Below are 53,551 nucleotides of genomic sequence, written 5' to 3'. Positions count from 1 at the left end.
GGCGGAGGCGGCGGGATTTGAACCCGCGAGGGGAATCAACCTCCCCAACCCGCTTAGCAGGCGGGCGCCATAGGCCACTAGGCGACGCCTCCATGCCCAGCCGGGCGCGCCTGAAGGGATTCGAACCCCCAACCTTTTGATCCGTAGTCAAATGCTCTATCCGTTGAGCTACAGGCGCTAGGCCGCTTGGGCAAGGTCACTCTACCGTGAGCGGCGCTCGGTCCCAAACAGTTGGCTGCATCGGTGGCGTTGGCCGATGCCGGCCCGTGGGTTGGCCGGGGCACCTTAGGTTAGCCTTCGTCTGGTTTGTGGCCCTGAGCGGTCGGCTTGGTTGTGCCGGGCGTTTCTACCAGGGTTTTCACCTCGTCCACAGGCCGAGGGCCAATCGCAAACGCCGCGACGGCTTCATCTCTAGGGTGGCCAGAACTAGAAAGGACAAAGCAAAATGTCGATCTTTGAAGTCAATTCTGAGGCCATTGCCTGCGCCTCAGCCGGCGTGCGCAGCTCAATCGCCTCAATCAACTCAGAGGTGGCCGGGATGAACGGCCGCCTAGCCGAACTCCAGTCTTCTTGGCGAGGTGCGGCTGCCAACGCCTTCCAGGGCGCCATGGAGCAATGGCGAGGCGCCCAGCGCTCGTTGGAGCAGGCCCTGGAATCAATTAACCAGGCCTTGGCTCAGGCTGGTCACACCTACAGCGAAGTTGAGCAGCAAAACGTTGCCATGTTCGCCCAATAGTGGGCCGGCCAGCCGCCTGGGCGGCTAAGTGGGTGGTTCGCTGGTTTCAGGCACAGCCGGCTCGTTAGGACTAGACGCCTGGGCGCCTTGGCTGGCGTCTTGTTGTCCGGCCGGCGCTGGAAGCCCCTGGGTATCTGGCGCCTGGGTGGCCAAAGTGGTGGGCTCAGATTCGACCGGCGCAACCTGAACGGCCGCCTGAGCAGCCTCGACGCTGGGGGAGGTGTCCGCGGCCTCCACCGGCGCAACCTGAACGGCCGCCTGAGCAGCCTCGACGCTGGGGGAGGTGTCCACGGCCACCACCGGCGTTTCAGGGGCCGCTTCGAGGGCCGCTATTGCCTCCTGATCGGCTGGCGGCCGGTGGTGTTTGATCCAGGCTCGCAGCACAACCCTGCCCTCGCCACCAGCGGTCAGGGCTAAATCGCCGCCATGTTGCCGGGCGCGAGTTTTGAGCGAGCCCAACCCGGACATCTGGGCCTCGGGCGCGACGGGCTGGCCGTTATTGCGGACGCAAAGCTCGAGGTGATCGCCGTCAGCGTCGGAGCTGAGACGATCAACATCGAGCGTGATCCAGATCCGCTTGGCTTCGCCATGTTTGATGGCGTTGGTGACGCCTTCCTCGGCTACTTGGGCCAGTAAGACGCGCTCGGCCAGCTCAAGGCCAGGTCCTGTCAGTGAATCAAGTGCGGCCGCGGCATCGGTGATATCAAGCGAAGCCTCGATTTGGGCTGGGATCCGGCTTACTTGGAGGGTCAAGGCTTGCGTTAGGCCAACGTCAACGCCAAGTGGGAACAGTGAATGTGACAAAGCGCGGACATCGGTTTCGCGCAATTCGTCGAGATCAGCGATAACAGCCTGCAACCGGCTGGCCGCCTCAGCCTGGCCGCTGCCGTGAAGTGTGGACCTAACTTGCTCAATTTGGCTGCCAAGGAAAACAAGCCGCTGCTGGATGCGTCCGTGAAGAGTGTCAGAGACCTCGCGGCGGACACGCAGCTCCTCGTTTTCGAGTACCAGGGCTGCCTGGCGCGACTGGAACTCGTGCTGGGCCGCCAGCCGCTCCGACTTGACGGCAGCCATCTGGGTACCGGCCAGGTAGACGGCCAAACCAATGGCCGCCCCGGAGGTAAGCGAACCAACAAACGTGTCCAGGGCCAATGAGGTTTCGTTACCATAGGCCCCCCACAGCGCCAACTGGGCAGCCGCTCTTAGGGGCAGCAGTAGCAGCGTCACCAGCACCACCATTGAGACGCGCCACCAGCGCGGCCGGCCAGCCGGGTAGACCGGGAACAGGGCCAACACTCCCAACAAAGTCGGCACAAAAGTGGCCAGCCAAACACTTGGCACCATTGAGGCGGCCGAATACTCGCTCGGTAGGTAAGGCCGCCACCAGGTCACTGCGACGGCCCATTCAAGCACCATGGCCAGCGACAACACCAAGGCAAAGGCGACGGCAAACCAGAGGTATAGCCAGCGCTCACCATCCTGATTTAGGCGCTGCCGCCGAGCCATACAGATCAGGCTCGCGTAGTTTGCTGCAAGAACTGCAGCACGGCGGCCACCCGCGGTGAGGCGTCTTGCGAAGTAATGCCAAAGGTTCGGTAAATGGCCTGAAGATGGTTCTCGACGCTGCGGCGCGACAGGCCAAGTAGCTCGGCCGCAGTGGCATTGGAAAAGCCCTGCGCCACTAGCCGCAGAACCTGCAGCTGGGCGTTTGACAACTGGGCGGCAGCGGCCCCTTCACGCGGCTTGGAGCGTTCGGTTAGCTCCGGATCCAAGATGACCTCACCGGAGGCCGCCGCCATGATTGAGCGGAACAAGACCTCTTGGGTGACAGAACTACGCTTCGACAAGTAGCTCCAGGGGTGGGGTACATTGCCGCGAATAGACAACACCAGGTCCATAACGTCGTGGCTCGATAAGAGCATCACAATCAAGTCAGGGTGGGCTCTTTGCATCGACACACCCAGGGCCACACCATTGCCGTCGCCAAGGGCCACATCCATCAAGACCAGGTCAATTGAACCGGGCGGGAACAGAACCCTGGCCTCGGCCGCCCCAGAGGCGGCTCCGACAACTTCGAGACTCGGATGGGCGGCCACAAGGTCGCTCAGCATGGAGCGCAGTAGGCCCTCGTCTTCGACAATGCCAACTTTGATTGGGGTGTGACTGTTCGCCATGAAAAAAGAATCTAGCGCTTTTACTCATGCGCTGCATAGCGCATATTGGGTCTGTTTTCCCCCTGCACCGGCTTTTCACCAAAAGGTGAGGAAAACGCCCGGCGCAACAGGCGGCATCGGGCACCAGATCAAGAGCAAAGGGCGGGCAACGCGCCCCACCGCGTCACCCGCCCCTATTGGGTAAAAGAACCTCAGTCGATCAGAAGTCCATGCCGCCCATACCGCCACCGGCCTCAGGACCAGGTGGAGGAGCCTTCTCCGGCTTGTCTGCTACGACGGCCTCGGTTGTCAGGAATAACCCAGCAATCGAGGCGGCGTTTTGCAGAGCCGAACGGGTGACCTTGACCGGATCGGCAATGCCAGCGGCCATGAGGTCTTCATAGACACCGGTTGCCGCGTTCAGACCCTGGCCGGCGGGCAGGTGGCGGACCTTTTCGACCACCACGCCGCCTTCGAGGCCAGCGTTTTCCGCGATCCGCTTGATCGGCGAATCCAGCGCCACTTTGACAATGCCAGCGCCAATCGATTCGTCACCCTCGAGGGACAATTCGGCAAAGGCGTCAGCCCCGGCTTGCATCAGCGCCACACCGCCGCCGGCCACGATGCCCTCTTCGACAGCGGCCTTGGCGTTACGCACCGCATCCTCGATGCGATGCTTGCGCTCCTTGAGCTCAACCTCGGTGGCGGCTCCGGCCTTGATCACGGCCACGCCGCCGGCCAGCTTGGCCAGCCGTTCCTGCAGCTTCTCGCGGTCATAGTCAGAGTCGGAGGCTTCGATTTCGGCGCGAATCTGCGCCACCCGAGCGGCAATCGCTTCGGCATCGCCGGCGCCATCGACAATCGTGGTGTCGTCCTTGGTTACAACCACCTTGCGGGCGGTGCCCAGCATGTCAAGGGTGGCGTTTTCCAGCTTCAGACCAACAGTCTCACTGATGACCTGAGCGCCGGTCAGCTCGGCAATATCCTGCAACATGGCCTTGCGCCGGTCGCCAAAGCCGGGTGCCTTGACGGCAACTGACTTGAACGAGCCACGCACCTTGTTGACCACCAGCAGGGCCAGAGCCTCACCGTCCACATCCTCGGCCACGATGGCCAGAGGCTTGGAAGCCTGGGAGACCTTCTCCAGCAGCGGCAGTAGGTCCTTAACGGAGCTGATCTTGGATTCGACCAGCAAAATGTAGGCGTCCTCGAGCACCGCCTCTTGGCGATCAGCGTCGGTCTGGAAGTACATCGACAAGTAGCCCTTGTCGAAACGCATGCCCTCAGTCAGCTCAAGTTCCAAACCAAAGGTGTTTGATTCTTCGACGGTGATAACACCCTCGTTGCCAACTTTGTCCATGGCCTCGGCAATCAGCGAGCCAATGGCTTCATCCCCGGCCGAGATCGAAGCCGTGGCCGCGATCTCTTCCTTGGTTTCAACGTCCTTGGCTAGCTCTAACAGGGCTTCGACAACGGCCTCGGTGGCCTGGTCAATGCCGCGCTTGAGCGCAATCGGATTGGCGCCGGCCGCGACGTTACGCAGACCTTCGCGCACCAGTGCCTGGGCCAGCACAGTGGCAGTAGTGGTGCCGTCACCGGCAATGTCGTCAGTCTTCTTGGCGACCTCTTTGACCAGCTCAGCGCCGATCTTTTCAAAGGGCTCTTCGAGCTCAATTTCTTTGGCAATCGAAACGCCGTCATTGGTGATGGTGGGTGGGCCCCACTTCTTCTCCAAGACAACGTTGCGCCCCTTGGGTCCAAGGGTCACCTTGACGGTGTCGGCCAGGGTGTTCAAACCCCGCTCCATGCCCCGCCTGGCATCCTCATCAAAGGAAATGATCTTGGCCATTCGGAATTCGTTCCTTATGTCTAGCGATCTGATGACTCGGCGCCCGCGACGGACGGACAAGCTGCCAGGCGTTCACGTCACGCCCTTGGCCGGTCCTCACCGAATCGTTATCACTCTCAATGCAAGAGTGCTAAGTAATGGTTAGCACTCTAAGGCCCAGAGTGCAAGCTGGGGGCAATTAGCGAAACTTCTCTCTCGCCGCAAACAGGCGGCTTGACCAGCCCTTATGCAGCGAGACTGGGCTTTGACAGGCTCTCGTGGCAACGAGCCCGGGTCACCCCGGCCTTACTCTCGAAAGTCATCGCCAAGGGACACGACGATGCCGCGTTCCGCCGTGGCCACGGCACCGTCTTCGGTGACGGCGGCAATGCCGAGGGCGGCGGCCACGGCCTCGGCCGTGACCTGGGCTTCGGCACCGGAGTAATAGACCTGCGAGGTCTCACGGTTGTTGTTGACGTGATCGGTTGAACTGGCCGCGTTTGTCCAGCCCTCGCCCGCCAGCTTCTGGGCTGCCCGCCCGGCCAGGCCGTTCTTAGTCCCGGTGTAGCGGCCCGAGACGTCATTCATCACGGTGACAACGGCGGCAAAATCGGGTGTCAATTGGGGCTCGGGGGTGGGCTCCTCCGTCGGTGTTGGCTCGGGGGTGGGTGGGGCCTCCGTCGGTGTTGGCTCGGGGGTGGGTGTTGGGCTGGCTGGCGCTTGGGTGGCCGGTGGGGTGGTGGTGTTGTCGGAATTGGCCAGCAGCTTCACTGCGGCAATCGCCACCGCTGGCACCAACACAATGACCAGTAGGAACGGCCAGATCCGGCTCCAAGCCGAGCGTTTGGCGGCATGGGGTTCCTTGGGGCGCGTTGACTGATCGACCTCATCGAACTCGTCCGGAGGGTAAGGGTACCGACTCTTGCTCACGGAAGAAGACTAGCCGTCCGGGTGGCCAATCAGGCCGGTGGGCAACCGGCGAGCCGAACGCTGGCGCCGCCGGTTGTCACGCTGGCGCCTAAGCCGTTTGACCAATTGAGGGTCGAAAGCCAAGGCTTGCTCAGTGTCAATCAGAGTCCCCAGGACGCGGTAATAGGTGGTTGCATCCAGCCCAAACAGGTCGTTGATGGCCTGGGTCTTGGAACCCTCGTAGCGCCACCATTGGCGTTCAAACATCAAGACCTGACGGTCACGCTCGTCCAGCGATCCCGACACGCGAGCAGCTTCGGCGCCCAACAAGGACCTCCTGATGTAATTGACCGGACAGGCACCATGCTAGGGCCCAAATCACATCGTTGTCATTTGTCCTGGTGCGTGTCTGGTAACAGACCCGAAGCCACCACCCGGGCCACCCAAGTGCGTCTTGGCTGGTCGACCCGGTGCATCTGGCCTTGGTGGAGCCGGGCAGAGCTACTCAACTGACTACAAGTCCAGGTAGTCTCAAACTATGTCCGCACCGCGTCCGCTCGCCGAGTTGGTCGATCCGCAGTGGGCGGAGGCGCTTGAAGAAGTCCAGCCGGTAATCAGCGATCTGGGCCAGTTCTTGCGGGCCGAGGTCGCCGCCGGGCGCGGCTATCTTCCGGCCGGAGCCAATGTGCTTAGGGCATTCACCTATCCGATGGCCCGGATCAAGGTTCTGATAGTGGGCCAAGACCCGTACCCCACGCCGGGCCATGCCGTTGGCTTGTCGTTTTCTGTGGCCCAGGATGTCCACCCCCTGCCCGGCTCGCTACGCAACATTTTTCGTGAACTAACTACCGACATCGGCTGCCCCATGCCGTCTACTGGAGATCTGACGCCTTGGTGCGAACGCGGGGTCATGCTGCTCAACAGGGTGCTAACGGTCCGAGTTGGCCAACCTGCCTCCCACCGCGACAAAGGCTGGGAGTCGGTTACCAACTTGGCGATCGAACGACTGGTCAGCCGCGGTGGACCCTTGGTGGCGATCCTTTGGGGCCGCGAGGCGCAGTCCCTGATGCCTCTGCTCGGCCGCACACCGGTAATCGCCTCGGCCCATCCCTCGCCGCTTTCGGCTATGCGCGGTTTCTTTGGTTCAAAGCCGTTTTCCCGCGCTAACGCCCTGCTCGATGAGATGGGGGCTTTCACCGTTAACTGGACCCTGCCCTAGCCAGGTCGGTGCCAGGCAGGCTCAAAGGACCCGATCAGCGCCATAATCCGGTCGTAGCCGTCCTGGGCGGCGGCTAGCAGTTCGCTTCGATTGGTGGGGCGGGGCATTGGTGGTCCTGACTGACTAGGTGGCAATTGGGAAATTGATTTCGGTCACCCAGTTTTCCGGGTTGGGGTCTTGCGCCGGGCTGACCAGGTAGATGTTGAACATCGGCCCGGCCAGGGTGTGGCCGTGTTGGGCAATCCAGGCGCCGATGGCGGAGCAGACCGCCCCGGCCTGTTCGTAGGGCCCGTACATGGTCGCTGTGGCGACCGTTTGGGCAGGCAGCGCGGAAACGGAAAAGCCTTCCGGCGCTGCCAACTCCTGGGTCAGTTCTGCCCAAACTGACATATCGACATCGGCCTCTTTGAAATCAGGGTCATAGAAAGTGGCACCAAAAGTCCGGCCAAACGGTCCGGGTTTGATGCCATCCGGTATTGCCTGCTGGCCGAATTCGGCCCACAGTTCAGCCTCGGCGGCGTAGTTGGCCACGGTGCGGCGCAGAGACAGCACGCGCATGGCTGGAATGTTGCGTTGTTCAACTGGAAATGACATTGATGGCTCCTCAAGCTGTTGGCAAATACTGTCAAGGAGCGATTGCTGGTCGGCTATGTGCTGGGCGGCGGCGGCCAGGCCACTGGCGTGCTGGCTAAGGGCGGCGCGCAGGGCATCGGCGTTGTCATACAGCTCCAGCAGCTGGGCGATTTGGCCGATGCCGCAACCGGCGTCACGCAGCGCCCTAATCCGCCCGGCGTCACGCAGTTGGGCCGGTGCGTAGAACCGGTAGCCGTTATGCGGGTCGATTTGGGCAGGGGCAAGCAGGCCTCGTTGGTCGTAGTGGCGCAACATGCGCACCGACAACATGGTCAGACGCGAGAAATCGCCAATACCCAGCAGATAGGCCGAATCACTATCGCTCATGCCATCAACCTCACAGCCTGACACTATGTCAGGGTCAAGCCGTCTGCGGGAAATGACCGAAATTGGGTTTGCCGAGCCACCGACGAGTGCCGGATCAGCGCTAGCCCAGGCCCAAGGCGTTGACCCAGTGGTCGACAGTGGCCTGGTAAAGGGCGTCCGGGTCGTCGACCACGTTGACGTAGTGGCCCCACAATTCGGCGTCGATGGCGCCAATCATCCAGGTCCAGGCGGCCAGGGCCGTGGCCACTCGCCAGCTTGGCGCCGCCGGCAGCGCGGACATGGCCGGAGCTACGACAGCGGCCGGTACGTCAACAGCCGCAGGCCCCTGGGGACCGCCCGTGTCTGAGATGGTCTCGAGCAGCTCAGCCAGCAGTCGCATAGGCGCCGAGGCTGGCTCTTTGGTCGAATCCGGCGCCACGTAACCCGGCACCGGCGTGCCAAACAGCAAAGCGAAAGAGTGTGGGTTAGCCGCGGCCCAGGCCCGCCCGCTCAATAGAAACGCCTTGCACCGCGCCGCCGAGTCCCCAGGCTCGATCTCCGCCTGTCCGGCTTGTAGTGCCTCTCCCAGGGCCGTGTATTCCCTGATCAACAAGGCGGTAATGACATCATCACGCGACGGGAAATAGCGGTGAATGGCCGAAGAGGCCATATCCAGTTCGCGCGCAATGGCGCGTAGGGAGATTTGGCCGGCGCCCAGCTGGGCCATTTGCCGGTGGGCCAGGTCTAGGATCTCTGCACGAATCTCGGCCCGGACCCGTTCGCGAGCGGTGGGCCGGCGCGGAGATGCACTTGTCTCCACGGCTACTGACCTGGCGTCTTCCACCGGTCCAGTATCCCACTAGCGCAAGGTATTGCGCGCGCCAGTCCGCCTGGGATAGCATCGCTCTGGAAACAGAGCACCGCTCCGAAAGGGGATCGCAATGCCGTCAGCCCAATTAGGAACAGACCGGGCCGTTCCGCCTGGTGCGGGTTCGAAGTTCGTGGTGGCCGGGGCCGGCCGGATTGGCCGGGCCGTGGCGGCCGAACTATTGTCCCAGTGCCCCGGTGCCGAAGTGGTTGTGATCTCCCGCCGCGCCAGGCAACCGGTCCCAGGTGCCAAACACTTGGCGGTCGACCTGAGCCAGCCCGAGGCCTTGGCCAGCATTTGCAGCGGAGCCGCTGGCCTAGTCAATGCGCTCAACCCGCCCAACTACCACCGTTGGCCCGTCGAGTGGCCGCCTTTGATGAACACACTGATCAATGCATCCAGGGCCAGCGGCGCCGTATTGGCCACAATCTCAAACCTGTACATGTACGGGCCACTAGATGAGCCCATCACGGCCGCCACCCCCGAGACGCCCTCGGGTCCCAAAGGCAAAGTCAAGGCGGAAATGTGGCAGCAAGTCAGCTCGCTGCACCAAGACGGCGAACTGAGAGGTCTCGAAGTGCGCGGCTCGGACTTCATGGACGCCGGTGCCAACACCATTATTGGTCTGGCCTTGGCAGGGCTGTCGAAGGGCCGGGCTGGTTGGTATCCGGGCGATCCGACCAAGATCCACTCTTGGACCTACCCGGCCGATGTCGCCGCCACCCTGGTCGCGGCGCTGCTCAGGCCGGAAGCCCACGGTCGAGTCTGGCTTGTCCCCAATGCTCCGGCTATCAGTGCCCAACAGGTGGTGGCCGATGTAGCGGCGGCCGGCGGCTGGCCGGCCGGTCGGGTTAGAGGCCTGCCCGGATCAATTGTCAGCCTGGCCGGCCTGTTTTCGAAGCTGGCCAGAGAGTCGAAGGAGACGGCTTGGACCCGGCAGCGCAACTACGTGGCCGATGCCGCCCAGACCACCAAGGAGCTAGGCGTCACCTTCACACCTTGGCCCGTCCAGGCCAAGGCAATTGCAGCCCAACTAGCCATCTGACCTGCACCTTCGCCGCGAGACCGAGGTTTCGCACACGAACCCCGCCGCGCAACCGAGCTCAAACAAAACGGCCGGTTTGCCAAACCTCGTTCTCGCGGGAAATGAGAGGCTGACTTGCCTCAATGCAGCGACACCGAGGGGTCGCACACAAACCCTGCCGCGAGGTTGAGGTTTGGCACGGCAGATCCACCAGGTCTCGCGGCGACTGAGTCCATCCAGTTTCGGACAAGCGCTGGGCGCAGGTCAAGGGGAAATTCACAACTCCTCTATCGCGCGGCCGCGATTGAGAGTACCCGGCCGGTGCAGGTCAGGGGCAGATACCCAGCTGCTCCATTTCCTCGCGGTCATGCATGATCGTGGGGCCGATCAACGCGGTCGACGGGCCAACAGTTACCTGCCTCTTGATTCCCCAGGAGGATCGCACCGTCAGGGTGGTGGGCACTGTGTCTTCGGCGGCCTCGGCCTGGTCGCAGTCCGTGATTTGCCAGAGCACTAGCAGGTTCGTGTCCGCATCAACCCACACCCCCGGTGGTACGGCCTGCAACTGGTCGACGGTCACACCGGTTGTCTCGGTGAACTCGACTAATGCGGCCTGGCTGGCCAAAGCCGTGTCCTGGTCGCCGCCTATGAATGGCTCGGCCTGGTCCTCGGCTGTCAGCCAGGCCGCAATGGCTTTGGCGCCTGGCCGGTCACCCACTGCGACAACGGTGGCAGAGGGCCAACCATGCATAATGATTGGAGCCGCCGCCCAGACGTACGGCGCGTCAGGAAAATACTGTTGAACTGCAGCTCCTCCGAACTCGGCGTGCGGCGCCAATACCTTAGGAGCCGCCCAGGCGCTGGCCAGTGCTAAGACAAATACCGCCGCCCCCAGGGCCACCCGAGCCTTTGACCGGCTGGGTAGTAGGGCTTGGAGCTCACCGGCAACATCGGTGGCCGATTCGCTGGCTGTACCGGCTGGCGAATCCCTGGTCGAGTCGTCGGTAGGTCCTCCAGCCTGGCCGCCAGCCGGAAACCCCGAATCCGTCATTGTTATATTGTACTATGACAATATGACAAATGAGATGGTGTTCCTGCCACCAATCACGGAGTTGGCTGTTGGCCTGCTGGCTTTGTGCGCGGCAGGCGCCATCATTGTCTGGGCCGCCCGTCACGCTGCAAGAGTCCGGCAGTCAGACGTTGACTGGTTGGCCGGAGGGCTGGCCAGTGACTTGACCAAGCCCATCTACACCGCCTACCTGCGGCGACACTGGCGAATGCGCACTCTTGGCTGCTTGGCTGGACTGGCCGTCGCGGTGGTTTCGGGTTTGTGCTGGCCCGGAGACACGGTGGTCACTGTCGGCATTGGGGCCGGTCGAATGGGAAGTGACCTGCTGGTGGGTGCCCTAGCTGGCATAACGTTCGGCACCCTGGGCGCCGAAAGCTATCGCCTGCGCGTTGGCCGTGGTCCGCGCCGCCAGGCCCGGTTGGAGGCCCGGCCCGCCCGGCCGCAACCCAGACTCATCATGACGGCCCGCGCCTTGGCAATTGTCGCCATCGGGCTGGCCGCATTGGGAACCGTGCTCTGGAGCAAGTCCGGCATGATCGGGGGCGCACTGCTGGCGATTGTCCTCGCCGGCCTGGCTGAAGTGACGCAGGCCGCCATTACTGACAGGCGCCGTTTCGCTAGCGACTACGTCGATGCCGTGGACCAGCGTTTACGTGCCTTCGCCGGTCGATCGGTGGCATGGCTGGAACTATCCGGCGCGATACTGGGTCTTGGCTGGTGCCTGTCTGCGCTTGAACCTGCTAACGACCTGGTCGGTGCCGCAATGACCGTCGCTATTCTGGCGTGCCTGGTCCTGGCGTTCGTGGCGTTGCAGCGTAGTTCCGGCAGGGCGCCACGCGGCTGGCAGCCTGCGGTAGTCACGTGATCGTTTCGCTTGACTTCGACTCAGCTATGCCGCTGGGCGAACAGCTGCGCTCGCAGATTGAACTACTGATTGTTTCTGGCCGGCTTGCCGCTGGCACCAAGCTGCCGGCAATCCGGCATCTGGCAACCGACCTCGGGATAGCCAATGGCACCGTAGCCAAGGTCTATGAGATTCTGGCGCGGAACGGATTGGTGACCGGATCGGGCCGACACGGCACTGTTGTCCTGCCCCAACCGCAAGACAGACGCGCCAGCTCGGCATTTCAAGACGCCGCTCAGCAGCTGGCCAGACTTGTCCGGCAGCTGGACTTGTCGCCTGAGGAGGCCCATCGCGCCCTTGACAGCGCCCTGGCCACGACGAACTGACTTCGGCAGATAAGTCATTGTGCCAAACCTCGTTCTCGCGGGAAATGAGAGGCTGACTTGCCTCAATGCAGCGACACCGAGGTTTCGCGGTGGACCTAGGCCGATGGAGCCACCTATCGGAATCGAACCGATGACCTGCCGCTTACAAGGCGGCTGCTCTGCCGGCTGAGCTAAGGTGGCCAGTCCCTTGCGGGACTGTGGGGACGGCATCGGGCAACCAAGTACCCGGCAAACCCCGGCGGCCCAGTTTACTGGCCGCTTGGCGAAGACCCGTTCCGCACGTTGGCGACTGCCTGCTCAAAGCCAATGGTGCTGTAGTCGGTGAAGACCATGCGTTCGCCGCTGCCCAGTGCCATCATGATGGTCGGTGTCGTGCTGACGCCAACTTTGAAGAACTGCTCGTTGGTGAAGTTGACCCAGGCCTCAAAGTCCGTGTTGGTCAGCGCCGCCAGGGCACCTTCGTTGACACCGGCGCCTTCGGCAGTGGCGGCGATCTCCTCATCGCTGCGGCTGTCTTGGCCTTCAGTTGGTTGGTCGTCAAACATAGCTCTGACAAAGGGCAGGAAGTTGGCCGGATCGTGTTTGGCCACGGCGGCGGCGGCAATGGCCGCACGTGTGGAGAAGCGCTCGGCGTTCTCTTGGCTGTCCTGTAGAGCCACGATGTGATACTCAAGCTGAATCTGGCCGTTTTGAGCCAGGTTGGACAACTCCTGGTCGTACTGCTTTTCAAAGTTGCCGCACCAAGGGCACATAAAGTCGGTGTATATGGCAACTGTGACCACGTCGTTGCCTTCCGGCGCCGGACCACCAGGCGCCAAGTCGGTGCCCAGCAAAATGCCGCCGTTTTCTTGCGCCCCGGCCGGTGTGGCCGGAAGGTCGGCGAAGGCATCGCCCTTTTGGGACATAGTCACGGCAATGACGATTACCGCCACGGCCACCACCACCGCCAAGCCGCCGGCTAGAACCAGCAGGCGATTACGCCGCTCTTTGGCGGCCTGGGCGGCCTTGAGCCGCTCGGCCTCTGCCCTGGCGGCGGCTCGAGCCTGTTCCCTTGCCTTGGCGCTGGCTGGTTTCTTCTTGCCTTTAGCCATGTTCTGTTCCTTGTCGTTGATACCCGGCTTGGACCGAAACCGGCGGCCCTACCGAGGTGGCGGATCCAGTCGCAGCCACTTGTCGACTGAGGCCGGCGAGGCCGGCCACAACACCACAAATGCAGCCACCAAGGCTAAGCCAATGTCACGGGCGATTTCCAGTGCGTATTGGTGTGGGACCCCTTCCGGCAGTTCGCCGCCGCCACCAAAACAGCCGCAGTCAATGTTTAGACCGCGAGCCCAAGCCTGCGATATTCCGACCACAAAGACGATCATCATCAAGCCGAACAGCGCGGCGGCATACCTGGTCAGCAGGCCAATTATGAGGGCGATGGCGATAACCAGCTCAATCACCGGCACGGCAATACCGATCAGATCAGCCAGAGCAGCCGGGAACAGTTCATAAGCCCTGACCGCCATCTGGGACTGGCGGATGTGGGTTAATTTGGGCAGAGCCGCCCACAGGGCGACGACGGCCAATCCCAGGCGCAAGACTAGCGACACCCAGGGTTGGGTCGATGGCCACCATGGCTGGTTGACCGGCCAGACGGCTTTGCGCCCGGCTGGCTTGGGGCCGGCCGGTCCGGAGTTGTTACTCGGAGCCATGGCTTCCACCCTAGCCGGTCACTTCACTCAGGACTGGCCAGGCCAAGGTTACGGCCACCGCCAGCGCGATTAGCCCTATGAACAGTCGGGTCCAACCAGCCGGAAAGACCGCCCGGGTCAGATGCCTTTGACCCAGACGGGTCGGCTCAGCTGAAGGCCCCCGCCAGGCCACCAGCGTCCCCAGGCCGACAGCCAGGGCGGCGACGTAGCTGGGCCTAGTGTCACCCAGCCAGGCGAAAACCCAATAGCCGCCAAGGCCCACGGCTGTGCCAACCAGCAAGGTTGGCAACAATCCGAGCAGGCCGCGTAACAGATACCAGGGCACTGAGGCGGCGGTGCGGGCTGGGTCCGAGGGGCGTGGCCCGTAGCGCCGCCACCTGGCGGCCACCGACTCCCGTCCAACACAGACTGTGCGGGCCAGCCACAAGATCAAGGTCAACCCCACCGCGGCCGCTATGGCCTGGTGCAAGGCCACGGCCATGGCCAAGATCCAGACAGCCAGACACAGCCACGGTGTGGCTTTGGGCCGGGGCAGCTCAGGTGGTGGTACGGCCAAACCTGGTCCGGTTCCGGCTCCTTGGCCTGGGGGGTAGGTCGCCATCCGGCCAGGCGACGGCGGGTCGAGCTGTTCGGTCAGGGGTTGGTCGTCCCAGATCAGAGCGGTCTGCTCGGCCGCGGACGGCGGTGAGGGTGGGTTTTGGACTGAGGGACGAGACCCGGCATTGGGCCTGGCAACCGGTTCTGCCGGCGCCACCATAGTTGGTGCTAGGACTTCCTCGCCCCGGGCCATGGCGGCCAAGGCTCCGGTCAAATCCTCAAGACTGACCCGGGCGGCCGGGTCGGCCTGGACCGCGCGTCGCAGCAGGTCCGCCAAGTTGGGTTCAAGGCCGGCCAGGTCGCCATCTCCCTCTAATACCCGTGACAGCACCGCCTCGACCCCGCCGCCGCCAAAGGGCGGCCGGCCGGTGGCGGCACTGATCAGCATGGCGGCCACGGCCCAGCGGTCGGATTCAGGGCCAACCTCGGCGCCGCGCAGCAGTTCGGGAGAGACGAAACCGGGGGTGCCAGCGACCAGGCCGTGGCCGGTCAGGCGAGACCAAGCGTCTTCTTGGGCCAGCCCAAAGTCGATTAGCACTACAGAGCCGTCATCGCGCAGCATGACGTTGGCCGGTTTCAGATCGCGGTGAACCACTCCGGCGTGGTGGATAGTGGCGATGGCGGCGGCCAGATCCTGCGCTAGGACGGCCAAGGCCGGCAGGTCGAAGGGGCCATGTTTTTTGACCTGACGATCCAGCGAGGTGCCTTCGATTAGTTCGGTTACGACAAAGGCTTCGGCTTGTTGGGTTTCGGCGTCAACCACCTGGGCGACGCAGGGCGCCTTGAGGCGTTGCAGCAGTTCAACCTCGCGTCGTAGGCGCTGGCGGGCGGCCGAATCGGCGGCTACGGAGGGATGGAGCAGCTTGAAGGCGACCTCAAGGCCGTCGGCGTCATTGGCACGGTAGACCGTACCCGAGGCGCCCGAGCCAACCACGCCGCGCAGCACATAGCCGCCCAGTTCGGTGCCCACGGGCAAGGTCAAGCCGGACATGGCAACAACGCTAGCGAAGGCTGGAGGCCTAGGGCGTCAATGGTCAGGGCGTTTGGCCAGGGCGAGGGGACGCAGGGCCGATGTCGGTGGTCAGGTTTAGCGTTAGCGCCATGGCAAGGACATGGCAAGCCAGTTACGAGTGTCAAGACTGCGGCTGGTCCACGGTTAAGTGGGTTGGCCGCTGTGGCGGTTGCGGTGGCTGGGACAAGGTTGAGGCGGTTAGGCGGCGGGATGCCGTGGTGGTGGCCCGGGCCGGCTTGGCCGTGGCTGGCGCCCAGGCAATTGACCAGATCGGCAGCAGTGAGGCGGATGCTTGGTCAACCGGTGTGGGCGAATTGGACCGTGTGCTGGGCGGCGGGGTGGTACCTGGTTCGGTCACCTTAGTTGGTGGCGAACCAGGTGTTGGCAAGTCAACTTTGCTGCTGGACGTGGCCGCCCGGGCGGTGCGACAGGGGCGGACTGTGCTTTACGTCACCGGCGAGGAAACCGCCCGGCAGGTCCATCTCAGGGCGGAGCGGATCGGAGCATTGGTGCCGGGGCTGAAACTGGCCGCCACAGGGGAGCTGGAACAGGTGCTGGCGCTGGCAGAACGTGAACAACCGGAGCTGCTGGTGCTTGACTCAATCCAAACCCTGTCCAGCACTACGGTCGACGGCGTATCAGGGGGAGTTAACCACCTGCGGGCGGTCACCGCGCAGCTGGTGCGGGAAGCCAAGTACCGGGAGATGGCTTGTCTGTTGGTTGGACACGTCACCAAGGACGGCTCGGTGGCCGGGCCCAGAACCCTGGAGCACCTGGTGGATGTGGTCTGTCTATTTGAGGGTGATAGGCATTCGTCGCTTCGGCTGCTGAGGGCAACCAAAAACCGCTACGGTCCCAGCGACGAGGTCGGCTGCTTCGAGATGACAGCGCAGGGTATTACCGAGGTGGATGATCCATCAGGGTTGTTCGTCGATCTGGACGGTCCCAGGGTGGCGGGTTCTTGCCTCGGTGTGGCCATGGAGGGCCGCCGTCCGGTGGCGGTTGAGGTTCAGGCCTTAGTGGCGCCGTCGACCATGGCAAATCCGCGACGCACAACTTCCGGCCTGGACGCCGCCAGGCTAACAATGATTCTGGCTGTCCTGGCCCGCCGCTGTGGCCTGAGCCTGGCCGGTCAGGATGTCTTTGCCTCGACCGTGGGCGGGGCCCGGGTCAGCGAACCGGCCTTTGACCTGGCCTTGGCCATGGCCTGCGCCTCGGCCCGCTTCGACTTGGCGCTGGCACCGGGCACAGTCTGCCTGGGGGAGGTCTCATTGGGTGGCCAGATCCGGCCGGTGGCAGCGCTCGACCGCCGGCTTTCAGAGACCGCCAGGCTGGGTTTGACCCACGTCATTGCGCCACCCGGCAGCGCGGCCACGGCCTTGGACTTGTCACTGGATATCGAGGAGGTGAGCCAACTGGATCAAGCTTTACGGGTTTTGCGGCCCGTTGTGGTCTAGGGGGCGCCCCGGCAGGCGGTGCTACGTGGGCACTGGCTTGTCACACCTGCTAGGCCTTGTGTGAAAGCGGTTAGGGACCATTTCGGTGGTGGAACGGTCCTGCTGGGTCATGGGTGTTTGTGTGCGGCGCTAGGATTTGGGGTGGAGTCCAACTCAGGAGTGTTCGCCGTGGCCCAAGACGAATTCGATCAAACCTCCGGAAATCTGCTGCTGACCACATTGTCCGCTGTCGCACCCGGCACCGAGCTGCGCGATGGGCTGGAACGGATCCTGCGTGGGCGCACCGGGGCGTTGATAGTTCTGGGCTTCGACCCGAGCGTGGAGGCCATGTGTTCTGGCGGGTTTGTGCTGGACGTGCCGTTTTCCGCCACCCGCTTGAGAGAACTGTCCAAAATGGATGGTGCCTTGGTGGTGGACTACCAGGCCGGTCGCATTGTCCGGGCAGCAGTGCAGTTACTGCCGGACCCGTCAATTACAACCACCGAATCTGGCACGCGGCACCGCACGGCTGAACGCGTCGCCAAACAGACCAGTTTTCCGGTCCTGGCCGTGAGCCAGTCAGAAAACATCGTCACGCTTTATGTGTCGAGCATTTCTCACCCATTGGAGGATCCGGAGAAGCTGGCCTCGAGGACAAAACAGGCCCTGACCACTCTGGAGCGTTACCGCGACCGGCTGGACGAGGTCAGCGCGACCCTCTCCGGTCTTGAGATCGAAGACGTGGTGACGGTACGCGATGTCGCGACCGTGGCCGGCCGGCAGGAAATGGTTTGGCGCATCGCCGAGGAAGTGGCTGGGCTGCTGGCCGAGCTTGGCGTCAATGGCCGCTTGCTGCGCCTCCAGTTCGAAGAGCTGATCGCCGGTGTCGACACCGGACGCTCCCTGCTGATCAGCGACTACGTCGACCTGGGTGGATCTGGCCGGTCTGTTGGTGAAGTCACGGCAGATCTGTCTAAGGTCAGTCCAACCAACTTGATGGAGGCTGGCACGGTGGCCCAGGTATTGGGTCTGGCCGAGACCGCCAACCAGGTCGACGCGCCGTTGAGCCCGAAGGGACATCGGATGCTCAGCCGGGTGCCGCGCCTGCCACCGGCCATTGCTGATCGCATTGCCAGTCATTTCGGTTCGCTGCAAAACATCTTGGCGGCCACTTTGGCAGACCTGATGGGGGTAGAAGGTGTCGGCGAACTGAGGGCCCGTGCCGTGCGCGAAGGTTTATCGCGGATTGCCGAATCCTCGGTTATTGACCGTCTCAGCTAGGCCTTAGGGCACCAGTAGGAACGATGTTTCGTCGCTGGTCATACCGCTAATGGTGACTGTGGCCCGGTAGGTTGCGTCCCGGGCCCGGTGCGGCTGGTCTTTGTCGGCCACATCTTGGCAGCGATCGAGGGAGCGCTCTGCCGTCCAGGTGATGGGCAAATCTTCGCTGGCGCCGGCTTGGATTTCAACTGTGGCTTCGGGTGAGGGCGCCGGGATTTGGTCGGCGCAATGGGCGGTGTGGAAAATCTGGTCGGTGCCGCTGACCACTTCAAGTTCAACGGTCCTGGCATCGGGTGTAATAGTGCAGTTCCTGGGGCCATTATTGGTGACCGTGGCGACCAGTTCGACTACATCGCCGGTGGCGAATTGTTCCTTAGTAGAGCTGAGCACAATCTCCAGGTCCTTGCCCTTACAGGGCGCGACCGAGTCGGTAGCTTCTTCGCTTACAGTTGGGCTGGGCTTTGGGGCCTCAGCGGCCGGTTTGTCACTACTGCCGCTGCGCAGGGCGCCAATGATCATGATGATAATCACGATCAGGACAATCAAACCGAGCAGAAGTGCCAAACGCCGTCTCCAGTAAACCGCAGGCGGTTCGGGGCCCACTGGGCGCAGCAGACTACTCACGCGACCAGTTTAGATTGCCCCATCGCCTAGCCGCCGCACCACGCCGCAGCTTTGCCTAAAGGTGCAATAGCATCCGGGTGTTTCCCAATATGTTGGGCTTTACCCGGGCGAGGTCCAAGAATTCTGCCACGCCGTCATCGTGCGACTGGAGCAATTCGGAGTAAACCTCAGGGGTCACCGGCGTGGATTCGATTGGCTCAAAGCCGTGCCCCTTGAAGAAACTAACCTCAAAAGTCAGGCAGAACAGACGCCTGAGTCCAAGCAGGCGGGCTCGGGCAATCAAATGCTCGACGATTTGACCGCCAATGCCACGCTTGAGCCAGGCTTGGGCCACGGCCAGGGTTCGTACCTCACCCAAGTCTTCCCACATGGCATGCAAGGCGCCGCAGCCCACCAGCTCCTGCCCGGCCAGGGCGACCGTGAAGTCGTGGATTGACTCGTAATAGGCCACCGGTGGTTTGGGCGCCAGAAAGCGCTGGTCAACGTAGGGTTGGCAAAGCCCGCGAATGACCCGGACATCGTCCATCCGGGCCGGGCGTAGTTCAACGCTGGCTGAAGGCACCCGGCCATCATGCCAAACCTCAACCTCGGCGCAAAACTGTTTACGCGGCTGTCAAACTCGGCCTGGGACCGGGCGGGATTTGACTCAGTAACCACCGGCCGCCAATTCGCGCCTGCTCCAAAGTCGACTGGTCGGCTTGGCGGTTGCCGGCTGCGGCCAGGTGGGGCTGGGATGCGGCGGCTGGCCTGCCCGGTACGGGTCCAAAGGTGTCTTGCGTCCGGACGCTTGGCATGAGAGACCTGTAGTACAGCGGTCACCGCACCGCGACGGTGGCCCAAGCCGAATAGGAGATTGACCAGGAGTGAACAGCTCGGCTCTGACGCTCGATTCGCGCCGGCGGGCTATTGAAGCCATGACATCGCAACAAGGCGTCGACATCCTTGTCATTGGCGGGGGGATCACCGGCGCGGGCATTGCCCTCGACGCCCAGGCCCGCGGCTATTCCACGGCAATTGTCGAAGCCCAAGATTGGGCCTCGGGCACATCGTCCAGGTCATCGAGGCTGGCTCATGGTGGCCTGCGCTACCTGCTGATGTTTGACTTCAAACTGGTTCACGAGGCCCTGACTGAGCGGGACAGGCTTCTCTCCATCACGGCCCCGCACCTGGTCAGACCGGCGCCCTTCCTCTATCCGCTGGCACACCGGCTGTGGGAGCGGCCGTATGTCACGGCCGGTGTGGGGCTGTATGACCTCCTGGCGCACGCTCCGGGGCGTAAACGCGCCTTGCCGTTTCAGAAGCACTATTTGGCCAAGGGCCTGCGCCAGGTTTTTCCCGATCTGAACCCAAGGGCCGGCATCGGCGCTGTGTGCTACTACGATGCCCAGGTTGACGACGCCCGGCTGACCCTCACACTTGTGCGCACGGCCGCCCAACTGGGTGCCCAAGCCGCTTCGCGTTGCCAGGTCACGGCCATCACCAAAAACGGCCATGGCGTTGTTGACGGCGCGGACATCGTAGACCTCGAATTCAGTAGGAAACACCACGTCAAGGCCCGTCATGTGATTGCCGCGACCGGGGTGTGGACCGAGCAGACCGAAGCTTTTTGCCAGGCTGAGGGCGGCTTGCGAGTACTGGCCTCGAAAGGTGTCCACTTGGTGGTGCCGCGTGACCGGATCAACGGCCGGATGGGCCTGATCACCCAGACCGAAAAGTCGGTGTTGTTTATCATTCCGTGGGATACCCACTGGCTAATTGGCACCACTGACACCCCGTGGCAAAACGAACTGACCCATCCGGTGGCCACCCAGCGGGATGTCGACTACCTCTTGCAGCACGCCAACGCCGTTCTGACAAAGACGCTAACCAGGGATGACGTGATTGGGGTCTTTGCCGGGCTGCGGCCGCTGCTGCAGCCTGGAACCAAAGCCGGGACTAGCTCGGCCAAGATTTCGCGCGAGCATACTGTGGCCAGCCCGAGTCCCGGATTGACGGTGATTGCCGGCGGCAAGCTGACCACCTACCGGGTGATGGCCCAAGATGCGGTCGACTTTGCCCTGGCCAAACAGCCCAAGGTGCGACCTTCAGTGACTGCCGAGCTGCCCCTTTTAGGGGCGGACGGGTACAAGGCCTGGGTCAACCGCTCCCGCTATCTGGCCCGGCGTTACGGCTGGGACCCGACCCAGGTGCGCCGGCTGCTGAGCCGCTACGGTTCGCTGGTTGGACAGATCGCGGCACTGGTTGAGTCCGATGCCTCGTTGGGTCAGGTTTTGGCTGGGCCGTCGAGATACCTCAAGGCAGAGGTGGTTTACGCCGCTCAGTGCGAAGGAGTGCTCCATTTGGAGGACGTCATGACGAACCGCCTTCGGTTGAATCATGAGTCGCCCGATGCCGGAACCTCAGTTGCGGCGGAAATCGCCGCCTTGGTTGCACCTCACCTGGGCTGGGACCAGGCCAGAGTCGAGGCCGAGGTCAACGCCTACGCCAACAGGGTGCGAGCCGAGCAGGCCGCGGCCAGGCAGCTAAGCGACGAGGCGGCGGTGCAGGCCCGCCTGAGCGTGGCTGATGTGGCTGGTCCGGTGGACCTTGGCTAGGGTCTAAGCCGTGACGCAGCGGTACGTATTGGCCATTGACCAAGGCACCACCTCTACCCGAGCAATCCTGTTCGACCGGGCTGGCCAAATTGTGGCCAGTGGCCAGATGGAGCACCGTCAAATCATGCCAATGCCCGGATGGGTCGAGCATGATCCAGTCGAGATTTGGGATCAGACTCGCCAGGTCATCGGCTTGGCGTTGTCACAGGCCAATGTCACCCGTCACGACTTGGCTGCCGTCGGTATTACTAACCAGCGCGAGACCACGGTGGTTTGGGACAAGTCCACCGGCTTGCCTATCTACAACGCCATTGTTTGGCAGGACGTACGGACCAGGCCGTTGATCGACCAGCTGGCCTCAGAGGCGGCCGCAGGGGTGGACCGCTTCCGGCAGCGGGTTGGCTTGCCGCTCAACCCCTACTTCTCCGGCTCAAAGATTCGGTGGATCTTGGACCACGTCGAGGGGGCCAGGTCCTTGGCCAGGGCGGGCCGGCTGGCCTTCGGCACAACTGATTCTTGGCTGGTTTGGAACCTGACCGGCGGGGTAAAGGGCGGTGTCCATGTGACCGACGTGACCAACGCCTCGCGCACCATGTTCATGGACCTGACCACACTCCAATGGGATCAGGCCATCCTCGACGCTTTTGGCGTGCCGGCCTCGATGCTGCCGCAAATACGGTCATCCTCGGAGGTCTATGGTCAAGCCGCATCAGAATCGCTGCTGCGGCAAACGCCCATCGCCGGCATTTTGGGTGACCAACAGGCCGCCACCTTTGGGCAGGTCGCTTTTGAGCCCGGTGAGGCCAAAAACACCTATGGCACCGGTTGTTTCTTGCTTGTCAACACCGGCCGCGAGATTGTCATGTCAAACAACGGCATGTTGACCACCGTGGCCTATCAACTGGGTCAAAACCTCCCGGTCTACGCCCTGGAAGGTTCAATCGCCGTGACCGGTTCATTGGTCCAGTGGCTGCGCGACAATCTAGGGCTGATCAGCACGGCGGCTGAGGTTGAGGCCTTGGCTCGCAGCGTCGAGGACAACGGTGGGGCCTATATTGTGCCGGCCTTTTCGGGGTTATTTGCGCCGCATTGGCGCTCCGACGCTCGGGGTGTGATTGCCGGGCTAACACGCTTTGTTGACCGGGGCCACTTTGCCCGGGCGGCACTTGAAGCGACCGCTTTCCAGACCCGTGATGTGCTCAAAGCAGTTGAGGCCGATACCGGCGTAGCACTGTCCGCGCTGAAAGTGGATGGCGGCATGGTGGCCAACGAATTGTTGATGCAGTTCCAGGCTGATCTATTGGGCGTCGATGTGGTCCGTCCGGTAGTGGCCGAGACCACCGCCCTGGGCGCGGCTTATGCCGCCGGTCTGGCCGTGGGGTTTTGGGATTCGCTGGCTGACCTGCGTCACCATTGGGCCGAGGACCGCCGATGGCGGCCGGCCATGCCGGCTGAGCAGCGCGCCCGGCTTTGCGCCGACTGGGCCAAAGCCGTCGAACGCACCCTGGGCTGGGTTGATCCCGCCAGCTGACCAGCCCCTTTGCAGCGACACCGAGCCTTGGCACACTCCCTATTTCCAGCGGCACCGAGCCTTGGTGGCATCGCTTTATGCCAGACCTCATTCTCGCGGTGATGTGGGAGTTGACCTGCACTTATGCAGCGACACCGAGCTTTGGCACACTGCTGAATCCATCCCAGCCTCGCCTGCGGCAGCCACAGCCGCCTGCGGCGACTCGACAACCTTGGGGGCTTGACAAGGCCCATAGAATAGGCATTCTCGCGTCAAAGAGGGACCCTGACCTGCTTCTTTGCCGCGGCTCCGATTTTCGGCCCGACAGCAGTCGTTCGAATCGGGAACAGTTCGCCAGCCAAGTGCGTTAGTTAGGATGACTAACAAACTACGACGAATATGGAGGCCAGACGATGAGAGCAAATCAGACCACGAAGAGCAGCAAAGCCAATCAGCAGCGATTTGGTGCCCTGGGGCGAACCCTGGGAGCCCTGGCGCTGAGCTGCGGTCTCGTAGGCGGAGGCATTCTGGCTTGGTCCGCGTCGGCTGACGAAGGCCATGAACCCGCCGCTGTGGTTCAGTCGGATCAGAACCTGGCCAAGTAGCCCCAAGACGGACTAGGGAACACACCCGCGAGACCTGGTCGATCACTTGTTCGGCCGGCCGAGCCGTGGCCAACCAATCACCCCGAACCCGAGCGGTAGCCGCAAGACGTCCCGTACCAGGGACGTTACTCGGAGCAGCGCAGTGTCTAGATAGATCGAGCACGTCTCGTTGGCGAGTTTGATCTACTGACCACGGCTCGCGGCCGGCATTGGCCGACAAAACGGCTGTCGCGTCAGGAATTGCGCGCGGCCTGGGCTTGGTCCACTTGTACGCGGTGCTGGACGATCCGTTTGATTAGGTCCTTAGGCAATGGCTGATCCAGCGGCAGCTGGATTGTGCCCTTGGATGTCTTCAGCCCCAAGGCAGCCAGCTCCCCACCGAAGGCCGCCACCCCTTCTCCGGTTGGAAACAGCGAGATGTGACCTTTGAAGGCGCCGAAGTAGACCAGAACGCCCCGACCAAAATAGGCCGGCATGTTGTAGGAAATCCGCTCGCTGGCCCCAGGCGCGGCTCGCCGCACCAGCTGTCGCATCTGCTCAAGCTTGGCCCGGACCGCCGGTTCAAAGCCGGCAATGTAGGCATCGACAGCGCTAGGGGCCGGGGCTGCGGTTGGCATTTGTGTCCTCCATTTGGCCGATGCCGAAGTCTCGCCCCGACCCTACCCGTCCGTGGATTGCGAAAGGCAATAGACGAGACCCTGATCCGTGCCGCCCGCCGCCGACATGGCGGGGCCGTGGTCGGGACCTGAACGCCTCGCGAAAAACCTCCAGCCGGATGTCGGCGGTCTGATCTACCATTTATGTGCATGCAGGCCGGTCCAAATCCCGAAGTGGTTGCGTTGGTTGCTCTGCAACTGGCCAGGCCAAAGGGCCTGTCACTATCTCAGCTGACACTCGACGTGCTCCAGGCCGGCAGGGCCGTTCCGGTCTGGGAGCAGAATTGCGAGCTTGCGCTGTTCGACGTCCCAAATGATCCGTGGGCGAGGGCCACCCGGCTAGTAACGGAATGGGAGCAGGCAGGCGTCGAGTTTGTCACAATCCTGGACGACGCCTACCCCATCCGTCTGCTGGCGGTGCGCGAGGCTCCATCGTTGCTTTTCTACCGTGGCGCTCTGCTACCCGACGACCAGGGAATGTCTGTCGTGGGGTCGCGTGATGCCAGCCCGCGAGGAATCACCCTGGCCGGTGCGGTGGCCCGCATGCTTGCGGACTCTGGGCTGAGTGTCGTCTCTGGCCTGGCAAGCGGCATCGACTCGGCCGCTCACGAGGCGGCACTAGAAACCGGTGGTCGAACCGTCGCGTTGATCGGGACCGGAATTGACAAGTGCTATCCCAAGGTCAATCAGGCGCTACAACGGCGCATCGCGGAAACTGGCCTAGTGGCGTCCCAGTTTTGGCCGGGCTCGCCGCCAACTCAGCGCAGCTTTCCCATGCGAAACGCTGTCATGTCTGGCTATGGCATGGCCACAATCGTGGTTGAAGCCGGCGAGTATTCCGGCACCAGGGTCCAAGCTCGCAATGCCGTCGAGCATGGTCGGCCGGTAGTACTTTTCGACGCAGTGGTGAACGGCACCGAGTGGGGCAAGGCGCTGAGTGAGATGCCCGGCGTCTTTGTCGTATCCGGAATGGGGGACCTCGAAGCAGCCGTTGAGCGTATCCAGAACCAAGACACCCATGCGGTCAACCTCGTCAAAAAAGCCATGGCGTCCAGCCCGAAGTGACATATGGCATTTCCTGCTGAGTGGTTCCCGCTCGCCGAACTGCTTCGGGAGCGGGCGGGAGGGTTTCTTACAAACGTGGAGGGCCCGGTGATCGGATTCTGTGACGTGTGTCGACGGCCGATTTAAGCCACATTCTCGGACTGCCCGGTCTGCAACTCCCACAAGCAACACGGCCTCGCGCTCGCGGAACGAGTTGGATTCCTGACGTACGCGGACAAGACTGGATCGCAGGCCTACCGAATGATGTACCAATACAAGAATCCCCGCCTGGCCAGCCAATACAGGGGGACTATGAGCCTGCTGCTGGTGCTGGGGATTGAGGCACACTTGGGCTGTCTAGCAGCGGTGGCTAGCGCTCCGGCCGACTACTGGTGCGTTGTCCCATCGACCAAGGTTCCGCCGCCGGAACAGCAGCTGCGCCAGATTGTCAGGAGTCTGGAGCCAAGACCTGCCGAACTCACAGTCGAATTGGGGAATGTAGTGGAATCGCGCACCTTGGACCCTGCCAGGTACAAGCCGTTCTCCCGGCTTGACGGCGAGCACGTGCTGCTCATTGACGATTCGTGGGTTACCGGGAGTTCAGCACAGTCAGCTGCGGCGGCATTGAAACTGGCCGGGGCAGGCCAGGTCTCAACGCTAATTGTCGCCCGCATCCTTGATCCCGCAGGCTGGCCGCCAACCAGGCGCTACCTCAACAGCACCCCGGATGCGATTTATGACCCGCAAGTCTGCCCCTGGGGCGGCCGCTAGTGCCCCCGCGATTAGCGCCGCCGCTGGGCAGCCGAGCCGGTGTGGTTCACTAAGCTGATGACGTCCAGCAGCGAGAGAGGCAGCAGCAACCGTGGCGCAGGTGAACGGCTCGAAAGACCGGGCCAAAGAAGCCCAAAGGGCTGAGCTGCACAAGACCATTTGGCGCATCGCCAACGACCTGCGCGGCAGCGTCGATGGCTGGGATTTCAAAGCCTACGTGCTGGGCATGTTGTTCTACCGCTTCATTTCTGAAAACCTCACGGCCCACTTCAACGACTGGGAACACGGGGTGGACAACCTCGATTTCGACTACGAGCTGCTGAGCGACCAGGACGCAGTTTCCCAAAGGACAGGGACGGTCAACGAAAAAGGCTTCTTCATCCTGCCCAGCGAGCTATTCGTCAACGTCCGCAAAAAGGCCCGCACCGACCCCAACCTGAACGAGACCCTGGAAAGGGTCTTCAACAACATCGAGGCCTCGGCCGTCGGCACCGAATCGGAATCTGACCTCAAGGGGCTGTTCGATGACTTGGATGTCAATTCAACCAAGCTCGGGCCAACCGTCATCAAACGGAACCAGAAACTGGCTGGGCTGCTGGACGCCATCGGCGACCTCGACCTGGGCCAAGGCCTCCAGGCCAGCACCATCGACACCTTTGGCGACGCGTATGAGTTTCTCATGACGATGTACGCCTCCTCGGCCGGTAAGTCGGGGGGCGAGTTCTTCACCCCGCAGGAGGTGTCAGAGCTGCTAGCCCGCATCGCCATTGTGGGCAAGACGTCCGTCAACGGTGTCTACGACCCGGCCTGTGGCTCGGGCTCGCTGCTGCTGAAGTTCGCCAAACTGTTGGGCCAGAAGAACGTCCGCCGGGGTTACTTTGGCCAGGAAATCAACCTGACCACCTACAACCTGGCCCGGATCAACATGTTTTTGCATGATGTGGGTTTCGAGGACTTCGACATCGCCCACGGCGATACGCTGACGGACCCGCTACATGAAGAAGACGAACCGTTCGAGGCGATTGTCTCTAATCCGCCATATTCAACCCACTGGGCTGGTGCGGATGATCCACTGTTGATCAACGACGCGCGTTTTTCCCCGGCCGGTGTGCTGGCCCCCAAGTCCAAGGCCGATCTAGCCTTTGTCATGCACTGCCTGTCCTGGCTGGCACCCAGCGGTACGGCCGCGATTGTCTCTTTTCCCGGCGTGCTCTACCGGGGCGGGGCGGAACAGAAGATCCGCCGCTACCTGGTGGACAACAACTACGTCGACGCGGTCATCCAGCTGCCGCCTGATCTGTTCTTCGGCACCACCATTGCTACCTGCATTTTGGTCCTGAAGAAGTCCAAGCCAGAGGCCAATGTGCTGTTCATTGACGCTTCGAAGCTGTTCACCCGGGTGGGTAACAAGAACAAGCTGGCGCCAGAGCACATTGAAGCCGTGGTTCAGGCTTTCACCGCCCGCAGCATTGAGGCGCACTTCACGCAGGTGGTCACCAATGATGATTTGGCCGATGCCGGCTACAACCTTTCGGTGTCATCTCACGTTGAGCCTGAGGACACTAGGGAGCAAGTCGACATCAAGGCCCTGAATTCGGAGATTGCCCAGATCGTGGCCCGCCAAGCCGAGCTGCGCACGGCCATTGACGCCATAGTGGCTGACCTGGAGTCCGGCCAATGAAGCCCTTCTTCGTCCATCAGCCCGAATGGGCGCCCACCCCATGAGCCGAGGCGATGGCCTGACAGCTTTGCGGCGTCCCTGCAATGAATTGCCATCACCACAATTACGAGATACGTTAATAGCGTGAGGTTCTCCCGGTCAGCGGACAGGCATGGGGTGCCCCACCGTGACGCCGACCATGCAGCCGCCAACCCGGTTGCGGTCGTGGTGTTGTCCCAGAGAGGAGCCGTACAAAGAGCTTCGTGTCGGATTTGGCCATGACGGCGAGCCACTTGAGATCGTCCTGGTCAACGATCCTGACGGCTCTGGCGAGCTGGTCTTGGTCCATGCCATGCGTCTGAGGAAGACCTACTACCCATTGCTGCCGGGCCAGCGCAGAGGAAGGACATGATGATGGCAAGCCAGAAGTTCTCGAAACAGGCTGAAGAAGTCTTCGCGGCAGCAGCAGATGAAGCCGAGCGTGGCTACGACGTGGACTTCCTGAAGGCCAGCATTCGTCCGGTTGGCCGGCCGCTGAGGATTGGGGCCACCACGGCGGTTAGCGTGCCGGTGCGCCTAGATGCCGATAGAATTTCGGCCCTTGACGCCATGGCGGCGCGTGACCACCAGACCCGCTCGGATGTGATTCGCCGGGCAATTGACCGCGAACTGGCTGGGCACGCCGGATGATTGTTGGGTTAGCCACGCATGAGCCGGATCGATGACCTGATCCGCGAGCTCTGCCCAGACGGCGTCAAATGGGCGAGGTTCGGCGATCTGGCAACAATTGTGCGAGGCGGGTCGCCCCGACCGATTCGGGATTACCTGACAAGCGAAAACGACGGCGTGCCCTGGATCAAGATTGGCGACGTCGAACCCGGTAGCAAGTACATCACCAGTACTGCCGAGAGAATCCGTCCGTCAGGTGTTTCGCGGTCCCGTCGGGTGAAGCCAGGTGACTTTGTGCTGTCGAACTCAATGAGCTTCGGGAGACCTTACATTGTCCAAATTGATGGATGCGTCCATGACGGGTGGCTGGTGCTTTCTGACTTCAGGGCCGCATTCGTCCCCGACTTTCTTTACTATCTGCTCCGCTCTACGCCTGTTTATCAGAGCCTGGCCTCGAAGGTGGGTAGCGGTACCGTCTCGAATCTCAATGCCACGATTGTCAAAGGGCTCTTACTACCCGTGCCGCCGTTGGCGGTGCAGCGGGAGATTGTGCGGGTGCTTGACAGCTTCACTACGTTTGAGGCGGAGCTAGAGGCGGAGCTGGAGGCGGAGCTAGTGTCCCGCCGCAAACAGTACGAGCACTACCGCGATGACCTGCTATCTTTCCCCGAATCCTCAGCCGTTCGTTGGGCAACCTTGAGCGACCTTTGTGAGATCAGTCGAGGGCGAGTGATCTCAAGGGACTACCTGCGAGACCACCCAGGGCCACACCCTGTTTACTCATCACAGACCCAAAATGACGGCGTGTTCGGGTTCATTGACACTTTCGCATATGACTTCGAATCAATCACCTGGACCACTGATGGAGCCAGGGCTGGGTCAGTGTTCTACCACAAGGACAAAGCCTTCAGCATTACCAACGTCTGCGGGCTACTTAGGGTGCTTGACCCAGCCCAGGTCACTGCTCGGTTCTTGTTCCATGTGCTCTGCATCGAAGCAAAACGGCATGTCAGCAGCGGAATGGGAAACCCAAAGCTGATGGCGAACGCAATGGGGCGGGTCTCGGTACCAATCCCCTCGTTCGCGGAACAGGCGCGGATTGTGGGGATTCTGGATCGGTTTGATGCGCTGGTGAACGACATCTCGATAGGTCTGCCGGCCGAACTTGCGGCGCGCCGTAAGCAATACGAGCACTACCGGGACCGGCTGCTGACCTTCAAGGAGGCAGGCTAACCAGCCAGGGCGTTGTTCAGGGAGCCACCGCTTGCCCTGGCTGCCTACGGCCGCCAAGCGCTGATCGGTGCGCAGATCACGCCATCTGGCCGCATATGAGTGGCTCCCGTGCCCGTTATTGCAGCCAAACGGGTAGGCGACGGCGGTACCTCGTCGCTGATGTGGGCATTGTACGAATCTCCTGGTCAGCCAGCTTGATGGAGCAATAGGCAACTATTTCGTGGTACATGATGCAAATGTCCAATTGTGCAAAATGCAAGCCATTTGTAGCGCAGAATGCAAGTCTGGCTCGGTTGGGTGCGCTCAGCATCCATCCCATCGACCATGGAGCCGAGGGGCTCAGCATGGGTCACCCCAAGTCACCAGACACCATGACGTGACAAGATGGCAGGATTGCGCGAAAGGTTCCTACGCACTAATTCACCAAGGAAGGAAGACCGCTGTGAGCGACCAGACTGCCTTTGGGATGGTGGCGGAGAACCCCGGCTCGACCGTGCTGGCGCAATACACGCCGGTGGGTCGGGAATGCGAGAGCTACCAATCAGAGGCCGACCTAGAAGCCGAGTTCATTGCCACGCTGTGTTCGCAGGCCTACGAGCGGGTGATGATCACCTGCGAGGCCGACCTAGTGACCAACCTGCGGGCGCAGCTTGAGGCCCTGAACGGCATGGTCTTTTCCGATGGCGAGTGGCAGCGTTTCTTTTCCTCCGTCATCGCTTCAGAGACCGAAGGCATTGTTGAGAAGACGCGCAAGATCCAGCAAGACCACGTCCAGCTGCTGCGCCGGGATGACGGCTCGACCAAGAACATCCGGCTAATAGACAAGTCCAACATCCACAACAACCGGTTGCAGGTGGTCAACCAATACGAGACCGCCGCTGGTTTGCACGAGAACCGCTACGACGTGACCATTCTGGTCAACGGCCTGCCCCTGGTTCACGTCGAGCTAAAGCGCCGCGGCGTAGCCATGCGTGAGGCCTTCAACCAGATAGACCGCTACCAGCGCGAATCGTTTTGGTCCGGCGCCGGACTGTTCGAATACGTCCAGATCTTTGTCATCTCAAACGGCACCCGAACCAAGTACTACGCCAACACCACTCGCGACAAACACGTCAGCCCGAACCGGCGCGGCAGGCGGGCCGGGGACACCTACGAGTTCACAATGTGGTGGGCCGATGCCAGCAATCTCCCCATCACGGACTTGACCGACTTTGCCCGCACTTTCTTTGCCCGCCACACTCTGCTGGCTATCTTGACCAGGTACTGCGTCTTCAACTCGGCTCAAGAGTTGATGGTGATGCGGCCCTATCAAATAGTGGCAGCCGAGGCGATCTTGAACCGGATTGAGCTGGCCGGCAACTACGAGCAGATGGGCACGGTGGCCGCCGGCGGCTACATCTGGCACACCACCGGCTCGGGCAAGACCTTGACCAGCTTCAAGACCGCCCAGCTGGCCAAAGAGCTTGACCTGCTGGACCGGGTGCTGTTTGTAGTTGACCGCCAGGATCTGGATTTCAAGACCATGAAGGACTTTGAGCACTTCCAGCAAGGCGCCGTGTCTGGCTCAACCTCCACCAGGAAACTGCGCGAAGCACTAGACACTTCTGACGCCCGCATTGTGGTCACCACTATCCAGAAGCTGACCCGCCTAATTGCCCGCTACCCCGACCATCCGGTCTATGGCGAACACGTGGCCATCATCTTCGATGAATGCCACCGCTCGCTGTTTGGCCAGATGCAACAAGACATCACCCGGGTCTTCAAGCGGTACCACCTGTTTGGCTTCACCGGCACACCGATCTTTGCCACCAACGCTGGCCCTGGGGGTGTGCCGAAGTCTTCAGCTAGATCCGGAGCCAAACACAAGCCAAGGTTGAGAACCACCGAACAGGTATTCGGCGAACGGCTGCACACCTACACCATTGTCGACGCCATCCGCGACAAGACGGTGCTGCCATTCAAGATGGACTACGTCAAAAGCGGCGATGAAGCCGAAGAGGTCCGGGACCTGGACGTTTCCGACATCGACCGCGAACGCGCCTTGCTTGACCACAAGCGGGTTGCCGGCATTGTCAGCTACATCTTGGAGCACTTCAACCAGAAGACCAAACGTGGCCACACCTACCGCTTGAAGGATCGCCACTTGAACGGCTTCAACTCGATCTTCGCCACGGCATCAATCCCGGCGGTCAAGGCCTACTACGCCGAGTTTGCTCGCCAACAAGCCGACCTACCCTTGGCCCAGCGCCTGAAGGTGGCTCTGATCTTCTCCTTCGCCCCCAACGAGGCCACGCCAGATGGGCTGCTGCCTGAAGAAGACTTCTCGCCCGTCACCCTGGATGCCTCCTCCAGGGAGTTCTTGGACGCGGCCATGGCCGAATACAACCAGGTGTTCGGCACCAGCTTCGACACCAGTGGGGACAGCTTTGCCGGCTACCACAAGGACGTGGCCCGCCGCCTGGAAGACCGCGAAATTGACCTGCTGATAGTGGTCAACATGTTCTTGACTGGCTTTGATGCCAAGACACTGAACACCTTGTGGGTGGACAAAAAGCTACGTCACCACGGACTGATCCAAGCCTTCTCCCGCACCAACCGCATTCTCAACACGGTCAAGGCCTACGGCACCATTGTCTGCTTTCGCAACCTAGAGCCAGCCACCAATGAAGCGCTGGCGCTGTTTGGCGACCATGAGGCCACCGGTCTGGTGTTACTACGGCCCTATGACGAGTACTACGCCGAATACCGCGCCCAGGTAGACGAACTATTCGACCGTTTTCCGGTTCCGGCATCACTCGATGACGAGCGTGCCTTCATCACGCTTTGTGGGCAGCTGCTCCGGCAACGCAACATCCTGTTGTCGTTTGACCAGTTCACTGAGGACCAATGGCTGCTGACCGACCGCCAGTGGCAGGACTATTTGAGTGCCTACAACGACCTGTGGACCGAGTGGCGCTTGGGCCAGCAGGGTGAGAAAGAGACCATCAACGATGACCTGGTCTTCGAGATCGAACTGGTCAAACAGGTGGCCATGGACTTGCCCGCCATCCTGGCGCTGGTACAGCAGCACCATGAAGCCAATACCCAAGACAAGCAGATCCCGGCCTCGATCAGCCGAGCCATTGACTCCAGCCCATCCCTGCGCTCCAAGAAGGACCTGATTGAGCGGTTCGTGGCGACCTTGGCACCGGACGTGGATGCTTCCCTGGCCTGGCCGGACTTTGTCGAAGCGGCCAAGTCACGGGAGCTAGACCAGATCATTGCTGACGAGCGGCTAAAGGCTGACCCTGCCCGGGAGTTCATGGCCAACGCCTTCCGCGATGGCGGCGTCCCCGCCAGCGGCACGGCCATTACTCGCATCCTGCCGCCCACCTCCCGCTTCGCCCAGTCCGGCCAGCACGCCACGATCAAGGCCCGGGTGTTAGACCGGCTGCGCGAGTTCTTCAGCCGCTTTGCTGACCTGTAGGTTTCGGAGCCCTGTGTTCGCCCCGTTGTCAGGTCGTTCAAACCGCGGATAACCCACCACACAGCTCGACGAAACCCGAACACTACGCTGCTCGTGAGATTCGTGAGAATCCCGGCAATGGTCACGGTGTGTGAAGTACAGTGTGAAGTATGGAAGATGCGATCGAGGACCTACACCTGTCGAAAAGTCCACTAGTTAGAGTGCTGTGCCAGGTTCGATGGCCCATGTTGACATGGTTCAAGGCCGAAGAGGCTGCAGGCCGACTTGGCGACGAAATCGGCTCTGACTATCCCTTTGCAGAGACGCAACAGGAAGCACAGTTCGTGATCACTCCGCAAGGCGTCAATACACACGCAGGCGACCAGGTGTTCAAGCTTGCCTCGGCGGACAGAAACTGGACTGTGACACTGGGCTCTACGTTTCTGACTCTGGATACGGTCAAATATGGCGATCACCAGGACTTCATCCGTCGGCTAGGTATTGTGTTCGACGCCCTGCTTGCCACGGCTCCGATCCCAGAACTGGCTAGGCTCGGGTACCGATACACCAACAGGATTGCCGACACCGAGGATTTGGCTCGACTTGGCGATTTCTTTCAGGCGGGCATCCTCGGGACGATTGCCGATGACGACCCCTCAACTCTTGTTCACAGTGCGAGCGAATCGGTCTACGACGAAGACGGTGGATTTCTCCTCGTCCGCACAGCTCTTCTAAGAGCAAATACCTCCATCGATCCCGGTCTAGCACCCGTGGAAACGGAAAGCTGGGTGCTTGATCTTGACGCCTACGTCGAGTCAGCACTTCCTCCTCTGGAAGCTAGGGCATTGGCCAAGACACAAGCGAATCGCGCGAGGAGGCGCTTCCGACGACTAATCACTGACGATTTCAAGGAGCGTTACAGGTGAGCTCGTCGCTGCTCGAAGGATCACCGTCGTCAACGCTCTCTGTTTTCCTTCCCGCAGGCCTCTTGACGTCGTCGCTTGCCTTGGGCACATCAAATGGTGACCTCGTCGAGCAGAAAGAGTTTTGCGTGACGGCCGGCAGCGGTGCTTTTTCCAGGATCTATGGCAAACAGGCTGACTTGCGGCCCCTGATGCCGGTGGCAGAGCCACGGCGGGATGTGCCCACCCAACCAGACACCAACAGTATTCGCTGGCTTCGCGAGAATTCTGGTCTGACGTGGGATCAGCTCGGCAGACTGTTCGGGGTATCTCGACGCACCGTCCACCTGTGGGCAAACGGGTCACGGATGAACGCTTCGAATGCAGAAGCACTTGCCCAGGCCGTGCACATGGTTCGAAACATCAACGCTCCGACAGGCGACGCCTGCCGCGCCTCGTTGTTCGCGCAGGATAGCGATGGGCTGAACCCCTTCGAGGAGTTCATCACGAAGCGACAAAAAGCACGTGAACTGATCAACGCACCTGCATTCCATGCCGCCGACATGCTTGACTCCATCGCTGGCGACGGAGTGGATGGGGACTAGCTTTGGAGGAGAGCGGTCGAGACGTCGGCTTTGCGCAGGGGACAGTGTTTCCTGACGTGCCAGAGTTGCCGACAATCAGTCGAGAAGGCCTCATGCAAAGCATTCCAACTGACTATGGCGTGGTCGTCATCACCCAAACCTGCGATGCGCTCAAGTCGGAATTCCTCCAAGTCTGCAGAGTGGAGCGAGACTTGCCGAAGGAACAAGCCGACTTGGCCGCGAAGGGCCGTATCACACGTTACGTTCCGCTACCAGGCTACGATGCCGATGCCTTCGCTGACCTCGCAACGGTGGCGACCGTCAGTAGGGAGCACCTAGCCGGCAAACTGGCTGTTTGCGGCGCATCGAGGGCTGACGACCGGCGCCGGTTGCGGCTGGGGATCGGACGCCGTTTTTCCCGTGTCGCACTACCTGACGCTGTAACCCGGTGGCTGGATCCGCTCAGGGAAACGGCGACCAAACAAGCCGGTCACTCAAAGCGAAAGATGAGCTGGTCGTTCGACCGAATCCGGCAGATCCGAATCGCGTCTTCATCTGGCTGGTCTGGGCCAACGTACTCGCTGGAAGTTGTGTTTGTGCTGCATGACGGAGTCCTTCCACAATTCGCCGATGATGATATGCCTGACAGGCCAGACTCAATTGAGTCTTGGCTTGGTGGGAAAACGCCTGCCGACATCGAGACCCGGCTACGGCAGGTATGCGACTCAGAGGGATACCCTCGACCAGACGAGTTGCGCGCCAGCAAGGTAGAACGCTATTACCTTTGGGCGGGGTTGGCTGAGGCGCTAGTCGACCTGTGTCGCCGCCGCGGCAACGAGAACACAAGTGTTTTTGAAGCAGAAGGTCGTATCGTCTCGCCCGACGAGTTCACGCTCAGAGATGTCTGGGCCAGCGAAGAATTGGACCTTGAGCACCTGTCGTTCGAGTAGCAGGAAACTGCTTCTGTCGATACGCGCCAGGTATAGTAGATAGTGCGCGTAGGGTATAGTAGATAGTGCGCGCAGGGGATAGTAGCCCCATGGTTGGGAGGCGCATGATGGCCAAATACCAGCGGCGGATCCTCGATGATCTGCTTGACGAGCTTCAGCCGGACCTACCGGCGGTGTCGTTGTTCGGTGCGAAAGGTGTTGGCAAGACCGAGACGGCCTTGCGCCGGGTTTCCTCGACTCTGTCGCTTGATCTAGACGGCGACCGGCAAAGACTCCTGGCTGATCCGGGACTATTGCAGACCCTGCCGGGACCGCTTCTGGTTGATGAATGGCAACGGTGGCCTGAGGTGTGGGACCTGATTAGGCGCGCGGTCGATGACGGCGCCCAAGCAGGGCGGTTCCTGATTACGGGGAGCTCGGCGCCCCGGGGCGCCACTGTCCATTCGGGGGCAGGGCGGATAGTCGGGTTCCACCTGCGACCGATGAGCCTGGCTGAGCGGGGTCTGGAGGCGCCGACGGTGTCCTTGGCCGCGCTGATGTCCGGAAACGCTGGCATCCAAGGTGAGACAACAACCAAACTGGCTGACTATGTCGGTGAGATCACGGCCTCCGGCTTCCCTGGAATCCGAGCCCGCAGCAGCGAAAGGCTGCGCCGAATCGCGCTCGACGCATACATCGACTCCATAGTCCAACGCGAGTTCGCCGATGCCGGCTACCCCGTCAGGCGACCAGATGCCCTGAGGGCGTGGTTGGCCGCGTATGCGGCGGCTAGCTCGACCACAGCCAGGTACTCATCGATCCTCGACGCCGCCACACCGAACGAAGGCGACAAGCCAACCAAGGTGACCACCATTAAGTACCGCGATGCACTGTCAGGGCTCTGGTTGCTTGACTCGACCCCGGCCTGGTTGCCCGTCACCAACGATTTGGCCCAGCTGGGTCAGGCGTCAAAGCATCAGCTGGTTGACCCGGCGCTAGCGGCGCGACTGATGAACCTTGATGCCACGGCGCTGATGTCTGGCCGGGGTGATGCCGCGGCGATTGACCGGGGTTCGATGCTGGGACGGCTTTTCGAATCGCTGGTCAGCCTGGGCGTGAAGGTCTATGCGCAGGGTATCGACGCGCGCGTGTTCCACCTGCGTGACCGTGGCGGACGCCGGGAAATCGACCTGATCGTCGAAGGGCCGGGTGGTCGCGTGGTGGCGCTCGAGGTCAAGCTGGCGGCGACTCCAACCGATCGTGATGTGCGCCACCTGTTGTGGCTCAAGCAAGCCATTGGCGACCGACTAGCCGATGCGGTTGTCATTACCACCGGCGAGCACGCTTTCCGCAGGCCAGACGGCGTCGCGGTTGTCCCAGCGGCCTTGTTGGGCCCGTGAGCTGCTCGGGTTGAAGGTAATACTCGGCACATCACCAAGCCCGGCCGGCCAAGTGTCGGCCACCGGCTGGGCGTGGCTGATGCTTTTGCCATTTGGCCAGGTCCACAAACCCCCAGCTACAGCCCGATCCCGGGCTTGGCCAGTGGCAATCGATCCCGGACCAGCTTGGCCGAGCCGAATTGAACATCAGGGATGGTAATACTTGATCCTGTAGGATATATTCGACTCGAACGTGCCACATGAGCAGCTGGAGGTGTCCAAGTGACACGACGCCGACTCCCGGACGAGGCAGGGATCTTTGTTGTCCTATTAGTGGTCTTGGCCGCGCTTTCGATCCTCTCCCCTCGCTTCCGCACCGTTGACAACCTGCTGGTGCTGTTGCTGAACGGCTCGGTCATCGCCTTTCTGGCCTTGGGGCAGACCTTTGTGCTCCTGACAGCCGGCATCGACCTGTCGACGGGTGCCAACATCGCCATGTCCGGGGTGGTTGTGGCCATGTTGATGCGGTCCGGGCTTCATTGGCCTGTCGCTGCCCTGATAGCGGCCATGATCGGGATAATGCTGGGGCTAGTCAACGCCAGCTTGGTGCACTACTTGGGGGTGCCGGCGTTCATCGCCACCTTCTCAACTATGGGGGTGGCTACAGCCATCCCGCTCATCTTGACCGGGGCGAACTCTGTCCAAGTCAAGGACCCCGGTTTTTCCTGGATTGGGCAAGGCGCCATCGCCGGAATCCCAATCCCGGTACTGATGCTAATAGTGGCCACCGTGGCGGCGGGTATCTTCCTCAAGCGCACTCGGCGCGGCGTACACATCTACGCCTTTGGCGGCAACCCGGTGGCGGCCAGGCTGGCCGGCGTCAACACTGCTGCCACCACCATGTTGGTTTACGGCGTCTCCGGCCTTTGTGGCACGATCGGCGGAATCATCGCCACCTCCCGCCTAATGGTCGGGTTCCCGGCGACCGGGCTTGGCAACGAACTATTCTTTTCCATCGCGGCGGCTGTGGTTGGCGGCGTCAGCCTGTTTGGCGGGGTGGGCACTGTGCAAGGAGCGCTGCTTGGGGCAGTGCTGATCGCCACCGTCAACAACGGCATGAACATCCTCAACGTCAGCAGTTACTGGCAGTCGTTAGTGATTGGCCTGGTCATCTTGGCCGGCGTTTCCTTCGACATGCAGCGACGCAAGCGCGCTGATCGCGCCGCCAGACCGGAGCCTGTTGGCGCCAAGGCAGTGCTTGAGGCGAGCCCGGCCCCTGAGGCAAAGGAGGCGTAGCCCTAGACCCGAGAGCCCGGGGTAGCTGCATTACCCACCCCGGCGTCCTTCTATCAAGACCTGCAACTATGGATTGGAGAAACACCAGTGAAAAAGTCAGTGCGCGGCCTGTTAGGAGCGGTGGGGTTCGTTGCCCTGCTGTTTGCCGGTTGCAGCAACCCAGCGACCAGCGGTGGTGGTGGGGCCACTGCAGAAGGCGGCGGCGACAGCGCTACGCGTGAGCTGCCCGAAGACTGCAAGTCAGACACACCTACTATCGGTGTGGCGCTCCCCGACACAATCAACCCGTACTACGTCAGCATGAAAGAAGGCTTTGAACAGGCCGGTGAAGAGCACGGCTTCAAAGTCAATATGGCCATCGCAGACGACAACGACTCGACTCAACGCTCGCAGATCGACGCCTTTATCCAGCAAAAGGTGTGTGCTGTAGGGCTCAATGCGGTCAATTCCGGACCCGGTGCTGCCAGCGTGGTGGCTCTGAACAATGCTGGAATCCCTGTTTTCACCGTCAACATCGTGATTGACCCCGATGCCCTCGCCACCCAAGGCGGTTCGATTGTTCAGTACGTGGGCGCCGACGCCTTTGCCAGCGGCAAGCTCATGGGTGAGCAGGCTCTGGCGGACCTCGGTGCCGACGCGGTTATTAACGTTGGCATTGTCGGCAAGCCGGACCAGGTCCAGACCAACCAGCGTGATGACGGCTTCAAGGAAGGCATTGGCACCAACCCAAACGCCAATGTGGTCGCGACAGTTGACGGCAAAATCGACCCGAACGTAAGCCTCCAAGTTACAACCGAGATGCTTCAGGGCAACCCAGACATCAACGTCGTTTGGGCTGACACCGGCCCGGCCGCGGTTGGCGCCTACCAGGCGATCAACCAGCTCGGGTTGGCCGGCAAGGTTTTCCTCTATGCACTTTGCGCTGACGGGATCGCCATTGACGACACCTATCGGGGCTGCGTGGCGCAGGAGCCGGCCAACTACGCCGCTCTGGTTGTGCAAAGCATCCGGGACTACATCGACGGCAAGGATGTCGAAGAGACGCTGCTCCGTCCAATGGTTAAGGTCCTCGAAGGCGAACCAGGTCCGGGGCTTTACGGGTAGTTAGCCCTATCTGAGACCGGGGGAAGGGTGCAGTGACTAAGTTCGAGCAACAGCAGTCGTCGATTCGCGAAGGCGTGTCGACAGGTCAAACAGTGCCGCTGGTGGCCAAAGAGCTGACCAAGCGGTACGGCCAGAATGTCGTGCTGAACTCTGTCACTATCACCCTTACCCCCGGCAAAGTCACGGCGCTGGTTGGCCACAACGGCGCCGGCAAGTCGACTTTTCTACGTTGCCTCTCAGCCGCGGAACAGCCCGACGCGGGCGAAATCCTAATCGGCCAGGAACTGCAAAAGTTCGCCAATCCGGCCGATGCCATGGCGGCTGGGATTGGCTGCGTTTACCAGGAACTCTCCTTGGCTGAGAACCTGACTGTCACTCAAAACGTTTTCCTTGGAGCGGAGTCCCTGCGCGGCCCGTTTCTTTCGCAACGCGAAATGGACCGGGCCACGCGGGAGCTCTGCGCTGAGTTTGGCATCCGTGCCAGGCCGGATGATCGCGTGGCGCATCTGGCGGTGGCGCAACGGCAGCTAATTGAAGTTGCTGCCGCCATCCGCCGTGATGTCCGCTACCTTTTGCTCGACGAACCGACCACGGCCCTGGAGCCAAAGCAAATCGACCATCTGCTCAGCACGGTAAGGGATCTGGCGGAGAATCGCGGGCTGGCGGTTCTGCTGGTCAACCACAAGCTAGACGAAGTTTTCCGGGCCGCAGATGAGATCATTTGCTTGGCCAACGGCAACCTCATTTTCGACCGGCCCACCGCCAAGGCCGCCAGAAGCGACGTGGTGCGCGCCATAGTCGGCGAAGAGGGGGCGGCGGCTTCTGAGGCGGACAGTCTGTCGCAGCCGTCCCGCAGGCCTAGGACGGATGAGGGGCCGGCGCGCCTCACAGTCGACCAGCTGAGCGCGCCTCGCCTGCCCGGAGTTAGCCTCGAAGTTCGGGCCGGGGAGATCTTGGGCATCTACGGGCTGGTCGGTTCGGGCCGTTCGCGGTTCTTGCGGACCTTGCTGGGCGACGGTCCGCGCACCGGTGGGACGGTCAAGGTCGATGGCAAGAAGGTAGCTTTTCGGTCCGTCAGGCAAGCGATGGCAGCGGGCTTCGCCTACGTTTCTGAGGAGCGAAAGGTCAGCGGTTATGTCCCGCATTTCGATCCGCTCGACAATGTCGTGCTGCCGGTGCTCAAAAGGTACATCAGGGGCGGTTTTATCGACCGGCGCCGCGGGCGCAACGACGCTCTAGGGGAACTGAATAAGCTCTCAGTGCTGGGTTCGCTGACCCGGCCCATTACCGAACTGTCCGGTGGCAACCAGCAGAAGGTGCTGTTCGCGCGGGCATCAATGCAGGCACCTCGGGTGCTGCTACTTGACGAACCAACTAAGGGTGTCGACATCGGCGCCAAGGCGGAGCTCCACCGGATTGTGCGGATGCTGGCGGAGACGCAAAACGCGGCCGTTGTGGTGGCGTCAAGCGAGGAAGAGGAGCTTTTAGGGCTGGCTGACTCGATTTGCGTGTTTACTCGCGGGCGCTGCGATGGCACAACATTTGCGCCGGAGACCATCGGTCCGGGCGATCTTCGCCGGTTGGCCTGGAGCGACACAGAAGGGGCCGATGGCGGAGACGCCGAGACAGCTGGGAAGGGCGGGCCATGACTGAGATTGAACTGACAAAGCTAGAGGCAGCCGCAGCCCGGCTGGTCACTAGTATCACCGGTGATGAGGCCGAGGCTGTGGTTGGCCTGTCGAGGTGGATGATCGAACAGGCCGGCGAGTTCATGAAGCTGGCCGAGGCCCTTCCGAAGACCGAGACTCGCCTGGCGGCGACCCGCCGGGTTGTCTCTCCGCCAGACAAAGCCGAAGACCCATACAACGCCATAGTGCGTTGGGTTGAGGTCTTGGCCGACCCGAACGAAGTCACCTCTAAGCTGCTGGCCGGCAAACGCGTCGCGCTGAAGGATGTCATTGCTGTGGCCGGACTACCCTTGACCGCCGCCAGCGGACACCTGATTGACTTTGTACCGGAACATGACTCCATAGTGGCCGAACGGATTCTGCGTGCCGGTGGACGCGTGGTCGCCTTCACCAACATGGAAGGTATGGCTTTTGGGTCTGGTGGTGAATCGGGGATCTACGGGGCAACCCATAACCCGGTCGATCCCTCCCGCTCCACCTCAGGTTCGTCCGGCGGCTCGGCGGCGGCACTGTACTACGACGGCATTGATATCGCCTTTGGCACCGATCAGGGTGGATCGATTAGGACTCCGGCCGGCTGGTGCGGGGTGATTGGGCTCAAACCCAGCCACGGGCTGGTGCCCTACACCGGCATTTTGTCTCACGACCCAACGATCGATCATGTCGGCCCGATGGCGCGCACGGTCCGGGAGGTGGCGCTGGCCCTAGAGGCGGTGGCCGGCTGGACCGCTGGTGACCCGCGACAGGCGGCCATAGCCGAAGAGGAAATCGGTGGCTATGTCGAAGCCGTCGACAACGCGCCGGACAGGCTCGAAGGCCTGCGCCTGGGCGTGCTGGCAGAGGCTCAGCTAAATGACGGCAACCCGGAGCGCCAAGCGGTGCTGGAAAGCTTCGCCGTTTTCCGTGATCGCTTGGTGGCGCTGGGGGCCGAAGTGGTTGACGTCTCAATTCCCAGCCACGCCGTGGCCGGTCCAATCATGTTCGCCATCATGCTCGAAGGAATCGCCGCCACGGTGATGGGACATGGTCAGGCCTACCACTGGTCAGGAAGCCATTCGCCGGCAACGCGACGCGCCTTTGGTGAAGGTATGTTGGCCCGGGGTGCCGAGCTGCCACCGGCCTACAAGGCCGCCGCCATAGCCGGAGAGTACCTTCGGGTCGAAGAGCTGGGCACGGTCTACTCAACCGCGCAAAACGTTGCCACCACCTTGCGGGGGCAATACGACACAGCTCTGGAATCCGTTGACGCGGTGGTGATGCCGACCACCCCTGGGATCCCAATGCTGCTGTCACCTCAGGCGAGCCTGTTTGACCAGCAATTACGCAGCTTCACTATGGCCTCAACACTGGGTTCGGATACTCCCGCCCACAACCTGACCGGCCATCCTGCGCTGTCGATCCCGGTTGGCCAAGCCATGGGTCTGCCCTGCGGCGCAATGCTGGTTGGGGCGCGGCTGTCTGAAGCGGTTTTGCTGTCGACGGCCAGGACTTGGGAGAAACGCTTCGGCTGGTTCCCGGAAGTGCCCGGAACCCGGTGATGGCACTTCCGCGTCGCTTCGAGGTCGGCCTGACTGCCGACGGCTTTGGCGCGGACGGCAACAGTATTTTCGGGGACCTGGCTTTAGAGCGACTCGATGCGGCTGGCATCGCTTGGCGCATCCTGCCTGAAATGGTTGACCGGGTCACCCCGGAGGCAATCCGCGGGCTCGACGCCGTCTTGGCCTTTGCACACCTCAAGGCCGACCGAGCGCTGGCCTTGGCCTCCCCGCAGCTAGGGCTTATTGCCAGGTTTGGGGCGGGCTACGACGGCATTGACCTGGACGGTTTGGCGCGTGAGGGCGTGGCCGTCACCAACACGCCGATCGCCGTGCGCCGTCCGATGGCGATGGTCGCCATCACCTATATCCTCGCCTTGGCCCACCAGCTGATGCCCAACCACCGGGCAGTGGTTTTGGGCGATTGGACGGCTGCCCGAGGCTCTCACCGAGGTCTTGGCCTCAGTGGCCGAGTCCTGGGGGTAATTGGCTATGGCGGGATTGGCCAGGATGTGGCGAACTTGGGGAAGGGTTTGGGGCTGTCGGTTGTGGCTAGCGAGCCCTCTGCGAGTGCCTGCCGGCGGGCCGAGGCCAACGGCGTGCCCGTATTGCCGCTGTCCCAACTGGCTGCCCAAGCCGATTTCGTGGTTGTCTGCGCATCGCTGACAGATGAAACAAGACATCTCATCGACGGGCCGTTCATCGACAAGATGAAGGCATCGGCCTTCTTGATTAACATTGCCCGCGGCGAAGTAGTCGATTCAACAGCACTGCGCCAAGCTGTGATGTCTCGGCGCATCGCTGGCGCCGGACTGGATGTCTTTGACCCTGAACCGCCCGCACCGGGCGAGCCCCTGCTAACTTCCGATCAGGTTCTGTGGTCACCCCACTGCCTGGCTTGGACAGATGATTTCACCGAGGCGGTCTCGGCCAGCGTCATCGGCGCCATCGTCGACGCCGCCAACGGCCGCCGCCCGGCTCATGTGCTTAACCCCTCGGTCTTCGAGACCGGTTGGCGGCTGGAGTCAAGAATGTCTTCCCAGTCCAGCGAACTACCAACTGTAGGCTGAGAGAATGGACGCTCGACCAATTGGCATGCGCGGTCGGCCGAACAATCGGAAAATCGCCCCGAGGCGAGTTCTGGCGGACGTCGTCTACGACCACCTGCTCGCCCTGCTGGTTGACGGGGAACTATCTGCTGGCTCGTCCCTCAACATCGATGCGCTCGCGGCCGAGATGGAGGTATCGCAGTCCCCCATCCGCGAAGCCCTGGCTCGGTTAGAGGTAACGGGCCTGGTCATGCGCACTCCACTGAAGGGCTACTGGGTCGCCCCGATGCTCACCACCGAGGAGTTGGTCGAGCTTATGGATGCCAGGCTTGTGCTCGAACCGGTCAATGCCTACTTGGCCTGTAAGCGGGTTGAAGACGAGCTGGTGGCAGATCTTGACCAGTCAATATCCGACTTTGAGAACGCTCCGCGTGGCCGGACGTTTTCTGAATTCCGCTCCTATTGGCAGGCCGACGAGCACTTCCACATGTTGATCGCCCAAGCCGCCAAGAACCGCTTTTTGCTTTCGGCCTACACCGCCTTGGGCGGCCACCTGCACCGCTTTAGGCTGTTCGCCGGTCTTGGCGTAACTGACGCAGAACTTGCGATCCACGAGCATCAAAAGGTTCGTGACGCCTTCGCCGCTTCCGACGCGGGTCTGGCCCGAGACGCCATGCGTGAGCATCTTGTGGGTGTCAAATCACGGGCTGTCTCCGAGAGTCTGGCGCTGGGCTGATCTCGTCCCCACCTGGGACCAACGGTGGTCCGGTGCCCCAACTGGGCTGCTAGTATATCCTATATTATTCTTCGCTCTTCGAGGGGTTTGAGATGCCGCACACCGCTGCCAACTGGCCCATTGTGGCTGCAATGCTGCCGTTCCCAGGCGCCAAAGCTGATGGCACCAAGGTGCAGGACGCTGGTATCGAAGAGTGGGTAGATGCCTTCAAAGAGGTGGCGGACGCGGGCTTCACCATGGCGGACCTGACCGACAGTTGGATCCGCCCAGGGGATCTCAGCTCGAGTCGCCTGGACGAGCTGCTTGAGGCGGGGCGTGAGGCTGGGATCGAGTTGCCGGCCATTTCCGTCATCCGGCAAAGCGTGATTGATCAGCGCCTAGGTGAGGCGAACCTGGCCTACAGCCACCGCACTCTCGAGGCCGCCGCTCAACTGGGTGTCGAGGTCGTCTCATTCGGGCTGCACCAAGCCCTTAGTCCTGAGCAGCAAAAGCAGCTCTGGTTCTGGACGGTTGAAGGCTACAAGGATCCTGATGACCCGGAAATGTGGGATCTGGCGGTGCGGCGCCTGCGCGAGCTGGGCCAACACGCCCTGGACATAGGTTTGCTGGTCTCCTTGGAGATGTACGAAGACACCTACCTAGGTACAGGCGACTCAGCCGTGCGCCTGTTGCAGGACATTGCCCTGCCCAACGTCGGCATCAACCCGGATGTCGGTAACTTGGTCCGGCTGCACCGGCCGATCGACGATTGGCGTGAAACCTACCGAACGGTGCTGCCCTACACCAACTATTGGCATATCAAGAACTACATGCGAGACGAAAACATCGCTCGAAACCAATATGTGGCCATGCCTGCGACCTTGGAGACAGGTGTCATCAACTATCGGGCCATTGTGAGCGAGGCTGTGGCAGCCGGTTTCCAAGGCATTATCTGCACCGAACACTATGGCGGGGATGGGCTCTCTGTCTGCGCCACCAACCAGGCCTACCTCCGCCGCCACGCTCTGCCTAAGCGAGCCGGCTACTCGATGGGCGCGAGCCAAGTCGCCCAGAGCCGCCAAGACCTGACCAGGGCCGAGGGCTAACCATGTCCCCCCAAATGAGGGGAATAGCGCCACCGGTCAACACCGACTAACTGACCAACTAATCTTGCTGCCGCGGTCAGCGTCATCACCGAGCAAGTACAAGGAGACAGTCACGTGAGCACAACCACCACTCCCGTTCGCCGGGTCGCCATAATTGGATCGGGCTATATGGGTGGCGGAATTGCCCAAGTTGTGGCGTTGGCCGGGATGGATGTTGTCATCGCCGACGTCAACGAAGAGACAACTCGGGCCAACTATGACCGGTTGATCACCGAATGCGGTGACTTCGAGGCCGCCGGGTTGTTCCCAGACGGGTCAAAGGACAAGCTTGGCGCACACCTGTCGATTGCTGCCTCCATCGAAGAAGCCGTTGCCACAGCGGACTTCATCGAAGAGGCTATCTATGAGGTCATCGAGCCAAAGCACGAAACCCTGCGGGCCATTTGCGCGGCGGCTCGCCCTGACGCAGTTATCGGATCGAACACCTCCACTATCTCGATCACCAAGCTGGCCCAGGCCGTGACGAATCCGGGACGTTTCCTCGGGGTGCATTTCTCCAACCCGGCCCCCTTTATCCCCGGCGTTGAGCTGATTCCGCACCCTGGTACGGCCCCATCAACCATTGCCGTAGCTGAGGCCGTGGTCGCTGCCACCGGAAAACAGAGCGCCCGGCTCAAGGATCAAACCGGTTTTGTGCTCAACCGCCTGCAATACGCCTTGTTCACCGAAGCCTGCAGGCTGGCCGAGGAGGGTATCGCCACCGTCGAGGACATCGACACTATCGCCCGGACCACCTTTGGCTTCCGGCTGCCATTCTTTGGCCCCTTTGCCATTGCCGACATGGCCGGCCTGGATGTCTACCAGTTCTGCTACGAAAACCTAGGCGCGACCTTCCCTGATCGTTTTGTCGCGCCAAACATCTTGAGCAACCTGGTGGCCAAAGGCAAGCTCGGGACCAAGGCCGGTGCCGGCTTCCTCAACGTGCCGGCAGATCGCACCCCGGCGCTAATTGCCTATCGAAACAAGGCCTACGCGCGAATGCAGCAGCTCATCGACGAACTAGGCCCAGCCCCACTCGACTGACTAGCCGTCTTGGCCTGGCCCAAGCCGCGTTGGCCAATTGGTCCGGGCACACGACCCTAGGAAGCTAGCCAAGGTAGACCTTTGGCGGGGCCGGGCTTGGGCAAAGCCGGTAGATGTTACACAAAAGTTGTCATAAGTGGCCCCAAAAAGGCGGCAGTGAGGCCTAAATTCGGGCTGCATGATGCCGCTCTAGCCCCTCTGGGCAGCGACATCACAGGAGTAGTGAGAGATAACGGGGTTGTTATAACATTGTTATCTAACACAAATAGTCGGAATGTTGTAGCGATTGTGCATCACTTGACGTCTAGACGGTAAGTTTGGCCCTCTGCGGCTAACGACGGGTAGAGCCCTGGGCGGGCTGGCCTATCCGATCCAACAACTGGCCACAGCTCGACCAAACATAGTCACCATTTCCGCCGCCACCAGGACTTTTACGCATCCAGCAAGCAGGCGGACACTAGCTGCATGTTTGAAGTCTTGAAGGCAAGAATAGTGACCTCCAGCACAGTCCAGTCCAAGACGCAAGTGTTTCGCGAGAAATGATGGCCTCAACATTTGGGCTGTTCAGGGGGTAACTCCGCCGGCTGGGGAACCGACGCAACCGGCCCTGTGACCTGGAGGAATGCACCGCCATCGGACACCCGGCGAAAGCCCAAATCCAGCCCTGTCGGCAGAAATCCCATGTTAGATCGGGGATATGTTAGATATTTGGTCCCATGTTGTGTTGTCATAACGCCAGTAGTCTCGCTTGATAACAAATAACAGCCTCAGGGCGGGCTTGGGCCGTGGCGGCGATGGAGCGGCTACCTGGACCGGCACCGGGCTTGGGCTGCGACATAGACATCGAAGCAAGCGCAGAGTTGCGCAAAACCGTCAGTGGCAATAAGCCACCGACCATCGGAGTTGGGGGGAAGCAGGAATGCGGACAGTTGTATTCGAGGCAGTAGGCAAGCTAGCCCTGGTCGAGCGGCCAGAGCCGGAGATCGGCCCAAAGGACGTCCTAGTCAAGGCCGCGGCTGTGGGGATGTGCGGTACCGACATCCACGTATTTGATGGCGAGTTTGAGGGCACGATTTATCCTTTGGTGCCCGGCCACGAGGCCACCGGCGAGGTGGTCAAGGTTGGCGAAGCGGTCAAGGGGCTGGCTCCCGGTGACCATGTGGCCGTCAATCCCTCAACCACCTGCGGAGAATGCGAATACTGCCTCAACGGCCAGGCCAACCTTTGCAGCGCCTGGAATGGACTTGGTGTGGTCGCCTCTGATGGCGCCTGCCAGGAACTGTTTGCCGCACCGGCCACCAACGCCTACAAGCTCAAGCCGGAAACCGACTTGTTCCAGGCCGCCTTGATAGAACCCCTGGGCTGCGCCATTCGCGGTTACGACCTGTTGCCCAGGCGAATGGGCCAGCACTACTTGATTTACGGCTCGGGCACTATGGGCCTGATCATGGCCCAACTTGCACCGAGGGCCGGCGCGGTCAGCGTGACGATTGTCGACACCAACCCCGAGCGGCTCAAGACCGCCCGTGAACTGGGCTTTGACCTGGCGTTTGAAAGCGCCGATGACGCCCCGGCGACAGGTTGGGACATTGTCATCGATTGCACCGGCACAATCGCAGCCATTGAAGACGGGCTCAAGCGGGTCAAGGCCGGTGGCACCTTCCAGAACTTCGGCGTGGCCCCGGCTGAAGCCTTCGCCGATTATTCGCCCTTCCGTATTTATCGCGGTGAAGTCACCATCAACGGCTCAATGGCTGTGCACAACAGCTTTGGCCGGGCGGTCGACATGTTCGAGGCCGGCGCCCTCAACCCCGGGCCTATGATCTCGAACTCCTTCACGCTGGAGGACTATTCAAAGGCTCTGGACATGTTCAGGTCTGGTCAGGGCCGGAAGCTGCAGATCCGCCCCAATGACACCGAGTCCAAGGTGTTTGTCTCCTAGCTGACTTGAAGTAAGGAAGTAGCCATGCCAACACGGAAGGGCGCATCGCGCCGCTGGGTCAAGCGGGCGATAACCGTTGGCGTCGTAGCGGTCTTGGTGGCAGGGATGCTGCTGAATACGAAGTTCATCTCTTCGACCGATTCTGAGGCCTACGCTGGGCACCAATTCAGTGCCGAAGAGTACGCCAACGAGAACTTCGAATCGGATATTGTGCCGGCTGTGCTGACCCGGGCGGTGCCCGCGACCGAACTCTACGCACAGCTAGAGACCGACCTTGACGAGGCCGGCGCCGCCCACGGCGGGCGGGACGGCACCTCGGCTTGGGGCTTTCCGGTGACCTTCCAAGGCGTCGCCGGCGAGGCCAACGAGGTCAATGGGCAGATGCCAGTGACGGTGGATGGTCTGCCAGACACTTTGAGTGTCCTGGTACAGATGGGGCCGCCCATTATTGGCACGGCGCTGCGTGATGTCACCGGCCAGATCAGCTTTGGCATGTTTATCAACCAAACTGAATTCCAGCAAGTGGCCCAAGCCTTCAACCAGAAAGTGCGGGAGTCGGTTCTCCAGGAGTCGAAGGCAGCGGATTTGGTCGGCAAAACCGTCGAAGTGACCGGGGCTTTCAGCGCTGATAAGTGGGAGACGGTCTGGATGGTAGTGCCACTGGAAATCAAGGTGGTCCAAGGATGACGACGCTGCAGGACGAGATTGTCCTTTCGGCGCGTGGCATCACCAAAGAGTACGGCGGTATCCGCGCGCTGAAAGGGGTTGATTTTGACGCCCGCCGGGGTAAGGTCACAACCCTTTTTGGTGAGAATGGCGCCGGCAAGTCAACTTTGATGAAAATCTTGTTTGGGGTGGAGCCACGCACGGCTGGCACTTTGACGCTGCGGGGTGAAGAGGTCGATTTCGCCTCGACCACTGAAGCCGAAGACGCCGGCATTGCCATGATCCACCAGGAACTCAACCTGGCCCAGAACATGACGGTGCGTGACAACGTTTTCCTGGGCCGCGAGCTGCGGACCAAGGCTGGCGTGGTCGACAAGGACCGCGAAAGCCGGATTGTCCGTGAACTGCTGGCCCGCCTGGAGGAGAACATCGACCCATCCACCTTGGTGGGCGAACTGCGGTTGGGGCAACAACAAATCGTCGAGATCGCCAGCGCCTTGCTTTCAGACGCCCAGGTGCTGATCATGGACGAGCCAACCTCGGCCCTGTCAGCGCCAGAGGTCGAGGTGCTTTTCCGGGTGATTGACGAGCTAACCCGTGAAGGCGTGGCCGTCATTTACATCTCGCACCACCTAGAAGAGGCCCTGCACGTCAGCGACTACACCGTCATTTTCCGCGACGGCGAACTGGTGGCCCAAGCTCCGGCCGAGGACATCGACCTAACCTGGGTGATCGAAAAAATGGTGGGCCGGGCGGTCGATGACTCTAGGCGTTTGGCACCAAAAATCGAGCACGGTGACGAACTTCTCTCGATCGAGAACCTGGTAGTGGCCGATCCGCTGACGGCCGGGCGCAACGTGGTTGACAATGTCTCGATCAAGGTCCATGCCGGTGAGCTGGTCTGCGTCTACGGCCTGATGGGGGCCGGGCGCACCGAAATGATGGAAGCGGTGGCCGGCCGCATGGCGATTGACTCAGGCCGGGTGCGGCTGAGGGGTGAAGACCTGGCCAAAGTTTCGATTGGCGAGAGGATTTCCCGGGGGCTGTGCCTGGTGCCGGAGGACCGGCAGCGCGACGGACTGATACCGATTTTGTCAATTGGCCGCAATATGGTGCTGGCTTCGATCAGAGCCTTCACTCGGTGGGGGCTGCTGCGCCGGTCCCAAGAGGCCCAATCGATCGCCCGGGGCAAGTCCGTGACTCAAGTCAAAATGGAATCCCCCAAGGAACTGATCGGTTCGCTATCTGGCGGCAACCAGCAAAAAGTGGTGGTCTCGAAAGTCTTGTTGACCGATCCGACCGTCATCATCCTCGACGAGCCAACCCGAGGCATCGACGTAGCCGCCAAGGCCGAGATCTTTCAGCTCTTAGTTGGCCAAGCCAAAAAAGGCGTTGGCGTGCTTTATGTGACCAGTGAAATCAGCGAGGCCCTGACCTACTCGCACCGGATCATCGTGATGTCGCGTGGCCGGATTGTGCGCGAGTTCGACGGTCGAACAGCCACCCGCGAGGCCGTCATGGCGGCGGCCGGCGAGAACGTAGCAGTCCTTGATGCTGTTGGGGACGGTGAGGAACGCAAATGAGCGAAACAGTGACGGCCAAAGGGCGAAAGAGGATTGACCTCGGATCACTAATGATCGAGGGTCGTTCCCTGATCGCGCTGGTCCTCATCATTGTGCTGTTCACGACAATGTCGAAGAACTACCTGACACCCGACAACCTGATCGTCATGACCAGGCATGTCGCAATTAACGCCATCATCGCTTTAGGTATGTTGCTGGTCATCTTGACCGGCGGGATTGACCTCTCAGTCGGCTCAATTGTTGGTCTATCCGGCATGGTGGCCGGCTGGTGCTTGCAAGGTATCTCGCTGCCGTGGGGTAACACCACGGCCTACCCGGCGGTTTGGGTGGTCGTTGTCATCTCGTTGGCAGTTGGCACACTCTGCGGCCTCGTAAACGGCGTGATGGTAACAAGGTTCAAAGTTGCACCTTTTGTGGCCACCTTGGGCATGATGTATATCGCCCGGGGCGCAGCCATGTTGATTACCGACGGCAAAACCTTCCCCCGCCTGCAAGGTTCGCCAGATCTGGGCAACACTGGTTTTTCGCAGATCGGCCTGGGTTCTATCCTGCGCATCCCAATGGGGGTCTGGATCATGGTGGCCGTCGCCATCGCCGCCTACGCATTACTGTCCCTGACGCCGTTTGGGCGCTGGGTCTACGCCGTGGGTGGCAACCCCCGGGCCGCCGAGCTTTCCGGCGTCCCGGTGAAAAAGGTGGAAACCCGGGTCTATGTGCTCTGTGGTTTCGCCTCAGCCATCGTTGGCCTGATCATCGCCTCCGAGCTAACCGCCGCCACGCCGCAAACCGGCCAGTTCTATGAGCTGAACGCCATTGCGGCTGTGGTCATTGGCGGCGCCGCCCTTTCCGGTGGCCGCGGTTCGGTGCGTGGCACTTTGGTCGGGGCCTTCGTTATTGGCTTCCTATCTGACGGCCTGGTGATTGTGGGCGTTTCAACGTTCTGGCAAATGGTCATTAAGGGCCTAGTCATTATCGCAGCCGTGGCACTCGATCAGTTCCAGCAAGGCCTCAAGCGGCGGGGTGGCGCTGGAACCGGAGAGGCGCCAACTAGCGCTGGTGGGAGCGCCGAGCCTCCACCGCGCACCGCCGAGCCGTCAACCGACGCCTCGTAACAACAAAGAGTCGCACTGACACTTCCAACAAAACTCCAAATATCGAATCACAACCAAAACTTCAAGGAGAACAAGACCATGAAGAAGAAGCTACTAGTCGCCCTTGTGGCCGCCGCGTTGATTACGATTGGCGGTTGCTCTTCGGGCAACGACGACAAGCCATCGGGTGGAGGCGGCGGCGACAACAATGCCGCGGGCGGCTATGTTGCCATCATCACCACGGTGCTGGACAACCCCTACTGGAGCGCTGAGGCCAATACGGCTAAAGAGCAGCTCGAGGCTCTGGGCTACACCACATCGATTGACGCCCACAACAACGACCCGCAAAAGCAGTCAGAACTGATTGATGCGGCCCTGTCCAAGAAGGCGGTCGCTATTGTTCTCGACCCGGCTGGGGCCAAGGAGTCAATTGGTGTTGTGCAAAAGGCGACCGATGCCGGCGTGCCAGTATTCCTGATCAACGCTGAGATCGAGGCTGAAGGCATTGCCAAAGCTCAGATCATCGCTAACAACGCTCAAGGCGCCGAGCTGGGCGGGCAGTACTTTGCCGAGCAAATGGAAGGCAAAGGTGACTTTGTCGAGCTATACGGCAACCCGACCGACAACAACGCCCCGGTGCGTTCTGATGCCTACAAGTCCGTCTTCGCTAACTATCCGGAAATGAACTTGCTGCAAACCGAAACGGCCAACTGGGTCCGTGAGGAAGGCGCCGCCAAGATGGAGGTGCTGCTAACCGCGCACCCGGACATCAAGGGCGTTATTTCTGGTAACGACGAAATGGCACTGGGCGCTATCGCCGCCATCGAGAAGCTGGGCAAGGTTCCTGGCAAAGACATCATCGTGATGGGCTTTGACGGCTCACCTGATGCAGTCGAGGCCATCAAGGCCGGCAAACTGCTGGGCACTGTCCTCCAGCCGATCGTGGCTGAGACCGAGGAACTGGTCAAGCAGCTCGACAACTTCTTGAAGACTGGCGAGACCGGCGCTGGCAGCGAAAAGCAGGCTATGGACTGCGTGCTGATCATTCCAGACAACATTGAGCAATACGGCATGTTCTCAATGGATCAATAGTTAGTTCGTTGGGGTTGCGCCCACGCTTAGGCCAGGTGCCATGAGGTTCCTGGCCTAAGCGGCCGGCCAAGGCTTGCCCGCCAATGCTGGTGTGGCAATGGGCGCAGCCCGGACGCTTAGATCCCGCCAGAATTACCACGATTGGTCAGATATGACTTTTATCTTCAATGACCCAAAGAACTTTTACGATGAGCTGATCGAGGGCTTCGTTGCCGCCTATCCCAGCCGGGTGGTGCGCGTGCCGGGCGGTGTGGCCCGGGCTACGGCCACACCCGAAGGCCAGGTGGCGATTGTGATTGGGGGCGGCTCGGGCCACTATCCGGCCTTCGCCGGCCTAGTTGGCCCCGGCCTGGCGCATGGCGCGGCCATGGGCAACGTCTTCGCCTCGCCATCGGCCCAGCATGTTTACGATGTCGCCAAAGCCGCAGAAGCTGGCGGCGGCGTCCTTTTGACTTACGGCAACTATGCCGGGGATTGCCTCAACTTTGATGAGGCTGAGGCCCGCCTCAACGCTGAAGGCGTGCCCTGCAAAACGGTCACCGTAACCGACGACATTTCCTCAGCTGAACCAGCTGATTGGGCCAAACGCCGCGGTATTGCCGGCGACCTGTGCGTCTTCAAGGCGGCCGGTTGGGCGGCCGAACAAGGTTGGTCACTAGACCAGGTCTTCGAGTTCGCCACGCTGGCCAATTCGCGCACCAGATCGTTTGGCGTGGCCTTCACCGGCTGCACACTGCCCGGCGCTGACGAACCACTATTTACAGTGCCGAAGGGCCTGATGGGCGTGGGCATGGGCATCCACGGCGAGCCCGGACTTTCCGAGCAGCCCATTGGTACAGCCGTCGAGATGGCCAAGATGCTGGTGGACGGCCTATTGGCGGAGACGCCTGAAGGCGCCAACGAGGGCCGGGTGGCCGTTATGACCAACGGCCTGGGGTCTGTCAGCTACGAGGAGCTTTTTGTTATCCACGGTGCCATCGACGCCCTGCTCAGGGACG

Annotated in this window: 48 protein-coding genes and 3 tRNA genes; 33 read left to right on the top strand and 18 right to left on the bottom strand. The window is 61.4% G+C overall.

The features are described from left to right. Positions 1-2 precede the first annotated feature (2 nt). A tRNA-Ser gene (locus FWD29_03125) sits at positions 3-92 on the bottom strand. Between the two features lie 13 nt (positions 93-105). Continuing rightward, positions 106-178 (bottom strand) — tRNA-Arg (locus FWD29_03120). Positions 179-445: 267 nt separating this feature from the next. On the opposite strand from FWD29_03120, the gene FWD29_03115 reads away from it, so the two are divergent. Then, complete coding sequence (locus tag FWD29_03115; protein ID MCL2802939.1) at positions 446-736, top strand: WXG100 family type VII secretion target; 291 nt, start codon at positions 446-448, stop codon at positions 734-736. A 24-nt stretch (positions 737-760) separates the two neighbouring features. Here FWD29_03115 and FWD29_03110 read toward each other — a convergent pair whose 3' ends face one another. From FWD29_03110 to FWD29_03090, 5 genes are all read right to left on the bottom strand, one after another. Beyond that, positions 761-2,242, bottom strand: a complete 1,482-nt coding sequence (locus tag FWD29_03110; protein ID MCL2802938.1) for a hypothetical protein — start codon at positions 2,240-2,242, stop codon at positions 761-763. A gap of 5 nt (positions 2,243-2,247) precedes the next feature. Then, positions 2,248-2,910: a response regulator transcription factor gene (locus tag FWD29_03105; GenBank protein MCL2802937.1), complete on the bottom strand. Its 663-nt coding sequence runs from the start codon at positions 2,908-2,910 to the stop codon at positions 2,248-2,250. A gap of 199 nt (positions 2,911-3,109) precedes the next feature. After that, positions 3,110-4,738 (bottom strand): chaperonin GroEL, encoded by a 1,629-nt coding sequence (gene groL, locus FWD29_03100; protein ID MCL2802936.1) that lies wholly within the window; start codon positions 4,736-4,738, stop codon positions 3,110-3,112. A gap of 285 nt (positions 4,739-5,023) precedes the next feature. Then, the gene (locus FWD29_03095) at positions 5,024-5,647 is read right to left on the bottom strand and encodes a LytR C-terminal domain-containing protein (protein MCL2802935.1); all 624 of its coding nucleotides are present in this window, start codon (positions 5,645-5,647) and stop codon (positions 5,024-5,026) included. A gap of 9 nt (positions 5,648-5,656) precedes the next feature. Continuing rightward, positions 5,657-5,893 carry a DUF3263 domain-containing protein gene (locus FWD29_03090; GenBank protein MCL2802934.1) on the bottom strand — a complete coding sequence of 79 codons (237 nt, stop codon included), beginning with the start codon at positions 5,891-5,893 and terminating at the stop codon, positions 5,657-5,659. A 271-nt stretch (positions 5,894-6,164) separates the two neighbouring features. Here FWD29_03090 and FWD29_03085 point away from each other — a divergent pair, with 271 nt between their 5' ends. Next, the gene (locus FWD29_03085; protein ID MCL2802933.1) at positions 6,165-6,845 is read left to right on the top strand and encodes a uracil-DNA glycosylase; all 681 of its coding nucleotides are present in this window, start codon (positions 6,165-6,167) and stop codon (positions 6,843-6,845) included. Here the strand turns inward: FWD29_03085 and FWD29_03080 are convergent. The 3 genes from FWD29_03080 to FWD29_03070 form a co-directional block, all read right to left on the bottom strand. Continuing rightward, on the bottom strand, positions 6,842-6,952 hold the full coding sequence (locus FWD29_03080; protein MCL2802932.1) for a ClbS/DfsB family four-helix bundle protein: 111 nt from the start codon (positions 6,950-6,952) through the stop codon (positions 6,842-6,844). The two genes, FWD29_03085 and FWD29_03080, sit on opposite strands and share 4 nt — an antisense overlap. A 16-nt stretch (positions 6,953-6,968) precedes the next feature. Next, a complete protein-coding gene (locus FWD29_03075) occupies positions 6,969-7,805 on the bottom strand; it encodes a MerR family transcriptional regulator (protein ID MCL2802931.1) in 837 nt (278 codons plus the stop codon). Positions 7,806-7,905: 100 nt separating this feature from the next. After that, positions 7,906-8,628 (bottom strand): TetR/AcrR family transcriptional regulator, encoded by a 723-nt coding sequence (locus FWD29_03070; GenBank protein MCL2802930.1) that lies wholly within the window; start codon positions 8,626-8,628, stop codon positions 7,906-7,908. A 97-nt stretch (positions 8,629-8,725) separates the two neighbouring features. Between FWD29_03070 and FWD29_03065 the strand changes: the two genes are divergently transcribed. Continuing rightward, complete coding sequence (locus FWD29_03065; GenBank protein MCL2802929.1) at positions 8,726-9,697, top strand: NAD-dependent epimerase/dehydratase family protein; 972 nt, start codon at positions 8,726-8,728, stop codon at positions 9,695-9,697. A gap of 307 nt (positions 9,698-10,004) precedes the next feature. Here FWD29_03065 and FWD29_03060 read toward each other — a convergent pair whose 3' ends face one another. Then, entirely contained in the window at positions 10,005-10,727 is a 723-nt protein-coding gene (locus tag FWD29_03060; protein ID MCL2802928.1) for a hypothetical protein, read from the bottom strand. Positions 10,728-10,749: 22 nt separating this feature from the next. On the opposite strand from FWD29_03060, the gene FWD29_03055 reads away from it, so the two are divergent. Both FWD29_03055 and FWD29_03050 read left to right on the top strand, forming a co-directional pair. After that, entirely contained in the window at positions 10,750-11,610 is an 861-nt protein-coding gene (locus FWD29_03055; protein MCL2802927.1) for a hypothetical protein, read from the top strand. Then, entirely contained in the window at positions 11,607-11,975 is a 369-nt protein-coding gene (locus FWD29_03050; GenBank protein ID MCL2802926.1) for a GntR family transcriptional regulator, read from the top strand. Before FWD29_03055 ends, FWD29_03050 begins: the two co-directional genes overlap by 4 nt. 104 nt (positions 11,976-12,079) lie before the next feature. Here the strand turns inward: FWD29_03050 and FWD29_03045 are convergent. The 4 genes from FWD29_03045 to FWD29_03030 form a co-directional block, all read right to left on the bottom strand. Continuing rightward, positions 12,080-12,155: transfer RNA gene (locus FWD29_03045), tRNA-Thr, on the bottom strand. Between the two features lie 68 nt (positions 12,156-12,223). Next, entirely contained in the window at positions 12,224-13,066 is an 843-nt protein-coding gene (locus tag FWD29_03040) for a DsbA family protein (protein MCL2802925.1), read from the bottom strand. A 48-nt stretch (positions 13,067-13,114) separates the two neighbouring features. Next, positions 13,115-13,672, bottom strand: coding sequence for a DoxX family membrane protein (locus tag FWD29_03035; protein ID MCL2802924.1), 558 nt, complete (start codon positions 13,670-13,672; stop codon positions 13,115-13,117). Between the two features lie 10 nt (positions 13,673-13,682). Further along, positions 13,683-15,260, bottom strand: a complete 1,578-nt coding sequence (locus tag FWD29_03030; GenBank protein ID MCL2802923.1) for a protein kinase — start codon at positions 15,258-15,260, stop codon at positions 13,683-13,685. A gap of 80 nt (positions 15,261-15,340) precedes the next feature. On the opposite strand from FWD29_03030, the gene radA reads away from it, so the two are divergent. Further along, positions 15,341-16,738: a DNA repair protein RadA gene (radA, locus tag FWD29_03025; protein ID MCL2802922.1), complete on the top strand. Its 1,398-nt coding sequence runs from the start codon at positions 15,341-15,343 to the stop codon at positions 16,736-16,738. Between the two features lie 168 nt (positions 16,739-16,906). Next, on the top strand, positions 16,907-17,998 hold the full coding sequence (disA, locus tag FWD29_03020; GenBank protein ID MCL2802921.1) for a DNA integrity scanning diadenylate cyclase DisA: 1,092 nt from the start codon (positions 16,907-16,909) through the stop codon (positions 17,996-17,998). A gap of 3 nt (positions 17,999-18,001) precedes the next feature. Here disA and FWD29_03015 read toward each other — a convergent pair whose 3' ends face one another. Both FWD29_03015 and FWD29_03010 read right to left on the bottom strand, forming a co-directional pair. Next, a complete protein-coding gene (locus FWD29_03015) occupies positions 18,002-18,622 on the bottom strand; it encodes a hypothetical protein (GenBank protein MCL2802920.1) in 621 nt (206 codons plus the stop codon). Positions 18,623-18,677: 55 nt separating this feature from the next. Beyond that, complete coding sequence (locus FWD29_03010) at positions 18,678-19,184, bottom strand: amino-acid N-acetyltransferase (protein ID MCL2802919.1); 507 nt, start codon at positions 19,182-19,184, stop codon at positions 18,678-18,680. A 301-nt stretch (positions 19,185-19,485) separates the two neighbouring features. Between FWD29_03010 and FWD29_03005 the strand changes: the two genes are divergently transcribed. Together FWD29_03005 and glpK are read left to right on the top strand one after the other, a co-directional pair. Next, positions 19,486-21,216: a glycerol-3-phosphate dehydrogenase/oxidase gene (locus tag FWD29_03005; GenBank protein MCL2802918.1), complete on the top strand. Its 1,731-nt coding sequence runs from the start codon at positions 19,486-19,488 to the stop codon at positions 21,214-21,216. 10 nt (positions 21,217-21,226) lie between these two features. After that, a complete protein-coding gene (glpK, locus tag FWD29_03000) occupies positions 21,227-22,747 on the top strand; it encodes a glycerol kinase GlpK (GenBank protein MCL2802917.1) in 1,521 nt (506 codons plus the stop codon). An 817-nt stretch (positions 22,748-23,564) separates the two neighbouring features. On the opposite strand, the gene FWD29_02995 is transcribed toward glpK, so the two are convergent. Beyond that, positions 23,565-23,948 carry a DUF1801 domain-containing protein gene (locus FWD29_02995; GenBank protein MCL2802916.1) on the bottom strand — a complete coding sequence of 128 codons (384 nt, stop codon included), beginning with the start codon at positions 23,946-23,948 and terminating at the stop codon, positions 23,565-23,567. Between the two features lie 189 nt (positions 23,949-24,137). On the opposite strand from FWD29_02995, the gene FWD29_02990 reads away from it, so the two are divergent. From FWD29_02990 to FWD29_02875, 24 genes are all read left to right on the top strand, one after another. Then, positions 24,138-25,052, top strand: a complete 915-nt coding sequence (locus tag FWD29_02990) for a DNA-protecting protein DprA (GenBank protein MCL2802915.1) — start codon at positions 24,138-24,140, stop codon at positions 25,050-25,052. A gap of 240 nt (positions 25,053-25,292) precedes the next feature. Then, positions 25,293-25,802 (top strand): hypothetical protein, encoded by a 510-nt coding sequence (locus FWD29_02985; protein ID MCL2802914.1) that lies wholly within the window; start codon positions 25,293-25,295, stop codon positions 25,800-25,802. A 100-nt stretch (positions 25,803-25,902) separates the two neighbouring features. Next, positions 25,903-27,483, top strand: a complete 1,581-nt coding sequence (locus FWD29_02980; protein MCL2802913.1) for a type I restriction-modification system subunit M — start codon at positions 25,903-25,905, stop codon at positions 27,481-27,483. 393 nt (positions 27,484-27,876) lie between these two features. Continuing rightward, positions 27,877-28,152, top strand: a complete 276-nt coding sequence (locus tag FWD29_02975; protein MCL2802912.1) for a ribbon-helix-helix domain-containing protein — start codon at positions 27,877-27,879, stop codon at positions 28,150-28,152. A gap of 18 nt (positions 28,153-28,170) precedes the next feature. After that, positions 28,171-29,364, top strand: a complete 1,194-nt coding sequence (locus FWD29_02970; protein ID MCL2802911.1) for a restriction endonuclease subunit S — start codon at positions 28,171-28,173, stop codon at positions 29,362-29,364. A gap of 466 nt (positions 29,365-29,830) precedes the next feature. Then, positions 29,831-32,830, top strand: a complete 3,000-nt coding sequence (locus FWD29_02965) for a type I restriction endonuclease subunit R (GenBank protein MCL2802910.1) — start codon at positions 29,831-29,833, stop codon at positions 32,828-32,830. Between the two features lie 149 nt (positions 32,831-32,979). Continuing rightward, positions 32,980-33,735, top strand: a complete 756-nt coding sequence (locus FWD29_02960; protein ID MCL2802909.1) for a TIGR04255 family protein — start codon at positions 32,980-32,982, stop codon at positions 33,733-33,735. Next, complete coding sequence (locus tag FWD29_02955; protein MCL2802908.1) at positions 33,732-34,316, top strand: helix-turn-helix transcriptional regulator; 585 nt, start codon at positions 33,732-33,734, stop codon at positions 34,314-34,316. Before FWD29_02960 ends, FWD29_02955 begins: the two co-directional genes overlap by 4 nt. Positions 34,317-34,408: 92 nt before the next feature. Beyond that, positions 34,409-35,245, top strand: a complete 837-nt coding sequence (locus FWD29_02950) for a hypothetical protein (protein MCL2802907.1) — start codon at positions 34,409-34,411, stop codon at positions 35,243-35,245. A 107-nt stretch (positions 35,246-35,352) separates the two neighbouring features. Continuing rightward, the gene (locus tag FWD29_02945; GenBank protein ID MCL2802906.1) at positions 35,353-36,624 is read left to right on the top strand and encodes a DUF4143 domain-containing protein; all 1,272 of its coding nucleotides are present in this window, start codon (positions 35,353-35,355) and stop codon (positions 36,622-36,624) included. 261 nt (positions 36,625-36,885) lie between these two features. Next, a complete protein-coding gene (locus FWD29_02940) occupies positions 36,886-37,899 on the top strand; it encodes an ABC transporter permease (protein ID MCL2802905.1) in 1,014 nt (337 codons plus the stop codon). Between the two features lie 87 nt (positions 37,900-37,986). Beyond that, positions 37,987-39,003, top strand: a complete 1,017-nt coding sequence (locus FWD29_02935; GenBank protein MCL2802904.1) for a substrate-binding domain-containing protein — start codon at positions 37,987-37,989, stop codon at positions 39,001-39,003. Between the two features lie 32 nt (positions 39,004-39,035). Next, positions 39,036-40,652, top strand: coding sequence for a sugar ABC transporter ATP-binding protein (locus FWD29_02930; protein ID MCL2802903.1), 1,617 nt, complete (start codon positions 39,036-39,038; stop codon positions 40,650-40,652). Continuing rightward, a complete protein-coding gene (locus FWD29_02925; protein MCL2802902.1) occupies positions 40,649-42,229 on the top strand; it encodes an amidase family protein in 1,581 nt (526 codons plus the stop codon). The genes FWD29_02930 and FWD29_02925 overlap by 4 nt, the downstream gene beginning before the upstream one ends. Further along, positions 42,229-43,296: an NAD(P)-binding domain-containing protein gene (locus tag FWD29_02920; GenBank protein MCL2802901.1), complete on the top strand. Its 1,068-nt coding sequence runs from the start codon at positions 42,229-42,231 to the stop codon at positions 43,294-43,296. Before FWD29_02925 ends, FWD29_02920 begins: the two co-directional genes overlap by 1 nt. Positions 43,297-43,300: 4 nt before the next feature. After that, complete coding sequence (locus tag FWD29_02915) at positions 43,301-44,011, top strand: GntR family transcriptional regulator (GenBank protein MCL2802900.1); 711 nt, start codon at positions 43,301-43,303, stop codon at positions 44,009-44,011. Positions 44,012-44,103: 92 nt separating this feature from the next. Beyond that, positions 44,104-45,096 (top strand): sugar phosphate isomerase/epimerase, encoded by a 993-nt coding sequence (locus FWD29_02910; GenBank protein ID MCL2802899.1) that lies wholly within the window; start codon positions 44,104-44,106, stop codon positions 45,094-45,096. 168 nt (positions 45,097-45,264) lie between these two features. Next, positions 45,265-46,179 carry a 3-hydroxyacyl-CoA dehydrogenase family protein gene (locus tag FWD29_02905; protein MCL2802898.1) on the top strand — a complete coding sequence of 305 codons (915 nt, stop codon included), beginning with the start codon at positions 45,265-45,267 and terminating at the stop codon, positions 46,177-46,179. Positions 46,180-47,098: 919 nt separating this feature from the next. After that, a complete protein-coding gene (locus FWD29_02900) occupies positions 47,099-48,121 on the top strand; it encodes a zinc-dependent alcohol dehydrogenase family protein (GenBank protein MCL2802897.1) in 1,023 nt (340 codons plus the stop codon). Positions 48,122-48,145: 24 nt separating this feature from the next. After that, complete coding sequence (locus tag FWD29_02895) at positions 48,146-48,808, top strand: DUF2291 domain-containing protein (protein ID MCL2802896.1); 663 nt, start codon at positions 48,146-48,148, stop codon at positions 48,806-48,808. Beyond that, positions 48,805-50,370 carry a sugar ABC transporter ATP-binding protein gene (locus FWD29_02890; protein ID MCL2802895.1) on the top strand — a complete coding sequence of 522 codons (1,566 nt, stop codon included), beginning with the start codon at positions 48,805-48,807 and terminating at the stop codon, positions 50,368-50,370. The genes FWD29_02895 and FWD29_02890 overlap by 4 nt, the downstream gene beginning before the upstream one ends. Further along, positions 50,367-51,482, top strand: coding sequence for an ABC transporter permease (locus tag FWD29_02885; protein MCL2802894.1), 1,116 nt, complete (start codon positions 50,367-50,369; stop codon positions 51,480-51,482). Before FWD29_02890 ends, FWD29_02885 begins: the two co-directional genes overlap by 4 nt. Before the next feature lie 78 nt (positions 51,483-51,560). Beyond that, entirely contained in the window at positions 51,561-52,553 is a 993-nt protein-coding gene (locus FWD29_02880) for a D-ribose ABC transporter substrate-binding protein (protein MCL2802893.1), read from the top strand. Between the two features lie 151 nt (positions 52,554-52,704). Then, positions 52,705-53,551: dihydroxyacetone kinase subunit DhaK (locus FWD29_02875; protein MCL2802892.1), on the top strand; the 847-nt coding region annotated here is incomplete at its 3' end.

It is taken from the genome of Micrococcales bacterium (genome assembly GCA_009784895.1).
Classification (GTDB): Bacteria; Actinomycetota; Actinomycetes; order Actinomycetales; family WQXJ01; genus WQXJ01.
The sequence above is the reverse complement of the archived record's forward strand: the minus strand, read 5'-3'. Positions and strand labels throughout refer to the sequence as shown.

Bases quoted from the DNA above. Each gene is read 5' to 3' on its own strand.
- FWD29_03115 (MCL2802939.1), top strand. From the start codon at position 446: ATGTCGATCTTTGAAGTCAATTCTGAGGCCATTGCCTGCGCCTCAGCC.
- FWD29_03110 (MCL2802938.1), bottom strand. From the start codon at position 2,242: ATGGCTCGGCGGCAGCGCCTAAATCAGGATGGTGAGCGCTGGCTATAC.
- FWD29_03105 (MCL2802937.1), bottom strand. From the start codon at position 2,910: ATGGCGAACAGTCACACCCCAATCAAAGTTGGCATTGTCGAAGACGAG.
- groL (MCL2802936.1), bottom strand. From the start codon at position 4,738: ATGGCCAAGATCATTTCCTTTGATGAGGATGCCAGGCGGGGCATGGAG.
- FWD29_03090 (MCL2802934.1), bottom strand. From the start codon at position 5,893: ATGTTTGAACGCCAATGGTGGCGCTACGAGGGTTCCAAGACCCAGGCC.
- FWD29_03085 (MCL2802933.1), top strand. From the start codon at position 6,165: ATGTCCGCACCGCGTCCGCTCGCCGAGTTGGTCGATCCGCAGTGGGCG.
- FWD29_03080 (MCL2802932.1), bottom strand. From the start codon at position 6,952: ATGCCCCGCCCCACCAATCGAAGCGAACTGCTAGCCGCCGCCCAGGAC.
- FWD29_03075 (MCL2802931.1), bottom strand. From the start codon at position 7,805: ATGAGCGATAGTGATTCGGCCTATCTGCTGGGTATTGGCGATTTCTCG.
- FWD29_03065 (MCL2802929.1), top strand. From the start codon at position 8,726: ATGCCGTCAGCCCAATTAGGAACAGACCGGGCCGTTCCGCCTGGTGCG.
- FWD29_03060 (MCL2802928.1), bottom strand. From the start codon at position 10,727: ATGACGGATTCGGGGTTTCCGGCTGGCGGCCAGGCTGGAGGACCTACC.
- FWD29_03055 (MCL2802927.1), top strand. From the start codon at position 10,750: ATGACAAATGAGATGGTGTTCCTGCCACCAATCACGGAGTTGGCTGTT.
- FWD29_03040 (MCL2802925.1), bottom strand. From the start codon at position 13,066: ATGGCTAAAGGCAAGAAGAAACCAGCCAGCGCCAAGGCAAGGGAACAG.
- FWD29_03035 (MCL2802924.1), bottom strand. From the start codon at position 13,672: ATGGCTCCGAGTAACAACTCCGGACCGGCCGGCCCCAAGCCAGCCGGG.
- FWD29_03030 (MCL2802923.1), bottom strand. From the start codon at position 15,260: ATGTCCGGCTTGACCTTGCCCGTGGGCACCGAACTGGGCGGCTATGTG.
- radA (MCL2802922.1), top strand. From the start codon at position 15,341: ATGTCGGTGGTCAGGTTTAGCGTTAGCGCCATGGCAAGGACATGGCAA.
- FWD29_02995 (MCL2802916.1), bottom strand. From the start codon at position 23,948: ATGCCAACCGCAGCCCCGGCCCCTAGCGCTGTCGATGCCTACATTGCC.
- FWD29_02990 (MCL2802915.1), top strand. From the start codon at position 24,138: ATGCAGGCCGGTCCAAATCCCGAAGTGGTTGCGTTGGTTGCTCTGCAA.
- FWD29_02985 (MCL2802914.1), top strand. From the start codon at position 25,293: ATGATGTACCAATACAAGAATCCCCGCCTGGCCAGCCAATACAGGGGG.
- FWD29_02975 (MCL2802912.1), top strand. From the start codon at position 27,877: ATGGCAAGCCAGAAGTTCTCGAAACAGGCTGAAGAAGTCTTCGCGGCA.
- FWD29_02970 (MCL2802911.1), top strand. From the start codon at position 28,171: ATGAGCCGGATCGATGACCTGATCCGCGAGCTCTGCCCAGACGGCGTC.
- FWD29_02965 (MCL2802910.1), top strand. From the start codon at position 29,831: ATGGTGGCGGAGAACCCCGGCTCGACCGTGCTGGCGCAATACACGCCG.
- FWD29_02960 (MCL2802909.1), top strand. From the start codon at position 32,980: ATGGAAGATGCGATCGAGGACCTACACCTGTCGAAAAGTCCACTAGTT.
- FWD29_02950 (MCL2802907.1), top strand. From the start codon at position 34,409: ATGCAAAGCATTCCAACTGACTATGGCGTGGTCGTCATCACCCAAACC.
- FWD29_02945 (MCL2802906.1), top strand. From the start codon at position 35,353: ATGGCCAAATACCAGCGGCGGATCCTCGATGATCTGCTTGACGAGCTT.
- FWD29_02925 (MCL2802902.1), top strand. From the start codon at position 40,649: ATGACTGAGATTGAACTGACAAAGCTAGAGGCAGCCGCAGCCCGGCTG.
- FWD29_02920 (MCL2802901.1), top strand. From the start codon at position 42,229: ATGGCACTTCCGCGTCGCTTCGAGGTCGGCCTGACTGCCGACGGCTTT.
- FWD29_02915 (MCL2802900.1), top strand. From the start codon at position 43,301: ATGGACGCTCGACCAATTGGCATGCGCGGTCGGCCGAACAATCGGAAA.
- FWD29_02910 (MCL2802899.1), top strand. From the start codon at position 44,104: ATGCCGCACACCGCTGCCAACTGGCCCATTGTGGCTGCAATGCTGCCG.
- FWD29_02905 (MCL2802898.1), top strand. From the start codon at position 45,265: ATGGGTGGCGGAATTGCCCAAGTTGTGGCGTTGGCCGGGATGGATGTT.
- FWD29_02900 (MCL2802897.1), top strand. From the start codon at position 47,099: ATGCGGACAGTTGTATTCGAGGCAGTAGGCAAGCTAGCCCTGGTCGAG.
- FWD29_02895 (MCL2802896.1), top strand. From the start codon at position 48,146: ATGCCAACACGGAAGGGCGCATCGCGCCGCTGGGTCAAGCGGGCGATA.
- FWD29_02890 (MCL2802895.1), top strand. From the start codon at position 48,805: ATGACGACGCTGCAGGACGAGATTGTCCTTTCGGCGCGTGGCATCACC.
- FWD29_02885 (MCL2802894.1), top strand. From the start codon at position 50,367: ATGAGCGAAACAGTGACGGCCAAAGGGCGAAAGAGGATTGACCTCGGA.
- FWD29_02880 (MCL2802893.1), top strand. From the start codon at position 51,561: ATGAAGAAGAAGCTACTAGTCGCCCTTGTGGCCGCCGCGTTGATTACG.